Genomic DNA, 55,912 nt, shown 5'->3' with positions numbered 1-55,912 from the left:
CGCATCATCGCATCATGATTCAGGGTGAGACAAGGATTCAGACGGATATCGGCCCGGCCATGCAGACCGCGTTGCAGGCCGCGCGTGAGGCGGCGTCATGCGGAGAAGTGCCGGTGGGCGCGGTCGTGCTCGCATCCGACGGGAGTGTTCTGGCTGTTGCGCGCAATCACGTGGAAGGCGCGTATGATGCCTCCGCCCATGCCGAACTTCTGGCCATGCGCGAGGCCGCCATGCGTCTGCAAAGCCCGCGTCTGACGGACTGCACGCTGGTTGTGACGCTGGAGCCATGCCCGATGTGCGCGGCCGCGATCGTGCATTTCCGGATCGGGCGCGTCGTGTTCGGGGCCTATGATCCCAAGGGCGGCGGTGTGGAACATGGGCCGCGTATTTTCGAGCGTCCGTCCTGTCTGCACCGCCCCGAAGTGATCGGCGGCGTGTGTGAACGCGAGGCGTCGGAGATGCTGAAAGCGTTTTTCCGCAGGCTGCGCGTCGCGTCGCAGAAGAGCCTTCCGGACGCCTGAATTCACAGTCCGTCATGAACTTACGGATGTTTCACACGCCGGTCAGCTTGCGGAACGGGAACGGGGTTCATAGTTCAACGCTATAAGCCACGATGTTTTCGCAACCAGTCGGGATTGACATGACCTCACGCATTCGCACGTCCCTCGCCGCCCTCGCTGCCACCACGATGCTGGTTTCGGCACCGTTCGCTTTCGCGGATACGCCCTCGGTCGCCCCTCAGGCCGGCGCCACGACAGCCGCCAGCGGAGCCATCAAGCCGCAGACTGGCGTCCAGACGCTTCCCAACTTCGTCAATCTCGTCAAGCAGGTGAAGCCGGCCGTCGTCTCCATCACGTCCCACATCAAGGCGGATGTGGCTGACGCGGAGGAAAACGGTCCGGGTGGCGGCGGACAGGGTGGCGGCATGCCGTTTCCGTTCCCCTTCCCGTTCCAGATGATGCCGCAGCAGCAGCCTAACCGCACGGTCGAGGCCCGGGGCTCGGGCTTCATCATCTCGTCTGACGGCTATGTCGTGACGAACAACCATGTCGTGAACGGTGCGACCAAGGTGACGGTCACGCTCGATGACGGCACGACGCTGCCCGCCAAGATCATTGGTCGCGATCCGAAGACGGACGTTGCCCTGCTGCGCGTCAAGGCGAGCGGCAAGCTGCCATTCATTGAACTGGGCGATTCCGATGATGTCCAGCCGGGTGAATGGGTCATTGCCGTGGGCAACCCTTACGGCCTGGGCGGCACGGTGACGGCGGGTATCGTCTCGGCTCTGGGGCGTGACCTGCATTCGGGCGCCTATAACGACTTCATCCAGGTCGATGCGCCGATCAATCACGGTAACTCCGGCGGTCCGCTGTTCACGCAGGACGGCAAGGTCGTGGGTATCAATTCCATGATTATCTCGCCCAATGGCGGCGGCTCGATCGGTATCGGCTTTGCGATCCCGTCTGACACCGTGAAATCCGTCGTGAGCCAGCTTGAAAAGACCGGCCATGTCACGCGCGGCTATCTTGGCATCGAGGGGCAGGACATCTCGCCCACCATGGCGCAGGCCCTGAATCTCCAGTCTCCGGAGCCTGGTGCTCCGCCGCGTGGAACGCTGGTGGCGTCCGTCTCCAAGGGTAGCCCGGCCGAGAAGGCTGGCATCAAGAGCGGTGACGTCGTGACCACCCTGAACGGCAAGCCGATCAAGAACGGCCATGACCTTGCGGTGAAGGTTGTCTCCATTGCGCCGGGCACACCGGCGAGGCTCGGATTGCTGCGGGATGGCAAGCCGATGACGGTGAACTTCACGGTCGGCAACCTGTCCGCGCAGGATCATGCTTCGGGCGATGCCACCGACATCGCGCAGTCCGGCGCTGGCAAGCTGGGTGTGTCGCTGGCGTCCCTGACGCCGAGGGCCCGTCAGGAACTGGGTCTGGATGACAGCGTGCAGGGCGCGGTTGTGGCCGATGTGGTGCAGGGATCACCCGCCGATCAGGCCGGGATCCGTCCGGGCGATATCATCGTTGCGGTTGGCAATCACGTCACGCCGTCGCCCAAGGCCGTGGTCGCGCAGGTGCACGAGGCGCTGGGCCGCAAGCAGCCGCCGCTTCTGCGTATCCTGCGGGATGGACAGCAGCTCTTCGTCGCCGTCTCCCCGAACGGCTCCGACGATGATAGCTCCGACGACGGCCAGTAAGTCAGGCGTCAGGACTGGAAAAGGCGGGAGGGTCTGACTCTCCCGCCTTTTCTTGTGGCTGTTTTTTTTCATATCATATCCGAAATAATTCCGGGCTTTCAGCCTGTTTCGCACTGAATGTGAGTTCGGTTCAGCGTTCCTTCCTGCCGATCCGGTCGTAGAAGAACCAGACGCCCAGTATCTGCGACAGCAGGATCGTGGCATTGCACGCCGCCGTCGACAGACAGGCCCCCGCCAGCCCGAAATGCCGGGTCAGGACGTAAAGCGCAGGGAAATAGACCGCCATGATGGCGGTGCGGTTGGTCATGAGGAACTTCACATGCCCCACGACGATCAGCAGCGGCTCCAGGGGGATGACCAGCAGGCTGAACACCGCCGCCAGCAGCATGATGGAAATATAGAGCGACGTGTGATGCACATGGACATGCAGCAGGAAGCGGAAGATCGTCGAGCCGAAGAACGCCGAGAGCAGCAGAAGCGCGAGTGACAGACCGCTCAGGACGCCGAACATCTTCCACGTCACGCGCTTGAGGCCCCGCCAGTCCTGCCGGTCCCGCATCCGGACCAGTTCGGGATAAAGGACCGGAGAAATGAGCTGCGCTGGTGTGACGATCCCGTCCGCGATCTGCCGGCAGACGCGGAAGACAGCTGCTTCCGCCGGTCCCAGCCCGTTGCCGACCAGCAGCGTTGCGACATGCCCCGAGATGTTGCCCAGCGTCTGATTGACGCTGGCCGCACGGGTGAACTGCCACATGCCAGGAAGCTGCCAGCGCCAGTGCCGGAAGGCCCGGAAATACCGGAACTGGAATTTCCTGTGCAGGATATCCAGCGCGTAATGGATGTAGAAGCCGTAATCGATGATGATCGTCATGGCCCAGACGCACAGGAAATATCCGAGCTTGAGATGCAGCACATAGCCCAGCAGGACGCCGAATGTCTTGGCGAGGGCCGCACAGCTGTCGATGATCGGGACGAGATGGAACTTCCCCGCCATCCGCAGGATGCCGTTCGCCCAGCCTGAATACATCAGCGGGCTGACGAACATGTACAGGTCGGCCAGAAGCCGCACATGCGCGGACCAGTGCGCGGTATGTCCGTAGATCTGCACGCCCACCAGCCCGAACACGATGGCGAACGCTGCCGAGAGCGTGTCGAGGCGGATGCAGAAATGGATCACCCGGTGCAGGAGATCCGTATCGCCATTGCTGAAACTCTCACTGCCGAAACGGATCAGCGTCTGCCAGGACTGCATTCGCGACAGGACGGAGCTGGTCGAGGCCAGTGAATGGATCAGGATCAGCAGCCCGAAGTCGGACAGACCCAAGGCCCGAACGGCCAGGGCGATATAGATGAAGCTGCACAGCGCATTGGCGACGCGGCCGAGGGTGAGCACACTGACGTTTCGGAAAATGGATCTGAAAACGGAGCGCTCGCCGGACATGCGGGCCTTACTGACCACAAAGCCCCGAAACTGTCCATGCCGCGTGGCCATGCCGCAGGGGAATGTCGCAGGAGGCGGATGTTTCTTGACAGAAGGCGATCAGGGATTATGAAGAAATTATTACATATCTCGTTGCCAGGGTTTCTGTCACACGGGATCTGGCAGCGATCCGTTTTTCCTGAAGGCCACACCACGAAAAAATGCAGGTTTCAGCCTGTTTTTTCAGGCAGGACGCATCTCATCAGTCATGAAAATCGCCTTCATCTACATCGCTGAACCATATCAGTGTTACCACACGGCCTCGGTCGCCAGCGCCCTTGCTGCAATTCCGGGCCATGACGTGGTGGAGTATTACAGCTTTCCGGAAACGGTGGAGCATCTCTCCCGCATCCGCCAGGCGCTGGACGTGCCAGCCCTGCCACTGAAGGCTTTTCCCAAATCCCTCAGGGCCCGCCTACTGAAGCGCGCAAGACGGCTCGATCAGGAGCGCCTCGTGGTGCTGCGCGAGAACATTGCCGAGCTGAACCGGTACGATGCGGTGGTGGCGACGGAATACACGGCGGGTGTCCTGAAGGAGATGGGACTTGCCGGCCCGAAGCTCATCCTGCTCATGCACGGGGCCGGGGATCGCTACGTCAATGACGAGCATCTGGTGCGCGAGTTCGATCTGACGCTCGTGCCCGGTCCGAAGGTGGAGAGCTATTTTCAGGACAAGGGCCTGTTGCGTCCGGAGACCACGCGGGTTGTCGGCTATCCGAAATTCGACGTGTTCGAGGCCGCGCAGCGGGAAAAGACGATCTCGTTCGCCAATGGACGGCCCTTTGCGCTGTATAACCCGCACTACCAGCGCAAGCTGACATCCGCTTCAGGCTGGATGATGCCGCTGATCCGGGGCTTCAAGGCCCAGAGCGAGCATGGCCGGAGCGATTACAATCTTGTGGTGGCGCCCCATATCAAGACCTTCCACAGGGGCTTCGGCATCCGCGAGCGTCAGCTCAAACGGCAGCGCAGTCCGGAAGTGATGGTCGATACGGGGTCGTCCGCCATGCTGGACATGACCTACACGTCCCAGGCCGCGCTCTATATCGGCGATGTCAGCAGCCAGGTGTATGAGTTCCTGGGCATCCCGCGTCCCTGCGTCTTCCTGAACCCGCGCAAACTGCCGTGGCGGGATGATCCGTATTTCCTGCACTGGACGCTCGGGGAGGTGGTAGAGGATCTCGACGATCTCATGCCGGCCATCGCCCGTGCGCAGGAGCGTCATGCGCTCTATCGCCCGGCGCAGGAAAAGCTGTTTCGCGAAACTTTTGGCGAGCCGCTTCTGGGGGCGTCCCAGCGCGCGGCCGATGCCATCGCGCAGTTCATGATCGCGGCCTGAGCGCCCTCAGCATAATACCATCAGCATTCAGGGAAATTGACCGCCAGACCGCCGAGGGACGTTTCTTTGTAGCGATGGTTCATGTCGCGGCCCGTCTCGGCCATCGTGCGGATGACCTGATCGAGCGAGACGTGATGCGCGCCATCGCCGTGCATGGCGAGGGACGCCGCGTTGACGGCCTTGATCGCGCCGAAGGCATTGCGCTCGATACACGGAATCTGCACCAGCCCCGCCACCGGGTCGCAGGTCATGCCCAGATGGTGCTCCATCCCGATCTCGGCCGCGTTTTCCACCTGAAGCGGCGTGGCGCCCAGAGCCGCGGCAAGTCCGGCAGCGGCCATCGAAGACGCAACCCCGACTTCGCCCTGACACCCGACTTCCGCGCCTGAAATCGACGCATTGAGTTTGAACAGCCCGCCAATGGCCGCGGCGGTCAGCAGGAACCGGCGCTGCCCGTCGAGCGAATATTCGGGGCAGAACTCGCGGTAATAGCGCAGTACGGCCGGGATCACGCCCGCGGCACCGTTGGTCGGGGCGGTGACCACGCGGCCACCGGCGGCGTTTTCCTCATTCACGGCAATGGCGAACAGGCTGATCCAGTCCATGATCCCATGAGCGGAGGGCTGGTTGCTGCGGCTCTGTTCCTGAAGCCGTTCATACAGCGCAGCAGCCCGCCGGCGCACGTTCAGCCGTCCCGGCAGTGTGCCCGAACGGTGCAGCCCGGCCTCCACGCAGTCCATCATCACGGAGACGATCCGGTCCAGATACGCCTCGACCTCGGCGCGCGGCCGCAGCACGCTCTCATTGGCCAGAACCACCCCCGCGATATCGAGGCCCGTTTCCTGCGTGCGGGTCAGGAGTTCCGCGCCGCTGGTGAAGTCATACGGCATGTCGGGCTGGGCGTAGGTCGCGGTTTCGGTCGCCTGTTCCGGCACGATGAAGCCGCCCCCCACCGAACAGAACCGCGCACAGGCCAGCAGGCGGTCTTCGGCATCGAAGGCCTCGAACTGGAGCGTGTTGGGATGAACCGGCGGGATGGTCTTCGTATCGAGGACGATATCTGTTTCCGGATCGAAGGGCGTGGGATGGCCCCTGAACGGGATCAGATGCGTCTGGTTCACGGCGGTCACGATACTGTCCGCCAGCATTGGGTCCATCGTGTCGGGCTTTTCTCCCGCCAGCCCGAGAATGACGGCCCGGTCCGTCGCATGTCCCCGTGCCGTCCAGGCGAGCGAGCCGTAAAGCGTGACGCGCAGACACGCCACATCCGCCGTATGGGGCAGGGTATCCGCGAAACGTGCGGCCGCGCGCATCGGGCCGACAGTATGCGAAGAAGACGGACCGATACCGATTTTGAACAGGTCAAACAGGCTGATCATTCAGGCGGCAATCTCTGCAAGCAGTGCGTCAACGTCCTGCTCCCGGGTGTAAAAGCTCGGCACAAGCCGGATGAGCGTGCCCGACACCCCCTCGGGCGTCGGCCAGCGATAGAAGGCATAGCCCGCGGCTTCCAGCTCCTTGACGAGAAGATCCGGCAGAATGACGAAGACCTCGTTGCCCTGCGTCTCGAACGGAAGCAGCGCTCCGGCATGGCGGCGCAGACCCTCGACGATCCGCTGCGCCATGGCATTGGCATGCGCGCTGTTCTTCAGCCACAGATCGTCTTCCAGCAATGCGAGAAGCTGCGCGCTCAGGAACCGCGCCTTGGACCACATATGCCCGCTGCGCTTGATGCGCCGCTCGAAATCCTTCAGCGCCGGGCGCGTACGCTCATTGACGAAGAACACGACCGCTTCCGCCGCCAGCGCGCCGCATTTCGTGCCGCCGAAAGACAGGACATCCACCCCGGCTTTCCATGTCGCCTCGGCTGGTGTGCAGCCCAGATGCGCGATGGCATTGCTCAGCCGCGAGCCATCCAGATGGACGAGCAGGTCCTGCTCGTGGGCGATGCCGCACAGCGCCGCCAGATCCTTCAGGGCATAGACCGTGCCCCATTCCGTGGCCTGTGTCAGGGACAGGGCCTGGATGGGCGGCTTGAGAATCCCGCCTTCCGCATTGGCCCGCAGACCCGTCCGCAGAGCCTCGGGGCTCATCCGGCCATCGGCGGAAGGCAGCGTGACGAGCTTGGCGCCATGCATGAAGAATTCCGGCGCTCCGCCCTCGTCATTGCTGATATGCGCGCTCTGGTCGCACAGCACCGCGCCATAGGGTGCCACGAGCGCGGAGAGCGCCAGACTGTTGGCCGCTGTTCCCGTCACGACGGGGAAAACCGCGACTTCCGCCCCGAAGACCTCGCCGAACCGCGCATTCAGGGAGCGGCTCAGGATATCGTCGCCATAGGATCCGACGCTGCCTTCATTGGCGCGCATCATGGCCTCCATCACGGCAGGGCAGGCGGGGGAAACATTGTCACTGGCGAAGTTCTTGCGTATTTCGTCGGTCACGAGACTATCCTCAGTTCCTGCGGCCGTCACGGCCTGTTCGTCAGCGTAACTGAAATGACTGCCAGTTGTCATCCGGAGTGCCCATGAGCATGTTGTCCCCTGAGAAGCCTGCCGAACCGGCGAAGATCATTGACGGCAAGGGCATTGCCCGCGCCCTGACCGATCAGGTGGGCCGCGAAGTGGCAAAATTCGTCGAGCAGGGCAATACCATTCCCGGTCTGGCCGTCGTTCTGGTGGGCAATGACCCGGCCTCTGAAGTCTATGTGAAGAACAAGGCGATCCAGACCCATCGCGTGGGCATGCGTTCCTTCATGCACATGCTGCCGCAGAGCACGTCTCAGGACGAACTGCTGGACCTGATCGCCCAGCTCAACGCCAACCCGAAAATCCACGGCATCCTGGTGCAGCTTCCGCTCCCCGCGCAGATCGACCCGGTTGCGGTGACGAACGCCATTGCTCCGCACAAGGATGTGGACGGTCTGGGCGAGGTCAATGCCGGCCGCCTGTCGCTCGGGATCGACGGGATCGTGCCCTGCACCCCGCTGGGCTGCCTGATGCTGCTCCAGTCCGTGCACAAGGACATGACCGGCATGCGCGCTGTGGTGATCGGCGCGTCCAACCTCGTCGGCAAGCCGATGGCGCAGCTCCTGCTCAAGGAAAACTGCACGGTTACGGTCGCGCATATCCACACCCGCAACACGAAGGAACTGGCCCGGGAAGCGGACATCCTGGTCGTGGCGACGGGCAGGAGCGGACTGGTCCGCGGAGACTGGATCAAGCCGGGCGCGACCGTGATCGATGTCGGCATCACCCGCGTCCCGGCCGAGAACGGCAAGACCCGGCTGGTGGGTGACGTGGTATTCGACGAGGCGCTCCCGATCGCCGCTCACATCACGCCGGTTCCGGGTGGTGTGGGTCCGATGACGATCGCCTGCCTGCTGCACAACACGCTTCAGGCCGCCCGTGCGACGCAGGCCGTCGCGGACGTGTCTTCATGACCCGCGTTTCGGTCGAACTGGTTCCGCGCTCCCCCGAGGCCCTGCTGACGGATGTGCAGACCGTGCGCGACGTTCTGCCGCAGGTCCGCACGCTGAATGTTCCGGACCTGATGCGCTTTGATCTGCGCAGCTACGACGCCGCTTCGCTGGTCACGAAACAGGCGCCGTTCGAGGTCATCCCGCATATCCGTGCCGCCGATATCGCGCCGGGCGCGCCACTGCCGGGCGCGGATCGTCCGGAGCTGACGTCCATCCTCGTCGTCGCCGGCGATCCTCCGCCGGCCGGAAGCGACTGGACGGTCTATCCCAATGCATCGGCCCAGATCATCGAACGTTATCGCCGGGAAGCGCCGCATCTGAAGGTCTATGCGGTGTTCGATCCGTATCGCCGCGCGCCGTATCAGGAACTCGAGGATATTGCCCGCAAACGCGATGCTGGTGCCTGCGGGTTCTTCACCCAGCCGCTCTTCGATATTCCGATGCTCGAATGCTGCATGGACTGGCTGGCGGATGACGCGGTGTTCTGGGGGATTTCGCCCGTTCTGGGCGATAAATCCCGCCGATACTGGGAGCGCGTGAACCATGTGGTCTTTCCGCGTGACTACGATGGAACGCTGGCGGGCAATATCGCTTTTGCGCGCCGGATGCTGGCTATCGTGAGTGAGAAAAACGACAATGCGTATCTGATGCCGCTGAAAGTTGACCTGGCATCCTATCTGGGAGCGCTTGACGACATTATAACGGGTTGAGATCGAATACTCCAACGGAGGGCCTGTCCCGGATGTCTGTGCGCTTTTTTCTGCTTCCTCTGATAGGAGGCGTGCTCGTTCCCGCGGCCCTGCTGCCCAAGCCCGTCATCGCGAAGACCCTTGCTGACCCGGCGGCTGTCTTCGCTCCCCTGAGCCTTCCCGATGCTCCGAACGTCTATCGTTCAGGCTCGGGTCTTCCAGGTCCGCAGTACTGGCAGAATCGCACGGATTACGTCATCCATTCGCGGATCGACACACAGGCTCACGTCCTGCACGGCTCCGAAACCGTGACCTACAGCAACAACAGCCCCGAGGCGCTGGATGTCCTGTGGCTCCAGCTCGATCAGAACATTTACCGTGCCGATACGCGCTCTGCGATCGGTGCGGTCGCCAGCAGTCACAATCTGGCTGGCAACCACACCGACGGCATGGTGATCGAGCATGTTTCGGTCGTGCAGGGCGGCCGCGAAGTGGATGTCACGCCTCTGATTTCCGACACGCGGATGCAGCTCACGCTTCCCCGCACGATCGATCCGCATGGCGTGGCCTTCGTGAAGATCGACTGGCACTACACGCTGCCCGGTCCGTGGGGTGGCCGCACCGCCGTCACACCGACACGCGAAGGCGACATCTATGAAGTCGCCCAATGGTATCCGCGTCTGAGCGTCTATGATGACCGCCGCGGCTGGAACACGCTGCCCTATCTGGGGCAGGAGTTCTTTCTGGAATATGGCAGCTTCGATTACAGCGTGACCGTGCCCTGGAACTACACGCTCGTGGGCTCTGGCGCGCTGCTCAATCCCGAGCAGGTCCTCACCCCCGTCGAGCGCAACCGTCTGGCACAGGCCGCGCAGAGCGATACCCGTGTCATGATCCGCACGCTCGATGACATTACCGATCCCAAAAGCCATCTGAAGCAGAGCGGCGAAGTCACCTGGCATTACGGCATGCGCAACACGCGCGACGTGGCATTCGCGGCCTCGCCGGCTTTCGTCTGGGATGCCGCGCGGATCAATCTGCCGCCGATCGTGCCCTGGGCGAACTATCACGCCGTGCCGCGGCTTGCGATGTCGGTCTATCCGCGTGAAGGAATCGGGCCGCATGGCTGGGACCGCTCGACGGATTACGTCAAACACGCCATCGAGTATTTCTCGTCACAGTGGTTCGAATATCCCTGGCCGAACGCCATCAATCTGGGCGGGCATGGCGCGGGCATGGAATATCCGGGCATCGTCTTCGATGGCATGAGCGATCGCGACCCGAAGCTTTTCTGGATCACGACGCACGAACTGGGCCATGGCTGGTTTCCGATGATCGTGGGCACGGATGAGCGCCGCAATGCGTTCATGGATGAGGGTTTCAATACGTTCATCGACGTCTATGCGTCTGACCACTTCAACAACGGCGAATTCGCCCCCAAGCGTGATCCGGAGTTTGCTCCCAGAACGGGCAATCCCGCACAGGACATCGTGCCGGTCCTGACGGATCCGGACGCTCCGGTGCTGATGACTGCGGCAGACAGCGTCTCAGAGAAATACCGCCACAGCGTGACGTATTTCAAAGCCGCTTATGGACTGAAGCTGCTGCGCGAACAGATCCTCGGACCGGTCCGGTTCGATGCGGCGTTCCGGCGCTATATTGCGGAATGGGCGTTCAAACACCCGTCTCCGTCGGATTTCTTCCGGCTGATGAGCAGCGAAGCGGGCGAGGACCTGGGCTGGTTCTGGCGCGGCTGGTATTTCACCAATGCCGCTCCGGACTATGCGCTCGGAGACGTCCATCATGACGCCGGAAAGCCTGCGACCGTGCAGGTTCGCAATTACGGGTCGCTCCCGCTGCCGGTGGTTCTGCGCGCCGATTATGCGGATGGAAAATCGGAAGAGCTTCGCATCCCGACGGAAGCCTGGCGCCAGAGCAGCGACATTGTGGTTTCGCTGCCGGTTCATGACGGCCTCAAGGCCGTGACGCTCGATCCCGATCACGTCATTCCGGATATCGACCGTGCGGATAACCGGCTGGCGATTACTCCCTGAGATTGTGACGACATGCGAGGCACGGTACCGCCTCGCATGGTTCTGCTTCGGAGCATGAAAAAGGGCGCCTGGCTGAACCGGCGCCCTTTTTTTAGTTGGGAAATGCTCGGTTGCCGGAAACGCTCAGCCGACGAGTTCCAAAGAGGATTTCGTGGCCGACCCGCCATAGGCCTGAGACGGAGACGGCGTCATGGCATAAGGCGCGGGTTCCGTGGACAGGCCTTCGATCATGTCGTTGTTGACATCGACGAGGGGCTGCAGGTCTTTCGGTGCGTTGAAGGCCGCATTGGAATAGCGCATGGACCACGACCCGACCTTGAGAATGTCATCGCGCAGCACGGGCGGAAGGGGGCAATCGACCCGTTCGACGCTCAGGGACAGGATGCTCCACAGCTTCAGATTGGCTGCCAGCGCCGCGACCTTCTTGTCATGATCTTTTGCCTGCGTCAGCAGCGTATTGACGTGCCGGAACGCCATAACCTCGACTTCCCGGGAAGACAGATAGCTTCCGGACTGTTTCTGGTACTGTGAGGCTGCATAGGTCACGAAGGCAAACTCCTTTCGGAAAAGACTGTTTCAGAAGCCTGTGCGGGAAAGGCACCAGGCTTCTGAAACAGTCCTGCCGTGGCAGGGGGGATCTGGAAGGGGCCGGATGAACCGGCCCCCTTCAGAAACCTGATCAGCCGCGGAAGAGGCTGAGCAGGGTGGACGACTGCGAATTCGCAATCGACAGGGCCTGAACGGCGAGCTGCTGCTTCGTCTGAAGCGAGGTCAGCTTTGCGCTTTCCGCTGCCAGATCGGCGTCCGTCAGCGCGCTGACACCCGTCGTCAGGGCGTCGGACAGGCTGGACGTCGTGGTCTGGAGGTTAGCGATCGTCGTGCTGGAATAACCGATCGTGGACGCCGTGCGCGTCACGCTGGAAATCGCAGCCTGAATGACGGCGCTGACGACTGTGGCGCCAGTGACGGCTGTGGCTGTGCCGGTGAAGCCCGCAGGGGTACCGGCTGTTCCGGCGGTGAAGGCTCCGGAGGTGATTTTGCCCATCGTGGTATTCGTGGCAGAAATGGAATTGCCTGCGATGGTCAGGTTGTTGCTGGAATCGCGGGAGACACCGAAGCCCTGATATTCCATAGCCTGCGTCATCAGGTCGACCTCTTTGACGCTCTTGACGCTGGATGTCCCGCCTGTAGCGGACATATTTTTTGCGGCAGATGTATCGACGTCCGTGACAACAGTCTTGGTCGTCACGTTTCCATTGGCGTCGAAGGCTGTGTTAGCGGTGTAAACGGAGTTGCCATTGCCGTCCTTGGACTGGACGATGCTATCACCGTTCTTCAGAGAGTAGGTGATCGATCCATCGGATGCTGTTGTCTGGGAGACAATAGCATCCGTCGTGCCCGAAATCGCCAGTGTCCCGTCCGAATTGAGCGAGACATCGCTACCACTCCCGCCGACTGCCTTACTAAGCACGCCCAGAGCGTCGCCCTGTCCGGCAGTAGACTGGTCGTCCGCGATGAAGTTGTAGGTGACAGCAGGGTTCGTTGCGCTAACAGTGCCGCCCGTTCCAGCTGCCGCAACGTTCTCCATCTGGATAGCTGGATTTGATCCGAGGGCAGTCGAGGCTGCAGTCGGGTCGCTACCGAGTGCCAGCAGGGAGCCTTGCGTGTCCATGCTCAGATTGGACAGGCCCAGACCTGCGGAGGTCACGTTGAAGCCGTTCTGCGTGAACATCGTACCCTGGGAGTCCATGGCGGTGGACAGGGTCGTGTAGGTCGTGCCGTTGCCCGTCTGGCCGGACAGCAGGTTCACGCCCTGGAACTTCGCGCCGGTGGCAGCGGAGTCGATGGAGGCCAGCGTTTTGGTGATAGCGTCGTTCAGGGTCGAGTTGTCAACGCCCGTCGTGTTCGTGCCGATCGTGGTCGCGAGCGACTGAAGGGCGCTCGAGATGCTCGACAGGCCGGTCGTTGCGGTGTTCAGCACCTGAGCGGAGAACTGAAGGCCCGTGGAGACACCCGACAGCGTCGAGATCTGGGCGGTCATGTTCTGGGCAATGGAGTACATCGCGGGATTGTCGGACGCCGTGTTGACGGACTTGCCCGTGGAGACCGCGTTTTCGGTCTTGGTCAGGTCAGCCGTCGTCTGGTTCAGGCTCTGGAGCGCGGCCATTGCCGCAGTGTTCGTATTGATTGACAATGACATTGAATCTGTTCTCCGTCGGTGCAGGTTTGCGAAGTCAGGATAGGGGGGAGTGGTTAACGGAAGCTGAATCTGCTCCGTTAAAAAAAGCACTCCCGGAATAACGGAAAACTAGGAAATAACTGGTTAAATTCACGATTTCTCTTGCGATCCCTATCTTGGAACGAAATAAGAACACGCAATGAAGAAATCCCTTTCCCAGCGTCTTGCGATTCTGTCCGATGCGGCGAAATACGATGCGTCCTGCGCGTCCAGCGGCTCGGGTCGGAGGGACTCGGCCAGAAGCGGCGGTCTGGGCTCCACGACGGGGAATGGGATCTGTCATGCCTTTACGCCGGACGGCCGTTGTATTTCCCTTCTCAAGATCCTGCTGACCAATTTCTGCGTTTATGACTGCGCGTATTGCATCAACCGCTCGTCCTCGAATGTGGAGCGCGCGCGCTTTACGCCCGAGGAAGTCGTATGGTTGACGCTGGAGTTCTATCGGCGGAACTGCATTGAGGGGCTGTTCCTGTCTTCGGGCATCATCCGCTCGTCCGATCATACGATGGAGCAGCTTGTGCAGGTGGCGCGGGACCTGCGTCTGAAGCACGGGTTCCGGGGCTATATCCATCTCAAGACCATTCCCGATGCATCGCCACGTCTGCTGGAAGAGGCGGGGCGTTATGCGGACCGTCTGTCGATCAACGTGGAAATGCCGACCGTGGCCGGTCTGGAGCAGTATGCGCCGCAGAAAAAGGCGGGCGGTATCCGGCAGGCCATGGGCGAGATGCGCCTGAAAATCGATGCGGGCAGGGAACGCAGCCATACCGGGCGCCGGGCCGAGCGCTTCTCGCCGGGTGGGCAGAGCACGCAGATGATCGTGGGGGCGGATGCGGCGTCCGATCAGGATATTCTGGCCAGCAGCGCCAATCTTTACGGCTCCTACGGGCTGCGGCGTGTCTATTATTCGGCCTTCAGTCCCATTCCCGACGCTTCGGCTTTGCTACCCGCGAAAAGTCCGCCGCTTCAGCGCGAGCACAGGCTCTATCAGGCGGACTGGCTGTTCCGGTTCTATGGATTTGCGTTCGGAGAACTGACGGCTGGCCGTGCGGATGGAATGCTCGATCTGGAGCTGGACCCCAAGCTGGCCTGGGCGCTGGACAACCGGGCGCTGTTTCCGGTCGATCTGAACCGGGCGTCGAAGGAAATGCTGCTGCGGGTGCCGGGGCTGGGGATCAAGGCCGTGGCAGCCATTCTCCGGGCGCGGCGCCATCAGGCGGTGCGGCTGGAAGATCTGGCGCGGCTGAATGTCTCCATCCGCAAGGTGCGCCCGTTCGTGCAGACGCCGGGCTGGAGTCCCGCCCGCCTGACCGATCGACACGATCTGCGCAGCCTGTTCAGCCCCGCGCCGCAGCAGATGAGCCTTCTGTGACGCGTTATGTCCTGATGCTTGAGGACAGTGCCGCGTTCGAACCCTGGCGGGAGATGGCGCGGGCAGCCTTGCAGCGCGCGATCCCGCCCGAGGCCCTCGACTGGCGGATCCGGGGTGGGGAGACGGATCTTTTCGGCCAGATCACGGATGATGGCGCTGGACTGGAGGCGCTGACGGCCCTGCCTGTCGCGAAAACCGTGACCTTGCGGGCATCCTGCATCGCTCTGCTGCGGGATCTGCTGTGCCATTCCGATCCCGGTCGGTTTGCGCTGGCCTACCGAATCGCCTGGCGGGTGCAGAGCAATCCGCATTTGCTGGAAGTGACGACGGATGCCGACATCGCCAGGGCGCGGATCATGGTGCGGCAGAACCGGGAGGACTGCCACAAAATGGCGTCTTTCCTCCGCTTCCGGGAAGATCCCGTCCAGCAGTGCGAGAGGCGGCGGTTCCTCGCCTGGTTCGAGCCGCAGCATCATATTCTCGAACGTATCGCCCCGTTCTTCTCGAAGCGCTTCACGGACATGGACTGGATGATCCTCACCCCGCGCGGATCTATCCGCTGGGACGGAAAAGAGCTGGTGTGCAGCCCGGAACCCTGCGAGCAGCCGGAACTGGACGACGGTTTCGGGGAACTGTGGGACACCTACTATGCCTCGACCTTCAATCCGGCCCGTGTGCGCACGAAAGCGATGCGCCGCGAAATGCCCGGCCGTTACTGGAAGAACCTGCCGGAAACCCGCCTGATCCCGCAGCTTGTCGCAGGAGCGGAGGCACGGGTGCGGACGATGGCGGAACAGGAACTCCGGCCCGCCCCGGCCTTTCATGAGCGCCTGCGGGCCCGTGAGCAGCGTCCGGCCGGGCCGCCGCTGCCCGATATGGCGGAGACTCTGGACGTGCTGGCCCGGCAAATCCGGATCTGCACAGCCTGTCCGCTGCACTGTCCGGCCACGCAGGCGGTTGTGGGAGAAGGGCCGCCAGACGCGCGCATCATGATCGTCGGAGAGCAGCCGGGGGATCAGGAGGATCTGGCAGGGCGTCCCTTCGTCGGTCCGGCGGGGCAGTTCCTGCATGAGGCGCTCGCCATGGCCGGAATCGATCGCGGCACGCTGTATCTGACGAATGCCGTCAAGCATTTCCGCTTCCGTCTTCAGGGGCGCCGGCGCATCCATCAGAATCCGGATGCAGGACATGTGGTGGCCTGCCGTCCCTGGCTGGAGCAGGAAATCGCGCTGATCCGTCCGAAACTCATTGTTTCGCTGGGGGCCACGGCACTCAGGGCGCTGGACGGGCCGGGCATGGCGATGTCGGATGTGCGTGGAACATCATGGACGGTGGGGACGGGCGAAAATACTGTCCGGCGTCTGGCACTTGCCCATCCGTCCTGGCTGCTGCGCCTGGGGAAAGGGACGCAGGGGAACAGCGAGCGGCGGCGCTTCGTCGAGGGGCTCGCCCGTGTGCAGGACGTTCCGAGTCCGTGGGAGGCGTGAACGACGGAGCGAGCGGTGGCGTGCGGGAGAATGGAAACGGATCAGTTTTTTCTGGCTTGAAGCCCGTGAGACGATATGTCATGGATGACCGAACCGATCGGTCAGTAGAGGGTTTCAGGCCCTGCACAGCACATCCGGTCACGATCTGACAGACCTGTTTTCAAAGCGAGACAAACATTATGGCGCAAGGCGATCAGGCCGATCACGCGCAGGGTGACACGACATCCGACAAGAACGGAATGCCGCAGAAAAAGCGCCATCCCCTTGTCCGTGTCGCGCTGATCCTGCTGGTGATTGTGGTGCTCGTGGGTATCGGGGCCTATCTTTTCCTGACCCGCAACAATATCGAGACGGATGACGCCTACACGGCCGGTCGCAAGATCGCCATTGCGCCTCACGTCAACGGTTACGTCACGCAGCTTCTGGTGAACGACAACCAGTTCGTCCATGCTGGTGACCTGCTCGTGCGGATCGACAGCCGCGACTATGCAGCCTCCCTGAACAAGGCCGAAGCCGCCGTCTCGCAGGCGAAGGCCAATATCGACGCCTACCAACTCATGCTGGCCGTGGCGCACAAGAACTTCCCGGGACAGCTCGTCACCGCACAGGGTAATCTTGCCGCCGCGCAGGCGCAGCTCGTCAAGGCTGAAGCCGACTACCGCCGCCAGCGTTCGGTGGCTCGCGCCGCCACCTCGCAGCAGGATATCGACTATGCCCGAGCCGCGCTGGATCAGGCCAAGGCCCGCGTGCTTCAGGCCCAGGGTCAGCTGACACAAGCCGAGCCGGTCAAGGAAAACGTGGCCAATGCCGATGCCCGCGTTTCGCAGGAACAGGCTGCCCTGGCAGCGGCCAATGCGGATCTGGTGCAGGCCCGTCTGAACCTGGAATGGACGGAAGTGCGCGCCCCACATGACGGCTGGATTTCCCAGCGTAACGTCGAGCGCGGCAACTTCGTGCAGACCGGCCAGCAGATGTTCTCCATCGTCGAGCCGGAAGTCTGGGTCGTGGCGAACTACAAGGAAACGCAGCTTACCCACATGCGTCCGGGCCAGAAGGTGGATATCGAGGTCGATGCCTATCCGCAGCTCAAACTGCATGGCCACGTGGACTCCATCCAGCTCGGCTCGGGTGAATCCTTCAGCGCCTTCCCCCCGGAGAATGCGACCGGAAACTTCGTGAAGACGGTGCAGCGTATTCCGGTAAAGATTGTGCTGGACAGCGGTCTTGATCCGAGCATCCCGCTGGCACTTGGTCTGTCTGTCGTGCCGACGGTCTACGTGAAATGAGCGACCGGACATGAGCGATACTGCCGAGAATCAGGACTGGAAACCCAGTCATAATCCGTGGCTTGTGGCCGTCACGGTTACGCTGGCGGCCTTTATGGAGGTGCTGGACACCACCATCGTCAACGTGGCGCTGCCGCATATCGCGGGGTCGCTCGGCAGTTCGTATGATGACGCCACTTGGGCGCTCACGTCCTATCTGGTGGCGAACGGAATCGTGCTGACGATTTCGGGCTGGCTGTCGCGGCTGTTCGGCCGCAAGCGCTACTTCCTGATCTGCATCACGATGTTCACCGTCTCGTCCTTCCTGTGCGGACTGGCAACATCGCTGCCGATGCTGGTGATATTCCGGCTTATGCAGGGCTTCTTCGGAGGTGGTCTGCAACCCAGCCAGCAGTCCATCATTCTCGACACGTTCCCGCCCGAGAAGCGCGGCGCGGCGTTCGGCCTGACCGCCATCGCCACCATTGTCGGCCCGGTTCTGGGCCCGATGCTGGGTGGTTATCTGACGGATAATTTTTCCTGGCGCTGGATTTTCTTCGTCAACGTGCCTTTCGGCATCCTGACGGTCATGGCCGTGACGGCCTTCGTCGAGGATCCGCCCTGGGAGCGCCAGAAGCGCGAAAAGGTGGACGTGATCGGCATCAGTCTGATTACGCTGGGTCTGGGCTGTCTCGAAGTCATGTGTGATCGTGGCGAAGATGACGACTGGTTCGGCTCGCCGTTCATCGTCACGATGGCCGTGCTGGGTGTGATCGGCGTCCTTGGGGCCATTCTGTGGCTGTGCTACGCCAAGAACCCGCTTGTCCGCCTGTCTGTGCTCAAGGACCGCAACTTTGCGACAGGGATGCTTCTGATTTCGATGGTGGGTGCGACGCTGTATGCCTCGGCCATCATCGTTCCGCAGTTCGCCCAGCAGGTGCTTGGTTATACGGCGACGACATCCGGTCTGCTGTTGGCTCCGGGTGGTGTCGCGGTGATCTGTCTGATTCCCATCGTGGGCAGGCTGATGAAGTTCATCCAGATGCGCTACATCATCGCCTTCGGGTTCTTCGCGATGGGCATGGCCATGTTCCAGGCCTCGAACCTCTATGCCGGCACGGATTTCAGGCACCTGATGTTCTACCGCATCAGCCAGACGGCCTCGTTGGCCTTCCTGTTCGTGCCGATCTCGACGATCGCCTATTCGACCCTGCCGCGCGAGCTGAACTCCGATGCGTCGGCCCTGTTCTCGATGGCCCGGAACTACGTCGGCTCGCTGGCGATTTCGCTCGCTACGGCCGCCATCATCGAGACCCGGCAGCGGCATCAGACTTATGTGACGGACCACATGACACCGGCGAACCCGGAGTTCAACAGCTATATCGCTACCGTCCAGCAGGCCGCGCAGGCGCACGGCATGGTTCCGGCGCAGGCGCACAGCTTCGCCATGTACCGGCTTTTTCAGGAGTTTACCTCGCAGGTCTCCATGCTGGCCTATAACGAGGTGTTCGACTGGATCGGCGTGATCGCGCTGTTCGTGGTGCCTCTGTGCTTCCTGCTGTCACCCAACGGCAAGAAGGAGGCTCAGGCCTCCGGGGGCGGTCACTGATGGCGGGGTTCGTAGATCTTCATGAAGCTGTCAGCGGTGAAGGCTGCAAATGTCGCAATGGCGGCATCGCTGTCATCGACCGGCAGCCCGAAGCGGCGGCGCTGGATGATGCGGACCTGGCACATGAGCAGGAACTGCTCTGCGGCCAGACCCGGATCGGCGATGTCCAGCTCTCCGCGGGTCACGCTACGGGTCAGGTATTCCGTCAGGTTGCTGAGGGTGCGGCCAAAACCGTAACGCCAGAACGTGTCAGCCAGATGGGGAAACTTGTTCACCTCGCCGACGATGATGCGATACAGCCCGAGCGCCATGGGCGAGACCAGAAGATGCACGGTCATTTCCGCAAAGCGGACCAGCGTCACGCGCACGGACTGTCCGTCGTTTCGCGACAGGGCTTCGATGGGGGCCAGGCGGCAGCGCACCTGTTCCTCGAAGAACGCGGAGAACAGGGACGCCTTCCCGTCGAAATGGTTGTAGAGTGTGCCCTTGGAGACGCCCGCCATCTGCGCGATCCGGGACATGGACGCTCCTTCGTAGCCATCCGCCAGAAAGACCGTTTCCGCGCCCTTGAGGATCTGTTCGCGCTTGGCGCATCCCGCAGGATCGGCGCTGCCCGACCAGTCGGGAGTGTCCGCGTGGTCGTCGTCCATGATGCCCGTCATCTGAGCGAAAGATCCTTTTGTCCGTCAGGTCAAGTTCCTGACATGCTGACCGAACCGGTCGGTCATCGCAAGATCATTTCCGCCTCAGGAGTTTCGTTGTGAGCGCAGCCTTCACGTCCCGCGCGCTGCTTTGCGGCTGCGCCCTGTCCACCCTGTCCGGCTGCCTCATGGTGGGGCCTGAATATCATGCGCCCAAACCCTGGGCACCGGCACACTATACGAACCATATGGCGGGTGCGCCCGATAGCATCGTCAGCGAGATGAAAGCCGACAGTCACTGGTGGTCGGTCTTTCACGACCCGGAACTGACGTCGCTGGAAGACCGTCTGGTTAACCAGAATCTGTCCTTCCGCCTTGCCACCGCCAATCTGGCGCAGAGCCGTGCTCAGCTCATCATGGCGGATGCCGAGCGCTTCCCGGCCCTGAGTGCCTCGGGCTCTTACCAGCGCAGCCAGTACAGCACGAAGCAGCTTCAGGAAATCATCGGCCATGTCGCGGGCGGCATCGCGCAGTCCGAAGGCGGCTCGATCGGCAGCACCGTCGGCCCGATGCTTCAGAATGCGGCTGGCGGCGCAACCATCCCGCTGCTGAACCAGTGGCGCAGCGCGATCGACGCGACCTATGAGATCGACCTTTGGGGCCGCGTCGCGCATCAGTATGATGCCGCCAAGGCCGACCTTCAGGCCACGGATGAGGAGCGTCGCTCCGTCCTCATCGCCCAGCAGGCCGACATGGCGCACGGCTATATGAGCCTGCGCGGCGACCAGCAGCGCCTGAAGATCCTGCGCGACAACCTCAAGGTCCTGACACAGATCGCGACCATCGCACAGGACCGCTATCGCGGCGGTCTGGTGACGGAACTGGACGTGGATTCCGCTCAGGCCCGCCTGCATGACACGCAGGGTCAGGAAGCGCAGCTCGAACAGGCCGTGGCGCAGGAAGAGAACGCCCTCGCCCTGCTTCTGGGCGCCCCGCCGGGCAGCCTGAACACCGAACTGGAAAAGAACGCCGGCGTGCCGGTTGTCCCGCCGGTGGTGCCCGTCGGCCTCCCGTCCGAACTGGCCCATCGCCGCCCGGATATCCGCGAGGCCGAAGCCCGTCTGCGCGGTGCCGTGGCCGAAGTGGGCGAGGCCACGGCGGATTTCTATCCAAAGGTCACGATCAACGCCGATTTCGGTTTCCAGACCCTGTCCTTCCGCGATCTGGGATTCTGGAACGCGCGGGCCTGGAATGTGGGCCCGTCCATCTCCCTGCCGATCTTCCAGGGCGGCCGTCTGTACGGTCAGCTTGAGCTGAAGAAATACGCTCAGAAGGCCGCGGCGATTTCCTATCAGCAGACGGTCATCAAGGCCTGGCATGACGTGGACAACGCGCTGATCGCCTATCGCGACGAGCAGTTGCGCCGCCAGGGTCTTCAGAATGCTGTCCGTGACAACGGCAAGGCGCTGATGCTGGCCCAGAGTCAGTATCGCAGCGGCCTGACGAACTATCTGAACGTCCTGAACGCGCAGGCCCAGCTTCAGTCAGCGCAGCTTGATCTGACCAATAGCGACGCGACCATGGCGACCAACCTGACGCGGCTTTACAACGCGCTCGGCGGTGGCTGGGAAGACGCGCTTCCCGACAGCCGCGATGTGGCGAAAGCGCAGCTTGCGTCTGCCACGCCGGGGCCCTGAAGTCAGGAAACCCGTTCAGGAGGCCGGAGCCTCCTGAACGCCGGTCCCGTCAGGATTTGCGGGCGATCGACCGGTCCTTGGCTCCCAGGATATCGAACGCTTCATCCAGCCGTTCGACGATGGATTTCTCGCCCACGCGCAGCCATTTGCGCGGATCGTAGAGCGATTTCATCGGCTTGTCGGTGCCGGGTTCGATCTGGTGCTGGAAGGCGACCGGATGCTTCAGAACATAGCTGCCAACGCCCTGCGCGAAGGCGAACTGGATGTCGGTATCAAGGTTCATCTTGAACACGCCATAGGAGACGGCGGCGTCGATTTCCGCGATCGTCGAGCCCGAGCCGCCGTGGAACACCAGCGGCAGCGGCTTGGGACCGCTCTGCGTGGCCTTCTGGACGGCATCCTGCGAGTTCTTCAGGATTTCGGGGCGAAGCTGCACGTTCCCCGGCTTGTAGACGCCATGAACATTGCCGAAGGACGCGGCGATCGACACCGTCCCGATCGGGGAGAGCAGCTCCCAGGCCTTCAGCACGTCCTCGGGCTGCGTATAGAGATGCGCGTTGTCCGCGCCCTCTTCGAGGTCATGGCCGATGCCGTCTTCCTCGCCGCCCGTAACGCCCAGTTCGATTTCCAGCCCCATCCCCAGAGGCGCCAGCCGCTTCAGCATGGAAGCCGAAGTCGCAAGGTTCTCTTCCAGCGGTTCCGTGGAAAGGTCGAGCATGTGGGACGTGAACAGCGGCTTGCCGGTCGCCTTGAACTCGTCTTCGCTCATCGTGATGAGGTCGTCGAGCCAGGGGATCAGTTTGCGGTCGGCATGATCGGTATGGAGGATGACGGCGATTCCGTATTCCTTCGCCAGAAGATGGACATGACGCGCCATGGAGGCCGCGCCGAGCACGCGGGCACGATGGACATCCGGCAGTCCTTCGCCCGCATAAAAACGCGCGCCACCGTTGGAGACCTGGATGATGACGTCCGAGTTGTTGCGCGCGGCGGCTTCCAGAACGGCGTTGACGCTGTCGGTGCCGACGACATTGATGGCCGGGAGAGCATAGCCTCCGTCGTGGCAGGCCTTGATCAGGGCCGTATAGCTGGCGCCACTGACGACGCCGGGAGAAACTCGTGACATTGACGACTCCAACAGAACGCATGAAACGGGCCAGCAGAACGGGCATGGCCGTGATGCGTTGTAGTGTACGATGCTAATCTCTTTTCGTCATGAGCGTTCAAGTACCGGGAACTGGCATTGTCAGGATTTGTTGCTTGTGATGCCAACCCCGTGGAGACTATGGAAAAGACATGGTGCCAAATCTTTCCGACCCTGATCTTCCCGCCCGTATCCTCGTCGTCGAAGATGACGCGGGTATGCGGACCCTCATTCTCCGTGCCCTTCAGGGCGGCGGTTTCCGTGCCCGGGGTGTCGCCTGCGGAGACGAGATGTGGGCCGCGCTTGAAGTGGCGCCCGTCGATCTCATCATCATGGACATCATGCTGCCGGGCAAAAGCGGCATCGAACTGTGCCGCGCGCTGCGCAGCGGGCAGGGTGCCACGCATGAGAACGAAACCCCGCCGGCCCAGGTGCCGATTATCATGGTCTCGGCCCGTGGCGAGGAGCGCGACCGCGTGAACGGTCTCGAATCGGGCGCGGATGACTATGTTCCCAAGCCCTTCGGTCAGCGCGAACTTCTGGCCCGCGTGCGTGCGGTGCTCCGCCGTGGCATCGCCACCGGCGCGCCGCAGGAGCGCGTGCGTCGCGAGACACTGCGTTTCGCGGGCTGGACGCTGGATCTGCGCCGCCGCGAACTGACGGACCCGTCCGGGGCCACCGTCGATATTTCCGGCGCGGAACACGATCTGCTGACCAGCTTTCTGGATAATCCGCAGCGGGTCATCGCCCGCGACCGTCTTCTGGAACTGTCGCGGACCCGTCTTGGCGACGTGTCGGACCGCAGCATCGACGTTCTCGTCAGCCGTCTGCGCCGCAAGCTGGGGGCGGATGCCGATCAGCTGATCCGCACGGTGCGCGGTCTGGGCTATATCTTCGTAGCCGAGGTTGAACGGGTCTGAATATCCAGAATCGCATTCTGCTGTGGCCGCTGGGGCTGGTCGGGCGCGTCTGTGTTGTCCTGACCGTCGCGGTGACACTGGTGTTCCTGACGAACGCCATTTTCTACGGTCAGGCAGAGACCTATATCGTCGATGACGTGCGCATCGCCCAGTTGGGCGAGGCGCTGAGTACGGATCTGCGCGTTCTCGCCGCAGCGCCCGTTAGCCAGAGATCTTTTCTGGCCGTCATGCTCTCGGGCAGTGAACTCAGCGTGGCGTGGCAGCCTGCCTCGATCACGCCCGCGCTGCCGGGACGCCACCCGGTTGCCCTGACACAACTCGTCCGGCGTCTGACGGCGGACGACCCCATTCTCGAACAGGCCCATCTGGACCTTTACACGCTCGGTCCGGGAAGCGCGGATGTGCTGGGTTCGCAACGCCTGCCGGACGGAAGCTACATCCATTTCCGCGTGCCCGGCATGCTCGGGCATCACCGCGTCACGCGCGGTCTGGCCTCGGCAGCCATCGCGGCCGGGGCCGTGGCTATTGCCGCGGCCATGCTGATCCGCGGTCTCAGCATGCCGCTCCGTGCGCTGGTCTCGGTCGCGGATCGCATCGGCTCCAGCGAAACCTGGGTGCCGCTGGCCGAGCGCGGGCCGCCCGAAGTGCGCGGGCTGGCTCATGCCATCAATGCCATGCAGGATCGCATCCAGAGCCTCATCAACGACCGGACGCAGGCTCTGGCAGCCGTGTCGCATGACCTGCGAACACCGCTGACACGCCTGCGCCTGCGCTGCGGTTTTCTCAATGACGGAGACGCACAGGCCGCCATCGAGGCCGATCTGGACGAGATGGAAGCCATGGTGAACGGCATTCTCGCCTATCTGGCCGGCGCGGATGATCCGGAAGTGCCGCGCACCATCAATATCGTCGCCACGCTTGAAACCCTCGTGGACGACCATGTCGATCATGGGCACGAGGCCCGTTACGAAGGACCGAGCCGCGCTCTGGTTCATGTGCGTCCGCTTGCCATGAAGCGCGTCCTGTCGAACCTGATCGAAAACGCCATCAATTATGGCGGCAATGTCCTCGCCACCCTTCGCACCCGCGAGGACGGCGCGCTGGAAATCGCCATCAGCGACAGCGGCCCCGGCATTCCCGAAAGTGAATATGAGCGCGTCCTGACTCCGTTCTATCGTCTGGAAGGCTCGCGCTCGCGGACGACGGGGGGAATCGGGCTGGGGCTTGCGATCGTCCAGCGTGAGATCGCGCGCGAGGGTGGCTCTCTGGTTCTGGGGCGTGGAGATGCCTCGAAAGGTTATGGCGGCCTGCGCGCAACCATCATCCTGCCCCGGGGACTCCCTTCTCCGGAAAGGAAAACCGAGGGGCAGGACGAACAGGTCTGAAAACCTCCGCCCTGCCGTTAAAAACACGGGAAGTCGGACCAATGCAGTCCCGACACTTGCACCTTGGGAAGAAGTGGCACATGTCAGAGCGACTGGAACGCAAGGACATGACCACGATGTTCATCGAGACCGAAGACACTCCCAACCCCGCCACTCTGAAATTCCTGCCCGGCCGCAGCGTGACCGGCGATGCCCGGCCCGTTGATTTCGGTGATGCGGATGTCGCCGCCGGACGCTCCGAACTGGCGAGCGCCCTGTTCGATCAGCCGAATGTGCGCCGCGTCTTCCTCGGCGGCGATTTCGTCTCCGTCACCAAGTCCGACGATATCAGCTGGGGCGACCTCAAGCCCGTCGTCCTGGGCACGATCACGACCTTCTTCGAAAGCGGCCGCCCGGTCCTGTCCGGCACGCAGGCCGCTCCGGAACATGATGTTTCTCCTGAAGACGCCGAAGTCGTCAGCCGCATCCAGGACCTGCTCGACACCCGCGTGCGCCCTGCTGTCGCCGGTGATGGCGGCGACATTGCCTTCCGTGGTTACAAGGACGGCGTGGTCTATCTGGCCATGCAGGGGGCCTGCTCCGGCTGCCCCTCCTCCCGCGCGACCCTGAAACACGGCGTCGAGAACATGCTCCGGCACTATGTTCCCGAAGTCGTCTCGGTCGAACAGGTCGAGGACTGAACCATGGACGGCCAGACTTCTCTCTGTGGACCGGTTCCGGGCGCGGAGGCCCTGTTCACGCAGGCCCGGACCCCGCGCAGCTTCTCGCCGCGGCCGGTCGGGGAGGATGTCCTGCGCCGCCTGTATGATCTGGTGAAGCTGGGGCCGACTTCCGGCAACTGCTCACCGGGCCGCTTCGTCTTCCTCACGACACAGGATGCCCGCGAGCGCATCCGCCCCGCCCTGTCCCCGGGAAACGTGGCCCGCGCCATGGTGGCTCCGGTGCTGGCCGTCGTCTGTCATGATCCGCTGTTTTTCGAGGCCCTGCCGCGTCTGAACCCGCAGGAGGGCCTGCGCGACTGGTTCGCCGCCGATGTGGGCCTGTCCGACGAGACGGCGTTCCGCAACGGCACGCTGGAAGGCGCCTATCTCATCATGGCCGCCCGGATGCTCGGCCTGTCCGCCATGCCGATGTCCGGTTTCGACAGCTTCATGGTCGAGGACACGCTGCTGAACGCCACCGGCTGGCGCGTGAACTTCCTCGTGGGGCTCGGCTACCCGGCGGAAAACGAACCTGCTCCCGACCATGCCGAGCCTCGTGCGCCCCGGCTGGACTTCGGAGAAGCCTGTCTGTGTCTGTAAGGGCGGGGTCTGTCAGGACAGTCGTTTTCAACGGGGCAGGGGCGGGAACCGGCCTGACCAGTCTGGTGGCGCTCGTCGAGGACGGGCATGTCGTCGCGGAAAAGCTGATGGCCGGTCGCGGCGCCTCCGAACATTTCGCGCCCGCCATCCGCGAACTCCTGACGCAGAACAACTGGACCATGCCTCCCGACCGCGTCGTCGCCGTCATCGGCCCGGGTTCGTTCACCGGCCTGCGCTCGTCCCTGTCGCTGGCGGCAGGGCTGGCGGCAGGCTGGAACTGCCCCACGATCGGCGTCACGCTCGGTGCGGCCATCCGCGCCACACTCGCCCGTCCGGACGCGGTCTGTGTCAGCATCGCCCGTCGTGGCCGCGTTTTCGTGGACCCGCCGCATGGTCCGGTCACAGCCAGCCAGACCGCCGATCTCGATCCCACAGGCTGGGCCTGCGTGACGGGTGACGCCGTTTCTGAAAAGACCGGCTGGCCCTGTCCGGTGCTTCCCTGCGAGGCGCCTTATGCGCTGGATATCGTGCAGGCCGCGCAGGGCGTCCCCCCCGGTCCGCTGATGCCGCTCTATGTTGATCCCCCCGAAGCAAAACCCCCCGCTGCCGGTCTGAGGCCTGCGCCACTGTGAGCAGTCCTGAAAAGGATTTTCAGTTAAGGGTCATGGGGATCGAATGTGCGCCGCTTCTGGCCGCGCTGCATGAAGTCACGTTTCGCGGCGGAGAAGTCTGGGATGCAACTTCATTTGCCGCCCTGCTTTCAGGTTGCGGGACTGAAGCCACGGTTGCCGTGTTCGGTACGGTTCCCGCCGGTTTCATTCTTGCGCGGACCATTCTGGACGAGACGGAAATCCTGACCCTCGCCGTGCACCCCGATTTCCGGCGCCGCGGCATCGGAAAGTCTCTGGTGCAGAATGTTCTTGGCAAAGGGAAAGTATTTCTGGAAGTATCAGTCTGTAATATTCAGGCTGCCGCGTTGTATGAGAAGTGCGGTTTCGTAAAAGCGGGGCTCCGTCGCGGTTATTACAGAGATGGAAGCGATGCGCAGGTTCTTGTTTCTAGCAATGTTTAACGCTCAGGCAGTAAAGATCCGGGCTGTCAGTAACAGGTGAATCCGTCAGAAGTGCGTGACCGAGTGCCTTTACGGACCTGCCAACGTTCTTCCGTGTTTCTGTTCCGCGAAGCCGTACTTCGAGTGTCTGCCCGGAAGTCATGGTATCGAGTTTTGCCCGGACATATACTGTGGTCATGGGGCATTTTTTTTCAGTTATATCTATGAAAAATGTTTCATTTTCTGTCACGCACATGTTTCTTTCTTTTTATGCTTGAATCGAGCAATTTATGACTGCTACATGCTCACTCGCTCAAGGATGAAGGACTTAACTACAATGTCGCAAGAGACAAATGCTCCCGAACTGCATCAGCTGACCGCGCAGATCGTTACGGCCTATGTATCGAACAACGATATTCCGGCTGACGCTCTTCCGGCCCTGATCCGGTCCGTCCATGACTCTCTTGCAACGGTGAACGTTCCGGAAGAGGCTCCTGTTGAAAAGCCGGTGCCGGCCGTTTCGCCGCGCAAGTCGGTTTTCCCGGACTACATCATCTGCCTGGAAGACGGTAAGAAGCTGAAGCTCCTGCGCCGTCACCTCAAGACCGCCTACAATATGACGCCGCAGGAATATCGCGAGCGCTGGGGTCTGCCGCCGGAATACCCGATGGTGGCTCCGAACTATGCGAACCACCGCTCCTCGCTGGCCCGCAAGATCGGCCTTGGCCGTCGTCGCGAAGACTGAGAGCCTCTTTTCCCTGTCGCCGGTCTCTTCATCCCGGCGACAGGGAAAGCCTGACAGGCTCCACGAAGTGGACAAGACGCCTGTTTTTCGGCTAGGCCGCAGATATGGTCGCAGATACGAAAATCGCCGAGAGACGCACCGGCCCAGGGAATCGGAAGGCCCCGTCTTCCCCTGTGCCGGATGATTCGCACATTGCCCGCCTGTGTGTGGAAAGCGGCCTGAAGATGACCGGGCAGAGACGGGTGATCGCCCATGTCCTGTCCGTGGCTGACGATCATCCGGACGTCGAGGAGCTGTATCGTCGTGCGTCCGAGATCGACAGCCGCATTTCCGTCGCAACGGTCTACCGCACGGTCCGCCTGCTGGAAGAAAAAGGCATCCTCGAACGCCGTGATTTCGGCGGCGGTCGCGCACGTTACGAAGCCAGTGACAGCGGCAATCACTATCATCTGATCGATGTGGATAGTGGCCGCGTCATCGAGTTCGAGGACGAGGAGCCGGTCCGACTTCTGGCCCGGCTTGCCGCGCGGCTTGGATTTGATCTCGTTTCCCACCGGATCGAGCTTTTTGGGCGACGTGTCGAGCCCGAGGACAGGAAAAACGCTGTCCCAGAGAACAGGAACAAGAGCGGATCATGACCACCAAACCGGCTGGCACCCCCATTTCCGCTCCCCATGCGCTGGCCAGCAGCGAAGAAACGTTGCGCCAGATGGAGACGCTCTCCACCCTGTCCCTGAACCGCGAAGGCGGTTTCCAGGAACTGCGCGGCGGTACGCTGGGTGTGCGCATCGCCGAGACGGAGGAGGAGCGTGATGCCGCTCAGGCCCTGCGCTACCGGGTCTTCTTCGAGGAACTCGGCGCCCATCCCGACGAACGGGCTTTTCGCACCAAGCGTGACGTGGATGAATTCGACGCGGCCGCCGATCACCTTCTGGTTATCGACCATGCCAAGGGGCCCGGCGCCGCAGGCGTTGTCGGGACCTACCGCCTTCTGCGATCCGATGCCGCCGAAAAGGTCGGGCGTTTCTACACCTCTTCCGAATATGACATCTCGCCCCTGACGGAATTTCCCGGTCGCCTGCTTGAAGTCGGCCGTTCCTGCGTGGCGAAGGAATACCGCGGCCGGTCCGCGATGCAGCTCCTGTGGCGCGGTATTGCGTCCTACATCTTCCTGCATCGGATCGACGTGCTGTTCGGCTGTGGCAGCCTTCCCGGCACGAACCCGGACGCTCTGGCTGACCAGCTCACCTACATGCACCACAATCACCTGGCGCCGCCGGCTCTGCGCATCCGCGCGTTGCCCGATCGTTATGTGGAAATGCAGCGGACTGATCCGCATGTGCTGGACCACCGCGCGTGTCTCAACAAGCTGCCACCGCTGATCAAGGGCTATCTGCGACTGGGTGGCTATGTCGGTGATGGCGCGGTCGTGGACGAGCAGTTCAACACGACGGATGTCGCCGTTCTGGTGAAGAGTGAGCTTCTGGCGGACAAATATTACCGCCATTACGAACGTCGCCTGCGCGACGCCCTCGACTGACAGTTTTTTTGCAGCCGGATCTTCAGGGTCCGGCTGTTTCCTGTTTCAGCCCTTTCGTCAGCCGGACGGTTCCTTCATGATTTCGACGCTCCCTGTCCGTGGCTGGCGCCTGGCCGGACTGCTGCTGCTTGCCGGTGGGCTGGCAGCCCTGTCCCTGCCACCGGTGCATGTCCTGTTCCTGCTGCCCGTAGGGCTGATGATCCTCTATCGCGTCTCTGAAGACGCGCGGTCCTGGAAACAGGCGGCCTGGTGCGGCTTACTGTTCGGCATGGGATTCCACACGGTCGGACTTTACTGGCTGACCAACGCCATCCTTACCCGCGTCCATGAGTTCTGGTGGGTTGTCCCCTTCGCGTCCCCCGGCGTGGCGCTGCTGATCGCGCCCTTCATCTGCGTCCCGGCGATCCTGTGCCGCGTCGTGCGTCCCGGCTGGCGGCGCGTGCTGATGTTCGCGGGAAGCTGGACCGTCATGGACATGGGCCGCGTCTTCATGTTTTCGGGCTTTCCGTGGAACCCGCTGGGAAGTGACCTGGAACTTCCCGGTTTCGCCGGAGACGTCATGATCCAGCCGGCTTCGGTGCTGGGTGTGGACGGCCTGTCGCTCGCTTTGGTGCTCGGCTCTCTCGCCCTGTTTCGCGGCAGACGGGCGGCTGTGGCCGTGCTGGCCGTATCCGCGGTGTGGATCGCCGCCGGAGCCTGGCGCCTGTCGTCCGCCACGCCGCTGAACATCACCAATCCCCGCGCCGTTCTGGTGCAGGGCAACGTGCCCGAAGCCGAAGTCATCAGTCATGCGGACGCGGTCGGCAATTTCCGCCGCTATCTGCGCCTGACCGCACAGGGGGCACAGAAGGCTTTCGCGGAAGGTGGTCGTCCGCCCGTGGTGATCTGGCCGGAATCCGGCTTCCCCGGTCTTCTGGACGAAGACACACTGGCCCGGCAGATGATCGCCCGCGCCGCCGATGGCGCTCCGGCACTGGTCGGGTCGGACCGTGAATCCGGCAAGGACTGGTTCAACAGCCTGATCGCCGTCGCCCCGGATGGCAGTATCGCGGCGATCTACGACAAGAGTCGTCTCGTCCCCTTCGGCGAATATCAGCCCTGGATCCTGCCCTTCAACGTCCTGCCGGGTGTCCTGACTCCGGGGCCGGGTCTGAAGACATGGGACCTCCCGGGCATGGGGCGCGTGGGGCCGATGGTCTGCTACGAGATCATTTTCTCGGGTTCCGTCACCGTCCGCAATGACCGCCCGAACTGGCTCGTCACGATCTCGAATGACGCATGGTACGGCAACAGCGCTGGCCCCCGCCAGCATCTCGCCACGGGACGGATGCGGGCCGTGGAAGAGGGGCTTCCGGTTGTTTTCGCCAACAACACTGGCATTTCCGCCATCTATGACGCGACCGGCCATGAAACTGCCCGTCTGGGCTGGGGGCGGGCGGATGTGCTGGTCAGCGATATTCCGTCACCGCTCCCCCCGACTTTCTTTTCCCGCTTCGGTCGGGCCACGCCGCTTGCGCTTTCGATCCTGTGCATGGTTCTGGCTCTCGTCCCCACGGAAAGGAAGAAGCGCGACTGGGACCTGCAAGTGCATAAAGGTTAACATTGACAATCTGTGGTTGTTTTATTAGCCATTTACATGTGTCAGAAAAAGAATCCTCTTCGGATCGCGCCCGCCCTGAATCCCGCAGTTCCGCTGCGGCCGGACCGGTGGACGTCCATGTCGGCAACCGCATCCGGCTGCGTCGCACGCTCATGGGGCTGTCGCAGGAAAAACTGGGCGAGGCTCTGGGTCTGACCTTCCAGCAGATCCAGAAATACGAGCGCGGCGCCAACCGCGTGGGCGCCAGCCGCCTGTACGATCTGGCGCAGGTTCTGGACGTGCCGATCGGCTTCTTCTTCGATGACATGCAGGAGGCGCGCCCGTCCGTGCCGTCCAGCGCGCCCCGGCCGTTTTCCGGTTCCGCTCCGACATTCAATCCGGCTTTCGGCCAGACGCCCGCCACGCAGGCCCCCGTCACGGGGTTCGCCGAGACGCAGTCGGCGTTTGGAGGGCCGCCATCCCATCCGGTTACACCGCCGCCGCGTCTGTTCGATCTTCCGGTGGATGAGGCCGCCCTGTTCAGCCGCCGCGAGACGGTCGACCTAGTGCGCTCCTATTACCGCATCCCGGACCCTGCGGTCCGCAAGCGGATGCTGGACCTGATCCGCTCCCTCGGCCCGGCAGACGTTAAACCGGACTGAGTCTTACTCCCGGCGCCTTATTCCCGGCGCAGGATGCTGTCGTTTACGAAGGATGCCAGCTTCCCCGCCTTGAAATCGGCCCGCAGACGGTCCTCGTCATACTCGTCCCGAACCCAGTCCAGAAACGGCAGACGCCCCTCGGCTTCCTTCTGGTAGCGCAGGAAAAACGCATCAAGGATGCCGGTGCGCGAGCGGTTGAAATGCCCGAAGCGCCAGTGGAGTTGCTCCAGCGCGTCCTGAGCCGTGCCGCCTTCAAACATCAGCACCAGACCTGATGCCAGACCCGCCCGGTCCGCACCGGACTTGCAGTGCATGAGCATGGGGAAGGCGAGCGTCTGGTACATGTCGTAAAAGCGCAGGATACGGTCGCGGTGCGGCGCACCACGGCTCTCGAAAGCCATGTCCAGATGCGTCAGCCCGAGCTTCGCACTTGCCCCGCGGGACAGCGCGTCCGAGCCGCATTTGCGATGCCCGCGCAGGTTCACGAGCGTCTTCAGGTGCAGACGCCGCGTCAGGCTGCGCAGGCGCGAGGGTGTGGGGTGGTTGCAGCGCCAGACCTTGCCCGGCACGACGGGGGCGAGATTGGTCCAGCCCAGCCGGAAGATGGAGTGGTCCACGAACAGACTGTCCCACCAGGCGCGGCGCCGCGCGGCGGGAGACGTGATCCGGCCTTCGAACATGGTGAATGCATCCTTGCTGGGCATGCCGCTCGGGAAAGGCGGGCGACGGGAAGAACGCGCTGTGTCCCACCCCACAAAGGGATGCGTCAACCGCCGAAAAGTGCTATATTGCATCTCATGCGCTTCGTTTCCCCTTTCCTCATGCTCTCGTTTCTCGCCACGGCGGGATGCGGGTCCATGTTCAGCGGGCCCGCGCCGGACATGGCCGCCCTCCCGCCGCCAGGCGCAGCACCTGGCCACCATTCCCACAGCAGCACCCATCACCGTCAGGCCAGCGGCATGTCCTATGCCGATGACGCTCCGGTCATGCCGATGCCGCCGGGTGCGGAAAGCCCGTCCTCGGCCTCGCATGACACGGCCAGCAGCTCGTCCCCGGGCGGCATGTCCTTCGGCGGCGGTCAGGGCAACAGCGTCAACATCGCGCCCCAGCCCGCAACCCCCGATACCGAAGTCTCCTACGGACAGAACAGCGCGTCCAACTGACCCCGGGATTGTCGGCCGTTCTTCATGATTGCGTAACTCTTGGTGTGTTACGGGCATTGCCCTGAACACGCGCCAAATCCACGCTCTGGAGACTCCGACTATGACTGAGCAGGTCAAGGCAGACATTGCCGAGCGGCTGCTGTTTCTTGGCATCGGCGCAGCTGAGAAAGCCCATCTGGCCAGAATCCGCCCGCAGGCGCTGGGGGTGCTCGGGCCTGCGCTGGACCGCTTCTATGGCCGGATTCACAAGACTCCGGCCCTGAACCGCTTTTTTGCCAACGAGCAGCATCGCATCGGTGCGCGCAACCAGCAGGAAAAGCACTGGAAGCGGATTCTTCAAGGTGATTTCGGCGCCGATTACGTCGAGAGCACCCGCGCCATCGGCAACACCCATGCCCGGATCGGCCTCAAGCCGCAGTGGTATGTCGGCGGTTATGCCCTGCTGATCGAAGGCATGGTGACGGACCTGCTTCGTCAGTACTGGCCGCAACCGCGCCGCAGCTTTCTCGATCGCCTCCTGCGACGTCCGGCCCGGGGAACCTCCGCTGAGGAGGCTGCCGCGCAGATCGGCCTGCTGATCCGCTGCGGTCTTCTGGACATGGAACTCGGGCTGGAAACCTACACGCAGAATCTGGATGTCCGTGAGCGTTCACGCGCGGAAAGCGAGCGGATCCAGAGCCTCGCAGCACTGTCGGACGCGCTGGCGGATGCGCTCGATCGCATGGCGGGGGGCGATCTGGTCCAGCAGATCGACCCGGCGCTGGAAAACGGCTCAACCCGCATGAGCGGCGCTTTCCACCGTGCCTGCGAGGGGCTGGGGCGTATCGTCCATGCTGTCCGCGAGACCTCCGGAGTCGTGGAACAGAGGGCTCGGGAAATCAGTGGGTCCACGGAAGACATCACCTGCCGTATCGCCGAACAGGTCGATGCCCTGGCGGCCGTGGCCCGCAACATCACGGAACTGACCTCCTCGGTGAAGGAAGTCGCCGACGAAGCCCGTCAGGCCGATACGACGGTGGCCGACTGCTGTCAGGAAACCGAACAGGGCCGTGATATTGTGGCCAAAACCGTCGAGGCCATGGCCAAGATCTCGTCATCCTCCAACCGGATCGTCCAGATCATCGGCGTGATCGACGAGATCGCGTTCCAGACCAATCTTCTGGCCCTCAATGCCGGCGTCGAAGCTGCCCATGCCGGAGATGCGGGGCGTGGTTTTGCGGTTGTCGCACAGGAAATCCGGGCCCTGGCCCAGCGTTCCGCCACCGCCGCCAAGGAAATCAAATCTCTGATCGCCAGCAGCATGGAAGACGTCCAGCGCGGCGTGCAGATGGTCGACGAGACCGGCACGGCCCTGGGCAATATCAGCACGTCCGTCGAGCGTCTGGGAACGGCGGTGGGACAGATCGCCTCTGGGGCCGAGGCTCAGGCCCGGCGCATCATGGATATCAACGCCAGCACGACGCAGCTCGAGGGGGTGACCAAGAGCAACGCCGCGATCGTTCACCAGACCAGCGGCGCCAGCCAGAAACTGGTCGGCGATGCCGGCGAACTGACGCGCGTCGTACGGAACTTCAAGGTTCGCAAAAGCCCGTCCCGCCCGTCACAGCGCGCGCTGGAGGGCCGGAAAATGACTTCCCCGGCCAGCGCCGCGGAAAAGGTCTGATCCCCCGAACAGGGATCAGGCGTCGAGCTGCCGCGCTTCTTCGGGCAGCATGATGGGAATGCCGTCCCGGATCGGGAAGGCCAGCTTCGCTCGGGGGCTGATGAGCTCCTGGGTTTCGCGGTCATAGGTCAGCGGCCCTTTGGTAACCGGGCAGACCAGCAGGGAGAGGAGGCGGGGATCGAGTTCAGTCGTCATGATTACTCCATGCCCCTCTCAAGCAGATCCAGCAAGAGCCCGGCGCGCTCACCCAGTGTCATGGCTTCCAGAAGAGACTGTTTTTCCACGGGCGTGAACGGCACGAGCATCGGCAGGACAAGCAGCAGCGTCTCATCATCCATATCCTCGATCAGCGGCCAGCTTGCCTGCAGGTCGCGGGAGTCGAGATAGGTTTTCAGGCCGTTCAGCAGCAGATCGCGGTTGATCGGCAGTGGATCTTCTTCGACGAGGTCAGCCGCAAAGGGCGTGGCGTCTATGATGCCTTCGCGCCAGCCCTGATCCGTCGGCGTCTCGCGGATCAGGCGAAAACGGGAAATGCCGAGGAGTGTTACGGAAAATGTGCCATCGACGTGTTCGGTAAATTCCGTGATGCGGCCCAGCGTTCCGGTCCGGTAGAGCAGGGAGTGCTCGTCCGTGTCCGGGTCCATGAGAGGCTGGATCACGCCGATCATCCGCCGCCCAGCCAGCGCATCCTCAAGCAGCGCCACATAAGGCGGCTCAAAGACCAGAAGCGGCAGATGCCCGCCCGGCAGCAGCAGCGCGCCTGAAAGCGGGAACAGCCCGACGCGCGGCGGAATATCCGCCAGCGTCAGTTCCGTCAGGGGAGGCGCGCGGCGGGGACGTTCGGCGGATGGAAGGTCAGGCGTTTCGGTCATCGGCTCACGAAAACAGAAGGGAAGAGAGTTTGCGGCGTGCCGCCAGCGTATCAGGATCCGTATGTCCCCACGCCTCGAAAAAGCGCAGAAGATCGGTTTTTGCGGCGCCGTCGTTCCAGTTGCGGTCCTTGCGGAGAATATCGAGCAGGGTATTGGCGGCTTCCGCCCGCTCGCCCGCGCCGTTGAGAGCGGCGGCCAGTTTGAGGCGCAGGTCGAAATCGTCTGGGGCGGCGGCGCTCTGCTGGCGAAGCGTTTCAAGCTCCGAGGCGGCCTTGGCGCCTTCGGCATGGAGCGCCAGCGCGGCCCGGGCACCAGTGATCTCGGGATGGCTGTCCAGCTTCGCAGGCACCTGAGCGGAAGCGTCCTGGGCGGCTTCGGGTTCGTTCAGGGCCACGAGGGCCCGGATCATGCCACCCCAGGCTTCAGGGCTTTCAGGCTCGGCTTCCAGAAGCTGCGAGAACAGACCAGCGGCCTGATCCGCGTGTCCATCAGCCAGCGCCTGACGGGCGGTGGCCAGGATTTCCGTGGCGGGCATGACGTCACCGGCCAGCTTCAGGAGGGACTCCACGAAGCGGCGGACTTCACTTTCCGGCTGGGCGCCCTGGAAAAGATCCAGCACCTGACCTTTCCAGAAAGCCACGACGAGCGGAATGGACTGGAGCGGCAGACCCAGTTGGCCGAGCTGTGCGGCGAGGGCCTGATTGGCTTCCACATCGACCTTGACGAGTCTGACCCGACCACCAGCCGCACGGACGATCTTTTCGAGTACAGGCGTGAGCTGTTTGCACGGACCGCACCAGGGAGCCCAGAAATCGACCAGAACCGGGATTTTCCGGCTGGCTTCCACGACATCCGCCATGAAATTCGTCTGATCGGCGTCGATGATGGTGGCTGCTGCGCCTGCAGGGGTTTTGCCGGAAGATCGCTCTGAAGACTGGCCAATCAGGTGTTCGTCGAATGTGCTGCTCATGGGGATGGGGACCGTTCGCTGGAAAGACAAGTTCCCTGAAAGATCGGATGTGCGTGCCCTGTGTGCAAGTCCTGTGTGCAAGTCCCGGGTGCTGGCCTGTGACGTGGGGTGCTGTGCCCGGATGAGGATATTGCGCCTGAATCGAAAAATCCCTCTTGCGCGGTGGTGCTGATTCGGTCATAAGCCCCATCACGGAGTGCGGGCGTAGCTCAGGGGTAGAGCACAACCTTGCCAAGGTTGGGGTCGTGGGTTCGAATCCCATCGCCCGCTCCATCGAAAAAGGCACCTCAGGGTGTCTTTTTTCGTTTCGGATTCCTATCCTGCCACTCGCTGTTTTCCATGTCTGAACCCCGTCGGCAGAGGGTGCATGTTGCCTCTTGCGCGTTGGCGCTGATTCGGTCATAAGCCCCATCACGGAGTGCGGGCGTAGCTCAGGGGTAGAGCACAACCTTGCCAAGGTTGGGGTCGTGGGTTCGAATCCCATCGCCCGCTCCAGAATATTTCCAACAGACCGAAATTACTGATGCGCTGTGCTTTGCGGGAGCGGTTTCTGTTTCCCTGTCATAGTGGTTACGGGTCTTCGAGAGCGTCTGTTACGAAACATTCCGCTCAGTTTCCGTTGTTTCAGCCATGCTCCGTTCGCAGACGATCCTGTGGAGAAAAACGGTAGCATGTCCCCTTCAGACCGGCCTCTCATTGCCATTATCGGGGGCGGGGCCAGCGGAACGCTGCTGGCCTGGAACCTGCGCAGGCTGCATGTTCAGGCACGGATCATCGTGATTGATCCTGCGGAACGTCCTGCGGTCGGGCTGGCCTATTCCACGCTGTCTCCCTGCCATTTCCTCAATGTTCCAGCGGGCGGCATGAGTGCTGATCCCGATGATCAGGAGCATTTCCTCCGCTGGCTCCGCGCGCATCACGATCCGGAGGTCATGCCTGGCCAGTTCATGCCGAGGGCCGTGTTCGGGCGGTATCTGTCCAGTCTCTGGGCGGAGGCGCGTCCTGAGTGGCGGCAGACCAGCGTGCTGTCCTGCCAGCGTGTTGTGGGGCGGCTGGAACTGGCGCTCGGGGATGGAGAGAAGCTTCAGGCAGATCAGGTTGTGTTGGCGACCGGCAATTTCGGCCCCGCGCCTGTTGCCAGGGTAGCCCCGGAGCTGGCTTTGAGCGGGCGATATCATCCCTCGGGCTGGGATAACGGATTCTATGACCGGATCGCGTCCGATGCGGCCATTGTCCTGATCGGAACGGGGCTGACCGCCCTCGACGTGCTGATGCGCCTGCGCGAAAACGGCCATCGGGGGAGGGTTGTGGCCCTGTCCCGTCATGGCTGGTGCCCCGAGCGTCATGCGCCTTCCGCTCCCGCAGAAACGGACATCATTCCTTTTTGTACGCCTGCGACGGCGCGGGCGTATTTCCGGGCATTCCGGAAGAGTCTGTCCGAAGGGACCGGCTGGCGCAGCGCGGTCGATGCACTGCGTCCACGGATCAATCCGCTGTGGCAGGCTCTGGATCTGGCGGAGAAAAAGCGCTTCCGGCGGCATCTTCAGCGACGATGGGATATCGTGCGGCATCGCGTCGCGCCGGAGGTGGCGGATTTCATGGTTACGAAACTGGAAATCGGCACGCTGGTCTGTCGGCGCGGGCAGGTGACCCATCTGGGTCTGGAGGCAGGGCAGGTGCTGGTCCGGGCATGTGACAAGACCGGCCTGTTTACGCTGTCCGCCGATCATGTCGTGAACTGTACGGGACCAGACCAGACCGGGCTTACCGACAGATGGCGGGCACTCTTCCCTACGGGCTTCTGGCGGACGGAATGGTGTGCGAGACCGCTCTGGGCGGATTGCACTGCCGCGAGGATGGCGCGCTGACAGATGCGGTCGGGCGGTGTTCCGGAGACCTGTTCGCGCTGGGGCCGATGCGCTGGGGAACCTTGTTCGAGACGACGGCCATTCCGGAAATCCGCAGGCAGGCGGCAGATCTGGCCGTTCTGCTGAAGGAGCGGTGTGGCCGGCACGTACGGGAAGCATCGTGCGAGACGGTGCTTCCCGGATAAAGGCTTCAGAAGAACTGGACGTGGCTCTTGAAGCCGAGCATCGCGGCGTCCTTGAGGGCCTTCTGGGCGCCGGGGCGGAAGTAGTACTGAAAGTCGGGCGCGAAGGTAATGCCACGCATGACGTGGATGCGGTAGGTCGCTTCGAAGACTTCACCAAAGGTCTGTGGCGTCAGCGAGCTGGCCATGAGGGGCAGACCAGATATGGCCTGTAGACGCTCTGTCGCCGTGGCGTATTTGGAGACGCGCACATAACTGAAGTTGATGCCGATCGTATCCAGCGGGCGCGCGGCCCAGAAGCCGCTGTCGATCAGACCCGCGGAATACTGCTGCGCCCTGAGCTGGGTGCGGGGGCTGTTGGCGTACATGCCTCCCAGCAGGATCAGGCCCGCATCCGCATTGCCTTTAACGTGATGGCGCAGGATCATCTGGTCCGCGAGCACCCAGGCCGACCATGAATAGTTCAGGATGCGGGCGGGGTTTCCGGTCAGAACATATGGCTGTCCGTTCACGTCGTAGTAGTTGTCCTTGTGCGGTGCGTTGTCGATCGCATAACCGACCTTGTAATGGCCTGGCAGCTTGTCCTTGCCGAACAGCGGTTCCCAGCCTGCTTCGACCGGGATGGCCTCGCCGTGGATATCCGCACCGTTGAACTTGAAGCCCGTACGATACTGCGTGTTGGCGTAAATGCCAGCCTGCGAGAAATAGACGCCGGTCTGGATGTAGGTGCTGATGGTTGGACGAGCTCGCACACGGAAGGCCCAGCTGGCGTCCGGATAGGACGAATGGGTGATGTTGTCGGAAGACGCTTTCGGGTTTCCGCAGAATGCGTTGTTCTGGAAGGTGCAGTATAGCGGGTTGGCCGAGAAGTCGTTCAGGAACGGAATACGGCCGCCCGCCAGGTCTACACGACCCTTGGCAATCGTCTCTTCCGCATAGGCGTAGACGAGATGGACGACCACGTTGCCGCCGGCACCATAGATTTCGGAACTGGGGTTGAGGTTGTCGCCGAACATGCGGCTGCCGGGAATGCCATACCGGCCCACGACGAGCGCATGGGTCGAGAGGCCGCGGGCATTGGCGAGCTTTTCCCAGTCGATATCATTCTCAAGGCTGTACTGGCCTGCATTGCTGCTGCCCTGCTTCAGACCATAGCCTGACGTCGGGCTGGTGAGGGCACCGGAAAACTCGTTGGTGGTGTCCATCGTTAACGCGATGCCACGGTCGCGCAGCCAGGTATTCCAGCCGAACGGGTTCGTCAGAAGAGCTTCGGGTTTTGGAAGGGGGGGGACCCATTCTTTACCGAAATAGACCTGATTCAGAGGCGTGTTGACGCGTTCGCTGGGGAGTTCCGAGTTCTCGGAAGGCCAGATGACAGGTGGAATTCCCTGCTGCGGGGCTGTGACCTTGATCTGTGTGACTTTTGCGTCCGGGCTATAGGTCTGAAGGGTCGAGAGCGTCCGGTCTGAAGCGGATCCCGTGCTGGGCGTTGAGGAGGTCCCTGAGGTGTTCTGGGTCCCAGCGCTCTGGGCCATGACGCAGGACGGAAGAATTGTGGCCAGGCAGAAAGCTGCGTGGAGATGAAATCGAGACAATCCGCTGATTCCTTGGAAAGGCAGGTTAGTCTCCCGAATATAACATAGATTTACCGCTAAAGATCATAATATAATGTTACTTGTATCATAATTTTCCATAAATGTATGTGATACCGAACAAAAAACCCCTTGCCTCCGGAAGGAAGCAGGGGGTTCTGAAAGCGTACCTATCAAGGTATCCGTCGGGGGCACGCCATTGGCATTCCTCCGACGGATACCGAGGGCTTACTTGGCGGCAGTGACCGCGGCCATGATCACTTTGCCTGCGGCGGCCTTGTCAGCCCAGCCCGTGACCTTGACCCACTTGTTGGGCTCCAGATCCTTGTAGCGCTCGAAGAAATGCGTGATCGCCTTCTTCGTGATTTCCGGCAGGTCGTCCACGGAGTGCACGTTGGAGAACTGCGGGTGGACCTTGTCGTGCGGGACGCAGATGATCTTTTCGTCCTGGCCGCTTTCGTCTTCCATCTTCAGCATGCCGATCGGGCGCGCGCGGATCACGGCACCCGGCACGACGGCGGATGGCGTCAGGACAAGGGCGTCGGCCGGATCGCCATCGGCGGCCAGCGTGCCCGGAATGAAGCCATAAGCAGCCGGATAGGCCATCGGCGTGAAGAGGAAACGGTCAACGACGAGCGCGCCGCTGTCCTTGTCCACTTCATACTTCACCTGCGAACCCTGCGGGATTTCGATAACGACGTTGATGTCGTTGGGCAGGTCCTTGCCGGGCGAGATCTTGGAAACGTCCATGATGTTCATGTCCTGAACTGTTTGGAGAGGTGGCGATACTACCGGCGCCCGGAGCCTCTGCCCAGAGTGGAATGGGGAGAAGTCCGGCCTGGCGGCGGGAAGCAGGCATAAAAAAACTCCCCGTGCCGTGTGGCAAGGGGAGCTTCCGAAGATCCGGTCCTTGCGGACAGGGCTTCAGAGCATCGGCTGTGCGGCCTTGACGGCGGCGTGACAGGCGGCGCGGCGGTCGTCTTCGTTCGTGTAGGCCACGAGGTAGTAGCGCTTGCCGTTGCTGTCGAAATAACCGGCGGAGCCAAGGGCGTAGTCGAAGTTGCCGACCGTCTGTTCGGTGGCCTTGTACTTCTCGCTCAGCCCGTAAAGAACCGGGTTGCCTTCATCGTAGGAGACGTACTGCAGTTCGACGCAGTAGTTCATGATGCCTGCAAGGTTGGCGGGTGAAACACCCGTGAAGTCCTTGCCAGGCGTACCCTGGACGGCCGGTGGGGGCGGGGGGGACTGTTCCTGTGCCATGGCAGCCTGGGAAGCCAGACCCAGCCCGAGGGCGAGGCCGAGGACGGGCACGATACGACGAAACATCACGGTATCCTTAGTTCTGAAACCCAGTAGGTCTTAAACCTGTCGTCCGCGGTCACCCGCGGCTGAAATCGAACAATTCTCCTGTTTCCCGGAAAAGGGAAGTGTGTTGCAGAACATTTCTTCGTGATCGGTTCGTGAGGTTTGTGTCAGCCGGGGAAAATCCTCGGGATCAGCCGGTGGATTCCAGCTACGCGAACGCGAGCGAAGGGTCGAGATACGGGCTGCGGGCATCGAAGAAGATGCGGTTCGTGTCCAGTTCCGTGGCGATGACGTCCAGGCTGGTCAGGGCCGCGATCAGGACAAAGCGTTCCCGGGGGCGGTCTTCGTTGCGTTCGCAGGTCCGCAGACGGAGAATCGCGAGTTTCGTCGCCCGCAGGGTGCGGCCGTAATGTCCGTGGTAGCGGCCGCTGAAATGGCTCATGCGTCCCATGACCAGCGCCAGAGCCTGTCCGGCCTCCGGATTCAGGCGCGTGTCACGCCGGATGGCCTGAAGCCGTAGAAGATTGAGCATGACCCGCATGCCCGACAGGATGCCCGTCAGATAGGCCTGGATGACCGGCGACGGCGTCGAGCCCGAATTGGTCATGAGCCGGACGAAACGGTCCACATTGCGCGATACCACGCTGTCCATCGTTTCCTGTGCGCGTCCATCGGCGATGCGGTGCAGGTCCCGCAGGATGTGTTCGCGCATGGTCCAGCGCTGGTGAGCGGGATCGTAGGGCAGGAAGACCCGGTACATCCACGAGGCGTAGAGCAGGCCCAGAACCAGCGGCATGGCCGTGTTGAAATAGACGATTTCGTCCGTCCTCGCCTGATTGGATGGCCCGATGAGGATGGGCAGGAACAGGTTGTAAGACACGGCCGGAAGGGTCAGGGGCGGATAGGCGAAGGCCAGACCGCCAAGCATCATCGCCAGTCCGGACCACATGCCGAGCATCTCGAACGTCGTCGATTTTCCCATGAGCGCAAGATTCAGGATGCCGGCCGCGACGACCGCGCAGCACGCGCCGCGCAGGAACGCCTGTGTGGCCAGTGCCGGGCGCTCCAGCGTCGAGAACAGGCTGCACACGATGCAGACGAACATGATGAAGGTCAGTCCGCTCGGCCAGGCCGTGCAGATCCAGATCAGGCCCGCGCCGAAGACCGTGACGGAGGAGCGCAGGCTGTTGGTGATGGCCTGCTGCCAGTCACGGTAGGAGCGGATGGGCGAATGGAAATGGTCATGGGCCTCGGGATGGCGGCTGGCCTCGAACTGGGTCAGCGCCATGCGCAGGGAATCGATCAGCTCGACGAGGGCCTGCTGAAGCATGCCGTGACGCAGGACGGCCTCGCGGGCCGCATCGTCCGGCTGCGCGGTGCTGAAATCCGAGACGACCTTCTGGCGGCACTGACGGCGCAGGGCCAGCAGGTCGGCCAGGATGGAGGCCATGCTCTCCGTCCCTTCGAGCCGGGCGGGCAGCTTCAGGAACATGTCGCGGATGGCCTCGGCTTCCTGGCGGAACATGTCGTCCTGACTGAGCGGCAGGCGCATGAGGGTCGCAAGATCGAGCGCGCGGGCAAGGAGCACCGCGATGTCGGCCAGGGCCGCGCGGGCATGGTCTCCGGCATGATCGCGGCGGCCGAGTTCGACTTCCGCGAACTCCACCTGATCGCCGAGCGTCGTGATCTGGGTGAAGATGGCCTGCACGTTCTGCATGGCTCCCTTCCTGCCGATCAGAATGCCTGCAATGGCGGTCAGGGCGGGCTTGAGTGTGTCCTCGAACGTACTGGCGAGCTGGCGGCGCGTGCGTTTGGTCAGGCCGAGCTGGAAGAGGCCCGAAATCGAGGCTTCGAGCACGATCCCCAGCAGGATATAGGTGGCGCGCGACATCGAGATTGCGAAGATGTGGTGCGGGTCCGCGATGCCATCGAGCGAGACGATGGCGTAGGTGAAGCCCGAGGCCCGCATGCCGTGGATGCGGTAGTTCGTCATCGAGGCCGGACCGGGCATGAAGGTGCCGATCATGCAGAACGCACCGATCCCGCCCGCCAGCAGGAGAATGAACATCAGCGGCGACTGCGGAAAGGAGGCGACCAGTATGATCCCGCTGATGACGCCGACCACCATGCCGAACAGGTGCCATTTGGCTTTCGCAAGGCTGCGTCCGCGTGTGCCCTGTGCGACCATCCAGACGGTCAGGGCAGCCCATTGCGGGCTGCCGAGTTCCATCCAAAGCGCGATGCCGAGGGCGAGCAGGGACGTGCAGGTGGTCCGGAGCGCATATCCGGCCATGACCGGATCTGGGGCGTAAAGCCATCGCAGTTTGCGGATGAGCGCGACCGGCCCGGCCTGTATCATGTCAGATGGGCACCGCTGTGCGGTTTTGCAGTATATGCAGGCATCGGACATTCCTTCGGGCAATACGGACCACTGGCGCCATCTCGCAACGGCAGCAAAGGTCGCCTGAACGGCCTTTCAGGAACGGGAAGGCGTGACACACTAACTTAAAAAGACATGTTCCACCATGTCGGCCCTTGCAAAAAGACCCGAGTTGGGCGATTTCGGACTGCACCCGCGCGCCTGTAGCTCAATTGGTTAGAGCCGGCCGCTCATAACGGCTTGGTTGGGGGTTCGAGTCCCTCCGGGCGCACGGTGTGTCGACCTGATTCATGCGGGACGGATGTTCCGCTTCTTCCCCGCCCATCCACCGATTGAGGAGACCTCCCATGGCCGCCTACCAGTACGTCTATGTCATGAAGGACCTCACCAAGTCCTATCCGGGTGGGCGTGAAGTCTTCAAGGGCATCACTCTCTCTTTCCTGCCGGGCGTCAAGATCGGCGTCCTTGGTGTGAACGGCGCGGGTAAGTCCACGCTTCTCAAGATCATGGCCGGCATCGAGAAGGAATATGGCGGTGAAGCCTGGGCCGCCGAAGGCGCGCGCATCGGCTATCTGGAGCAGGAGCCGAAGCTCGACGAGAGCCTGACGGTCGGCGAGAACGTCGCCCAGGGTTTCGGTGAGCTGAAGAAGGCCGTGGACCGCTTCAACGAGATCTCGATGAAGTTCGCCGAGCCGATGTCCGATGACGAGATGACGGCGCTTCTGGCCGAGCAGGCCGATCTTCAGGAGAAGATCGACGCGGGCGACGGCTGGGAGCTGGACCGCAAGCTCGAGATCGCGCTCGACGCCCTGCGCTGTCCGTCCGCCGACAGTCCGGTGACGAACCTCTCGGGTGGTGAAAAGCGCCGCGTGGCCCTGTGCCGCCTGCTGCTCGAAAAGCCCGACATCCTGCTGCTCGACGAACCGACCAACCATCTCGACGCCGAGAGCGTGAGCTGGCTCGAAAAGACCCTGCGTGATTACGCCGGGACCGTTATGGTCATCACCCATGACCGTTACTTCCTTGATAACGTCACTAACTGGATCCTCGAAATCGAGCGTGGCCGCGGCTATCCGTTCGAAGGCAACTACTCGTCCTGGCTGACACAGAAGCGCAAGCGTCTGGCCCAGGAAGAGAAGGAAGAAAGCTCCCGCCAGCGTGCCCTGGCAGCCGAGCAGGAGTGGATTTCCAGCTCGCCCAAGGCCCGTCAGGCCAAGAGCAAGGCCCGTATCACGAAATACGAGGAAATGCTGGCCGCCAATGCCGAGAAGGCTGGTGGCACGGCGGATATCGTCATCACGCCGGGTCCGCGTCTGGGAGGCACGGTCATTGAGGCCGAGAACCTTACGAAGGGCTTCGGCGATCGTCTGCTGATCGACAATCTCAGCTTCAAGCTGCCGCCGGGCGGTATCGTGGGTGTGATCGGGCCGAACGGCGCGGGCAAGTCCACGCTGTTCAAGATGATTACGGGTGATGATGCGCCGGACAGCGGCTCGCTGAAGATCGGCGAGACGGTGAAGCTGGGCTATGTGGATCAGTCGCGCAACACACTCGATGATAACAAGACGGTCTGGGAAGAAATTTCCGGCGGCACGGACGTTATCCAGCTTGGCAAGCGCACGGTTCCGTCCCGTGCGTATGTGGGCGCGTTCAATTTCAAGGGTTCGGACCAGCAGAAGCGCGTGGGCGTTCTGTCCGGTGGTGAGCGCAACCGCGTCCATCTCGCCAAGATGCTCAAGCAGGACAGCAACGTCATCCTGCTCGATGAGCCGACCAACGATCTTGACGTCGATACGCTGCGTGCCCTTGAAGACGCTCTGGCGGAATTCGCGGGTTGTGCCGTGATCATCACCCATGACCGCTGGTTCCTCGACCGTCTGGCCACGCATATCCTCGCGTTCGAGGGTGACAGCCATGTCGAGTGGTTCGAGGGCAACTTCCAGGACTACGAAGCCGACAAGCGCCGCCGTCTGGGTCCGGATGCGACCGAACCCGGCCGTATCAAGTATCGCCCGCTGGCCCGCTGATCCAGCGTTTTCCTTTCAGGGGATGGGATGTCCCGCTCCCTGAAGGGGAGAAATGCTGAAAGCCCGGGGAGAGCTGCGTGCTGGGGCGTGAAATCCGTACCGCCCGGCTTGTCCTGACTCCGGTCAACTGGCCGGACCTCGAAGACATGGTCGCGCTCAAGGGCGATGCCGGCGCCTTTGCCAGAATGCTGGGCGGCGTGCGCAACCGGACCACGACCGAACAGGAAATGGCGGAGGATGTCAGCTTCTGGGCCAGGCGGGGTGTGGGGATTTTCGCCATCCGTGAAAATGGCCGCTTCGTCGGCATCACGGGCGTTCATGAACGTCCTGACGGGCGCGGTCTCGGGCTGCGCTTTGCCCTGTTCCCTTGGGCCGCCGGGCGCGGTATCGCCCGCGAAGCCGCGGCGGCCGCGCTGCGCTATGTGCTCGACTGTGGCGAGAAACGGATCGTGGCCGTTGCGCGGGAAGATAATCTTGCGTCCCGCACGGTTCTGGGCAGTCTCGGCCTGCACCACACGCAGACCTTCGACCGCAACGGCGACACCATGCTCCTGTATGAAATTACGGCGGACTGACCCGCGCGCCTGTCGGGGACGCAGATCTGTCATCCGGTTCCATCCACGGGCGCTGGATAGCAGAACGGACGGCCCTCCGCTGAAAAGCCGTCCGTTTCGGGAACTCACAACCGGCGGAAGCGGATTGGGAGCGGTATCTTACTGGTGGTGGCTCAACTGGCGCTCAAGGGCCGCGTTCAGCGCATCGACGTCGCCGTTATGGCGGGCTAGATAGGAACTGTAATCGCCGCGCTGGTTCATGCGCAGGCTTGCACCCTCACCATACATGTCCACGACTTTGGGCGGATTGCCGCCAATAATCAGCTGCATGTTGACTTCCGGCTGGCCCGGACGGTCGATCAGCGCGTTGACGCGCTCGCCTTCCGGCGTCGTGCTGGTCGTCGTGACGCGGAAGCTCACGCCCTGATAGTTGCCGATCTGATCCGTGATGGTGTTGACCAGAACCTGATCGAACAGGGAGATGTACTTGTCGCGCTGAGCCGGGGTCGCGGTCCGCCAGTACTTGCCGAGGCAGTAACGGCCGATCCCGGTAATGTCGACGTTTTCCTTGAGGAGCGGCAGAACCTCTTTCTTTTTTTCGTCCAGCGACTTGCCCGAATTGACCACAGCCGTCAGACGGCCACCGAAGGAGTTCACGAAATCCGTCGCGGTGCTGGCGTGAGCGATCCCCGTTGCGAGGGCGAGGGAGACGACGGCCCCAAGAGCGGTGCGGCGCGAAAATACGTTGAACATGTCGTTCTCCTCAGTTGTACCAGTCAGGGACGGTTGCGCGATCGTCGCTCTTGATGGTGTCGATCTGGCTCTGACGGTTCTGCTGCCATGCACTCCGGATATAGGAGTACGGGTCCAGGCTATCCTGCTCAAGATGGTCGATCTGGTCGATGGAGCTTGCATAGCCTTCCATGGTCCCGGCCACGTTGTAAGCCCAGTTGAAGGTTAGCAGATCATAGCCGCGAGGCACATAGTTGATCGGCGTCAGGCCCTGACTGATGCCATAGCCGACGCCATCACGGATATTGGTCGGCCCCACGAACGGAACGAACAGATACGGACCGCCGGCCACGCCCCAGGTTCCCAGCGTCAGGCCGGGATCGGTCTCGTGCTGCTTGTAACCGACGAGGCCGGCGACGTCGAAGAAGCCGGCCACACCGGCACTCATGTTGATGGCAAAGCGCATGAAGGCGTCTCCGGCGCGGCGCGGTTTGCCGGCGCCGACATCGGAGAAGAACACCGCAGGCTCGCGCCAGGTTTCATTCACGTTTGCAATGGAATGACGCACGGGTTTGGGAATGGCCCAGATCCAAGCCTTGCCCACCGGGCGCAGGACCTTGTGATAGGCCCACATCTGGAGGTTGTACATTTTGCGGTTCACGGGCTCGTAGGGGTCGTTGGCGGCCTTGTAGTCCGCAAGATCGTCCGGATCCTTCGGCGGTGGGTTGCGCAGCGAGCCACAGGCGCCGAGCGTCAGGAGGGCGAGGGCCCCTGCGAGAGCCCTGCCGCGGCGTGACACACGATATGAGCGCGTCTCCCGGATTTCGTTTTCGTCCTGCCGAAAGTCCATAACCATCCCCAAAATGCCCTTCCCGACCCTGCGCTCACGAAGAAGTCACAGGAAAACGGAAATTTTCATAATCCGTTCCCTGCAGGATTCCATGAACCCCCATGGGCCACACGCCATCCGTCGCGGAAAACTGCGGAGGGGCGTAGTCATAACGTATCCTCCGATAGCGTGCATCCCTGTATGTCTGCAAATGCTGGTCGTTTGAAGAGAGGATCTGCTTTAACGATCCAGAGGCTCTTCCGCCACTTTCCGGGCTTTGACCCCTTTGGATTTTTGGGAGCACTGTGGCCCCAACTCAACACCCGGGAGGTTTTCAATGTCCAGATTCTTCGGCTCCAGAAACGCGCTTCTTGCGACTGTCGCCGTCTTTTCCGTGGGGGCTGGTGTGGCACAGGCGCATCCCACCGTGGCGAACCAGCCCTGGGGCAGCACGCCGGATGGCAAGCCCGTGCGGATCGTGACCCTGAAGAACGGCCTCGGCACGACGGCCCGCATCATCACTTATGGCGGCATCATCCAGTCCGTCGAGACGCCGGACCGCGAGGGGCATGTCCAGGATGTGGTTCTCGGGTTCGACAACCTGAAAGGCTACACGGTCGACAGCGCGAAGGGCGGCCTGTTCTTCGGCGCCATCATCGGCCGCTACGCCAACCGTCTCGCGGGTGGCGATTTCCCCGTTGAAGGCAAGATCTATCACACGGACGTGACGGCACCGCCGAATGCCCTGCATGGCGGCAAGAAGGGCTTCGACAAGAACGTCTGGACGATCGAGAAGACCGGCACCAATGCCAGCGGCGCGTATCTGACGCTCAAGCTGGTCAGCCCGGACGGTGACCAGGGCTTCCCCGGCAAGCTGACGACACATGTGACCTATACGCTCGGCACGGACAATGCCCTGTCGCTGCATTATGTCGCCACGACCGATGCGCCGACGGTTCTGAACCTGACGAACCACAGCTACTGGAACCTGAACGGGGAGGGCTCGGGCTCCATCGAGCCGGAAGTGCTTCAGATCAACGCCGATGGCTTTACGCCGACGGATGCGACCTCCATCCCGACCGGCCAGATCGCGCCTGTTGCCGGAACGCCGCTCGATTTCAGCAAGCCGACCGTCATCGGGGACCGTCTGCGCAGCGATAACCCGCAGATGATGTATGCCCGTGGCTATGACATGAACTGGGTCGTCAACGGACCTTACGGTCAGGCGCCGCGTCTGGCGGCCAAGGTCTATGATCCGCGCTCTGGCCGTAGCATGGAGATCCTGACGAACCAGCCGGGACTTCAGGTCTACACGTCCAACTCGCTGGATGGCGGCTATGCCGGGGTGTCCGGTCATGCCTATCGTCAGGGCGACGCGGTCGCGTTCGAGGCCGAGCATTATCCCGACAGCCCGAACCACCCGTCTTTCCCGACGACCGAACTGAAGCCGGGCCAGACCTTCGATTACACGACGACGTTCAGGTTCTCGAACAAGTAAGAGAGAGCGCGGGTCCGGGGCGCGGGCTCCGGGCCCTGATATTTCTTCAGGCCGGGCGGGATATGGTACTCACGATCCGTGCCGGATTTCCGACGGCGGTGGAGTAGGCCGGAATATCTTCCAGCACCACGGAAGCCGCGCCGATCCGCGCATATTCCCCGATGACGAGACGGCCCAGGATCTTGGCCCCCGATCCGATCATGACGCCACGGCGCACGATGGGGTGGCGGTTGCCGGTCAGCTTGCCCGTGCCGCCCAGAGTGACGTCCTGAAACAGCGAGACGTCGTCCTCGACGATGCTGGTCTCGCCAATGACGATCCCCGTTCCATGATCGATGCTCAGCCGCCGTCCGAGACGGGCGGCGGGGTGGATGTCGATGGCGAAGAGTTCGTTGATCCGGCTCTGGAAATGATGCGCCAGATGCTGGCGGCCCTTCGTCCAGAGATGATGCGAGATCCGGTAGGCCTGAAGCGCCTGCCATCCCTTGAAGAACAGGAAAGGCGTGACGAGGTCCGGGCAGGCCGGATCGCGGTCATAGGTCGCGAGTATGTCAGCGGCGGCCGCTTCCGCGATATCCGGCTCGACGCTCAGGATCGAAGCGACGAGGCGGGTGATGCTTGTCGCTGGAATGGACCGGTCCGCCAGTTTCGTACCGAGGAGTGAGGCCAGTGCGGACGGAAAATCCGGATGATCGTTGATGTTCGTGGAAAAAACATCCTGGATCAGCGGATCGTGGCAACCGCACGCCTGGGACTGCATGTCCTGCCAGAAGACCGTGAGGTTCGCGGTCCGGTCTGAAGGTGTTTCCGCGGCTGCTTCCGTCATATCCCCATGGCCTTTCGCACGAAGGCCCGGCGCAGGGCGGGGAAGCGCTGGACGCCCGCGATGCCGATATCGCGAAGACGGCGGAGGACGGGATTGTCATTGCCGAACAGGCGTTCGAGCGCGTCCGTCGCGGCGAGCATAGCCATGTTGCCGGGGCGGGTGTTGCGCTGATAGCGGATCAGAAGCTCGCGGCTGCCCATGTCCCTGCGGTTGCGATGCGCTTCGATCAGCAGGTCCGCCAGCGAAATCACATCCCGGAAGCCGATGTTCAGACCCTGACCTGCGATCGGGTGGATGCCGTGTGCCGCATCGCCCGCCAGAGCAAGGCGCGGGCCGATATAGCTCTGCGCGTATTGCGCGGAAAGCGGATAGATCCAGCGTCGTCCGACGGGCGTAATCTCGCCCAGATCCTCGTCGGCCATGCGGGCCCTGATCTCACGGGCGAAGATCTTGTCGGGAAGAGCATGAAAACGCTGGGCGCGGCCTTCGCCCTCGGCCCAGACGATGGCGGAGCGGTGTGGATGTTCGGCCGTGCCGGGCATGGGCAGTCGGGCGAACGGACCTTCCGGCAGGAAATGTTCGAGCGCCACGCCATGATGCGGCTTTTCATGCGCGATGGTGGCGACGATGCCATATTCATTATAGGGAATCCTGGTCAGCCCGATCCGCGCCTGACGGCGCAGCGGGGAACGACGGCCTTCCGCCGCCACGGCGAGCTTCGCCGTTACGGTTTTCCCCGAAGCCAGACGGATGGAGACATGATCCGGATGGAAGGTGAAGCTTCCGAGATCCGGCGCATGCACATCGAGGCTGTCATACTGCTTCAGCGTCTGGTTGATCGCCAGCCGCAGGTCCCGCGCCTCGACCATCCAGCCGAAGCTCTGGCCTTCAGGGGCGTCTTCGGGGCCGAAATGCAGTGTCAGCGGGGACGGGGCCTCATGCGGCCGTCCGTCCGCCACAAGGATTTCATGGATCGGCTGGGCCACATTGGGCAGATTGTCCCAGATGCCTGCGTCCGCCAGCATCCGGCGGGAGCCTTCCGCGATGGCATAGGCCCTGCCGTCCAGGGCGGGATCTTCCATGCCGGGCAGGGCGCTACGGTCGATGAGCAGGACGCGCACGCCCTCTGCCGCCAGACGACACGCCAGCGTGGCGCCCACAGGTCCGGCGCCGTTGATGCAGAGGTCGTAATGGGTTTTTTTCATCATACTCATCTCCCTGCCCCTGTCCTACTCCTGCGATGGTTTGAGCGGAAGGGGGCGTGCGCGTCCGAGGCATGGCTGCGTCCGGACAAAACAGCCACTTCCGGGAGGCGATGGCAGTATTGACGTGTCATGCGTTGAATAATCCGGATTCACCTGAACTATACCGCTAAAGAAATGTAGATTTCAGATCGTATTTTCCCGCTCTGTGATCGGAAAAGCGGGATGAAGAGGAAGAAAACCGGATTCGAAATGCGGTTTCGGTGTTCCCGTTTTCTGTGCGAGGCGGCATTATAGGCCCATAATCCTGAACGACTGTTTGTCGGCCGCGAAGAAATCAGGGAACATTTCGTTTCAGGCGGTGTTCTGTTCTCCATCATCATGAGTGCCAGACACGGATGGCGGCGGAAAACGGCCCCGTGCCTTTCCGCCTCAGACCGGTTTTCCGGCTCCCCGAAGCCGGATCGGTTCAGATTACGCAGGGGCAGGGAACCGCAGAACGCATGATCGAACATTCCTACGTCAATTCCATGAGCCGGGTCGGGCATCTGCTGGACTGGCTTCCCTCGCCACTGGGCTCGATCCTGCTGCTGCTTCTGGCGGCAGGGATCGCGCTGCTGTTCAGCCGCGTTATTACCGATGCCCTGCCGCGGCTGCCGGGCCTGCGTCGCATCCAGTTCATTCATGCGATCATCGCGCGCCTGCGAACGACCATCCGCAACTTCCTGATAATCATCGCCGCCAGTGCCGCCCTTCAGGCCACGACCGGCTTCACGTCCTCGACGATGACCTTTCTGGAACAGGCTTTCCTGTGCCTGTTTATCCTCAATCTCGGTTTTGGCATCATCAAGACGTTCCGTCTGCTGACGGACCAGTATCTCAACCGCATCACGGCTAAAGAACATACGGACGACATCACCGCGCGCTCGCACCAGACGCAGATCCGCGTCCTGCGTCGCCTGATCGAAATCTCGTTCGGTGTGCTGACGGTCGCGTCCTCGCTGATGGTGTTCCATTCGGTGCAGAAATTCGGCGTCTCGCTGTTTGCGTCCGCCGGCGCGGCCTCGCTGATCGTCGGTCTGTCCGCCCGTCCGGCCCTGTCAAACCTGATTGCCGGCATCCAGATCGCCGTGACGCAGCCGATCCGTATGGAAGACATGCTGATCCTGAACGGGGACTGGGCCTGGGTTGAGGAAATCAACGCGACCTATGTCGTCCTGCGGACCTGGGACCGACGCCGCTATATCGTCCCGATTTCGTATTTCCTTGAAAACCCTTTCCAGAACTGGACGCACAGTTCTCCATCCCTGATCGCCTCACTGTTCCTGTGGCTGGACTACCAGACGCCGGTGGAGCGGCTGCGGGAAATCTATTTCGAGGAACTGGCGAAATGTCCTGACTGGGATCAGGACAAGACCTCCATTGGCTGCCAGATCGCAGACACAAACGCACAGGTCATCTCCATCCGTCTGATCGCAGGAGCTTCGGATGCGAACGGGATGTGGAATCTGGGCTGCGATATCCGCGAACGGATGCTGCGACGTCTGCGGACTGAAATGCCGGAATGTCTGCCGCGCGGACGCACCGCCATCGTCTCGGGCGCGCCGGACCAGAATCCCTGGCCGGACACTCTGGTCTCGCCTCCGGTCAACCGTCCACAGGATGGTCCCTATCGCGGGCCGGACATGTCTGCCCGCCCGTCTGTGTCTCCGTCTGCAATGATGCCGGGAGGTTCCTGACGGGGCGATCAGGGCCGTATCGGCGCATGTTCATGGAAATTTCCGTGAAACGGCTCGTGGAGGGTGCCGATATCATTATGAGACTGGCATGATCTGGGGCATACTCTGACAAAGATTACCCGATCGCAACGAGGATATACCGTTCGTGAAGCTCGTTACTGCCATCATCAAACCCTTCAAGCTTGATGACGTCCGCGAAGCCCTGACCCCGCTTGGGGTGCAGGGTCTGACTGTTACCGAAGTCAAAGGTTTCGGTCGTCAGAAAGGCCAGACCGAAATCTATCGTGGCGCCGAGTATCACGTCAGCTTTCTGCCCAAGCTCAAGATCGAGGTCGCCGTTTCCAACGCGATCGTCGAGGACGTGATCGAAGCCATCATGACCGCGGCCCGCACCGGGAAGATCGGTGACGGCAAGATCATGGTCTCCAGCCTCGACCAGCTCATCCGGATCCGTACGGGAGAAACCGGCGAGGGCGCGCTCTGATGCGCGCGCCCATCGATACGGGCGATACGGCATGGATGCTCGTCAGTACGGCTTTCGTGCTGATGATGACCATTCCCGGCCTCGCGCTGTTCTATGGCGGCATGGTGCGCAAGAAGAATGTTCTGGCCACGCTGATCCAGTCCTTCATGATCTGCTGCATCGGCAGTCTGGTCTGGATGGTCGCGGGTTACAGTCTGGCGTTCTCGACAGGAACGCCGTGGATCGGGGACCTGTCGCGCGTCATGCTGCACGGGGTTGCGGACAACTTCCGCAACGGCGTGGACACCGCCTTCACCCTCGGTGCGGGAACCCCCGCCGCCGTGACGATGACCATCCCCGAGAGCGTCTACATGATGTTCCAGATGACGTTCGCCGTCATCACCCCGGCGCTCATCACGGGCGCCTATGCCGAACGCATGAAGTTTTCCTCCATGTGCCTCTTCACGGTGGCCTGGCTGCTGCTGGTCTATGCGCCGGTCGCGCACTGGGTCTGGAGCCCGACCGGCTGGGTGGCGGGGCTTGGCGCGGTGGACTTCGCCGGTGGAACGGTCGTGCACATCAATTCCGGTGTGGCCGGTCTGGTCTGCGCGATCATTCTGGGACGCCGCAGGGGGTTCGGTACGGAAGATCTGTCTCCGTTCAACCTGACTTATGCCATCATCGGCGCATCCCTGCTCTGGGTCGGCTGGTTCGGCTTCAACGCGGGCTCTGCTCTGGGCGCCAATGGCCGCGCAGGCATGGCCATGCTGACGACACAGGTCGCAGCGGCGGCGGGTGGTGTGGCCTGGATGGCCGTCGAATGGATGCACACGAGCAAGCCGACCGCTCTGGGCATCATTTCGGGTGCGGTGGCCGGTCTGGTCGCCATCACGCCGGCCGCAGGATTCGTCCTGCCGGGCAGCGCGGTCCTCATCGGTCTGATCGCTGGTGCTGGATGCTTCTGGAGCGCCACATGGCTCAAGCACCGCTTCGGTTATGACGACAGCCTCGATGCGTTCGGCGTCCACGGCACGGGCGGCATCATCGGCGCGATCCTGACCGGCGCGTTCGCCTATGGCCCGCTTTCGGCTACGCCCTCCAATCCGGAAGGGACAGTCGCCAGCGTCCATCAGGTCGTGGCGCAGATCGAGGCCGTGGGTGTCACGGTGGTCTGGTGTGTTATCATGACGACGCTGATCCTCAAGGTTCTGGATCTGGCGATGGGCCTGCGGGTCTCACCGGAAGAGGAACTTGAAGGTCTCGATATGGTTCTGCATGGTGAGCGCATCAACTGATTGCGCCTCTCCAGCGGTCAGGCTGCGGGAGGCTGTCATCTCCCGCTGATTTCAGAATGAAGGTTCTTTTCTGCATGACGTTTACAAAAGCCCTTTTCGGCCTTCCCCTCGCAGCCCTTCTGGTCGCAGGTCTGAGCGTCGCTCCTGCTCATGCGATGACGGCCAAGGAATGCCATGCCGCATTCAAGACGGCCAAGCAGAACGGCTCCCTGAACGGCCAGTCCTACAAGGCCTTCAAGGCCGCTTCCTGTGGTGATACGGCCAAGGCCGCCGCCCCGGCAGCGGCTGCCACCACATCTCCGACCACGACGGTGCCAGCCACGCCAGCAAGCGCCGCTCCTGCGGATTCGTCGTCCGCTGGAACGAAAACCTCGGTTTCTTCCAAGGCATCCATGGCCTCTTCAGGCAATGTCGTGTTTCCAACCGCCATTTCGCCCGAGTTCAGCAAGCTCTCCGCTGGCCGCGCGCGCCAGAAGACCTGTGTCGCCCAGTATAACGCCAACAAGGCGAACGGCGGTAATGGTTCCCTGAAATGGATCCAGAAAGGCGGTGGCTACTGGTCGCAGTGCAACGCACGCCTCAAGGGCGAATAAGCAGCACTTTTCAAAAAAGGCTCCTTCCTGCGGGAAGGGGCTTTTTTTATTTGATCATACGTCTCGTAAGCATGGCTGTTTGGGGGGACTGCGGAACGTCGGCTTTGAGTCGAAAAAATCAAAAAGCGGCCACTCAAACCCCGGATAGTTTCGAGGTATTCGATCTGCTATTCCATTAAGTAAGATGTGATGATCTTTTTGGAGGAATGTAATGAGCTTTAGAAATATTGCCTTTGGCTTTTCTAGCTCTGAGAAAGAACGATCGGAGGCACCAGAGCTTCT

General features: G+C 62.3%; 54 protein-coding genes and 3 tRNA genes (1 of these 57 cut by a window edge). 36 read left to right on the top strand and 21 right to left on the bottom strand.

What is annotated here, in order from left to right; all coding sequences use genetic code 11:
• Positions 1-8, bottom strand: the 5' end (the start) of a protein-coding gene (locus GFJ39_RS02455; protein WP_153429475.1) for a gamma-glutamyl-gamma-aminobutyrate hydrolase family protein. The gene continues 739 nt to the left of window position 1, outside the view; only the first 8 of its 747 coding nucleotides appear in the window; its start codon is at positions 6-8; the stop codon falls past the left edge of the window.
• Between the two features lie 51 nt (positions 9-59).
• On the opposite strand from GFJ39_RS02455, the gene GFJ39_RS02450 reads away from it, so the two are divergent.
• Positions 60-521 (top strand): nucleoside deaminase, encoded by a 462-nt coding sequence (locus GFJ39_RS02450; protein WP_153429473.1) that lies wholly within the window; start codon positions 60-62, stop codon positions 519-521.
• A gap of 119 nt (positions 522-640) precedes the next feature.
• Positions 641-2,197: a Do family serine endopeptidase gene (locus GFJ39_RS02445; protein ID WP_153429471.1), complete on the top strand. Its 1,557-nt coding sequence runs from the start codon at positions 641-643 to the stop codon at positions 2,195-2,197.
• Positions 2,198-2,327: 130 nt separating this feature from the next.
• Here the strand turns inward: GFJ39_RS02445 and GFJ39_RS02440 are convergent, their stop codons facing one another.
• Positions 2,328-3,689 (bottom strand): lipopolysaccharide biosynthesis protein, encoded by a 1,362-nt coding sequence (locus GFJ39_RS02440; protein ID WP_228391746.1) that lies wholly within the window; start codon positions 3,687-3,689, stop codon positions 2,328-2,330.
• Positions 3,690-3,885: 196 nt separating this feature from the next.
• On the opposite strand from GFJ39_RS02440, the gene GFJ39_RS02435 reads away from it, so the two are divergent.
• Positions 3,886-5,016: a CDP-glycerol glycerophosphotransferase family protein gene (locus GFJ39_RS02435; protein ID WP_153429469.1), complete on the top strand. Its 1,131-nt coding sequence runs from the start codon at positions 3,886-3,888 to the stop codon at positions 5,014-5,016.
• Positions 5,017-5,036: 20 nt separating this feature from the next.
• Here the strand turns inward: GFJ39_RS02435 and GFJ39_RS02430 are convergent, their stop codons facing one another.
• Both GFJ39_RS02430 and GFJ39_RS02425 read right to left on the bottom strand, forming a co-directional pair.
• Positions 5,037-6,395: an L-serine ammonia-lyase gene (locus GFJ39_RS02430; RefSeq protein ID WP_153429467.1), complete on the bottom strand. Its 1,359-nt coding sequence runs from the start codon at positions 6,393-6,395 to the stop codon at positions 5,037-5,039.
• Positions 6,396-7,460 carry a low specificity L-threonine aldolase gene (locus GFJ39_RS02425; protein ID WP_325062796.1) on the bottom strand — a complete coding sequence of 355 codons (1,065 nt, stop codon included), beginning with the start codon at positions 7,458-7,460 and terminating at the stop codon, positions 6,396-6,398.
• Between the two features lie 83 nt (positions 7,461-7,543).
• Here GFJ39_RS02425 and folD point away from each other — a divergent pair, with 83 nt between their 5' ends.
• The 3 genes from folD to GFJ39_RS02410 are packed head-to-tail and all read left to right on the top strand — an operon-like array spanning position 7,544 to position 11,240.
• Entirely contained in the window at positions 7,544-8,458 is a 915-nt protein-coding gene (folD, locus tag GFJ39_RS02420; protein WP_153429464.1) for a bifunctional methylenetetrahydrofolate dehydrogenase/methenyltetrahydrofolate cyclohydrolase FolD, read from the top strand.
• Positions 8,455-9,207: a methylenetetrahydrofolate reductase gene (locus GFJ39_RS02415; RefSeq protein WP_153429462.1), complete on the top strand. Its 753-nt coding sequence runs from the start codon at positions 8,455-8,457 to the stop codon at positions 9,205-9,207. The genes folD and GFJ39_RS02415 overlap by 4 nt, the downstream gene beginning before the upstream one ends.
• Before the next feature lie 32 nt (positions 9,208-9,239).
• A complete protein-coding gene (locus GFJ39_RS02410) occupies positions 9,240-11,240 on the top strand; it encodes a M1 family metallopeptidase (RefSeq protein WP_153429461.1) in 2,001 nt (666 codons plus the stop codon).
• 123 nt (positions 11,241-11,363) lie between these two features.
• Here GFJ39_RS02410 and GFJ39_RS02405 read toward each other — a convergent pair whose 3' ends face one another.
• The gene (locus GFJ39_RS02405; RefSeq protein ID WP_325062795.1) at positions 11,364-11,786 is read right to left on the bottom strand and encodes a flagellar biosynthesis regulator FlaF; all 423 of its coding nucleotides are present in this window, start codon (positions 11,784-11,786) and stop codon (positions 11,364-11,366) included.
• 133 nt (positions 11,787-11,919) lie between these two features.
• Positions 11,920-13,440, bottom strand: coding sequence for a flagellin N-terminal helical domain-containing protein (locus GFJ39_RS02400; RefSeq protein ID WP_228391745.1), 1,521 nt, complete (start codon positions 13,438-13,440; stop codon positions 11,920-11,922).
• Between the two features lie 178 nt (positions 13,441-13,618).
• Here GFJ39_RS02400 and GFJ39_RS02395 point away from each other — a divergent pair, with 178 nt between their 5' ends.
• The 4 genes from GFJ39_RS02395 to GFJ39_RS02380 all read left to right on the top strand — a co-directional run bounded on the left by GFJ39_RS02395 (position 13,619) and on the right by GFJ39_RS02380 (position 19,212).
• Positions 13,619-14,851, top strand: a complete 1,233-nt coding sequence (locus tag GFJ39_RS02395; RefSeq protein WP_153429459.1) for a putative DNA modification/repair radical SAM protein — start codon at positions 13,619-13,621, stop codon at positions 14,849-14,851.
• Complete coding sequence (locus tag GFJ39_RS02390; protein WP_325062794.1) at positions 14,848-16,338, top strand: UdgX family uracil-DNA binding protein; 1,491 nt, start codon at positions 14,848-14,850, stop codon at positions 16,336-16,338. The genes GFJ39_RS02395 and GFJ39_RS02390 overlap by 4 nt, the downstream gene beginning before the upstream one ends.
• A gap of 179 nt (positions 16,339-16,517) precedes the next feature.
• Positions 16,518-17,624 carry an HlyD family secretion protein gene (locus GFJ39_RS02385; protein WP_153429458.1) on the top strand — a complete coding sequence of 369 codons (1,107 nt, stop codon included), beginning with the start codon at positions 16,518-16,520 and terminating at the stop codon, positions 17,622-17,624.
• Between the two features lie 10 nt (positions 17,625-17,634).
• Complete coding sequence (locus GFJ39_RS02380; RefSeq protein WP_153429456.1) at positions 17,635-19,212, top strand: DHA2 family efflux MFS transporter permease subunit; 1,578 nt, start codon at positions 17,635-17,637, stop codon at positions 19,210-19,212.
• On the opposite strand, the gene GFJ39_RS02375 is transcribed toward GFJ39_RS02380, so the two are convergent.
• The gene (locus GFJ39_RS02375; protein WP_153429455.1) at positions 19,206-19,874 is read right to left on the bottom strand and encodes a TetR/AcrR family transcriptional regulator; all 669 of its coding nucleotides are present in this window, start codon (positions 19,872-19,874) and stop codon (positions 19,206-19,208) included. The two genes, GFJ39_RS02380 and GFJ39_RS02375, sit on opposite strands and share 7 nt — an antisense overlap.
• Positions 19,875-19,972: 98 nt before the next feature.
• On the opposite strand from GFJ39_RS02375, the gene GFJ39_RS02370 reads away from it, so the two are divergent.
• Positions 19,973-21,550, top strand: a complete 1,578-nt coding sequence (locus GFJ39_RS02370; RefSeq protein ID WP_325062793.1) for an efflux transporter outer membrane subunit — start codon at positions 19,973-19,975, stop codon at positions 21,548-21,550.
• A gap of 49 nt (positions 21,551-21,599) precedes the next feature.
• On the opposite strand, the gene fbaA is transcribed toward GFJ39_RS02370, so the two are convergent.
• Positions 21,600-22,676 carry a class II fructose-bisphosphate aldolase gene (fbaA, locus tag GFJ39_RS02365; RefSeq protein ID WP_153429453.1) on the bottom strand — a complete coding sequence of 359 codons (1,077 nt, stop codon included), beginning with the start codon at positions 22,674-22,676 and terminating at the stop codon, positions 21,600-21,602.
• Between the two features lie 170 nt (positions 22,677-22,846).
• Here fbaA and GFJ39_RS02360 point away from each other — a divergent pair, with 170 nt between their 5' ends.
• The 6 genes from GFJ39_RS02360 (at position 22,847) to GFJ39_RS02335 (ending at position 27,372) form a co-directional block, all read left to right on the top strand.
• Positions 22,847-23,614 (top strand): response regulator, encoded by a 768-nt coding sequence (locus tag GFJ39_RS02360; RefSeq protein WP_153429452.1) that lies wholly within the window; start codon positions 22,847-22,849, stop codon positions 23,612-23,614.
• A gap of 20 nt (positions 23,615-23,634) precedes the next feature.
• A complete protein-coding gene (locus tag GFJ39_RS02355; protein WP_153429450.1) occupies positions 23,635-24,999 on the top strand; it encodes an ATP-binding protein in 1,365 nt (454 codons plus the stop codon).
• 116 nt (positions 25,000-25,115) lie between these two features.
• The gene (locus tag GFJ39_RS02350) at positions 25,116-25,679 is read left to right on the top strand and encodes a NifU family protein (protein ID WP_041112651.1); all 564 of its coding nucleotides are present in this window, start codon (positions 25,116-25,118) and stop codon (positions 25,677-25,679) included.
• A 3-nt stretch (positions 25,680-25,682) separates the two neighbouring features.
• Positions 25,683-26,300 (top strand): malonic semialdehyde reductase, encoded by a 618-nt coding sequence (locus tag GFJ39_RS02345; RefSeq protein WP_153429449.1) that lies wholly within the window; start codon positions 25,683-25,685, stop codon positions 26,298-26,300.
• Complete coding sequence (tsaB, locus tag GFJ39_RS02340) at positions 26,291-26,932, top strand: tRNA (adenosine(37)-N6)-threonylcarbamoyltransferase complex dimerization subunit type 1 TsaB (RefSeq protein WP_325062792.1); 642 nt, start codon at positions 26,291-26,293, stop codon at positions 26,930-26,932. The genes GFJ39_RS02345 and tsaB overlap by 10 nt, the downstream gene beginning before the upstream one ends.
• Before the next feature lie 32 nt (positions 26,933-26,964).
• A complete protein-coding gene (locus GFJ39_RS02335) occupies positions 26,965-27,372 on the top strand; it encodes a GNAT family N-acetyltransferase (protein WP_153429677.1) in 408 nt (135 codons plus the stop codon).
• Here GFJ39_RS02335 and GFJ39_RS02330 read toward each other — a convergent pair.
• Positions 27,359-27,607, bottom strand: a complete 249-nt coding sequence (locus tag GFJ39_RS02330; protein WP_153429446.1) for a sulfurtransferase TusA family protein — start codon at positions 27,605-27,607, stop codon at positions 27,359-27,361. The two genes, GFJ39_RS02335 and GFJ39_RS02330, sit on opposite strands and share 14 nt — an antisense overlap.
• Positions 27,608-27,688: 81 nt before the next feature.
• Between GFJ39_RS02330 and GFJ39_RS02325 the strand changes: the two genes are divergently transcribed.
• The 5 genes from GFJ39_RS02325 to GFJ39_RS02305 all read left to right on the top strand — a co-directional run bounded on the left by GFJ39_RS02325 (position 27,689) and on the right by GFJ39_RS02305 (position 31,877).
• Positions 27,689-28,096, top strand: coding sequence for a Ros/MucR family transcriptional regulator (locus GFJ39_RS02325; RefSeq protein ID WP_011252343.1), 408 nt, complete (start codon positions 27,689-27,691; stop codon positions 28,094-28,096).
• A 104-nt stretch (positions 28,097-28,200) separates the two neighbouring features.
• Positions 28,201-28,734, top strand: a complete 534-nt coding sequence (locus GFJ39_RS02320) for a Fur family transcriptional regulator (protein ID WP_153429444.1) — start codon at positions 28,201-28,203, stop codon at positions 28,732-28,734.
• Between the two features lie 71 nt (positions 28,735-28,805).
• Positions 28,806-29,636, top strand: a complete 831-nt coding sequence (locus tag GFJ39_RS02315) for a GNAT family N-acetyltransferase (protein ID WP_194285272.1) — start codon at positions 28,806-28,808, stop codon at positions 29,634-29,636.
• A gap of 76 nt (positions 29,637-29,712) precedes the next feature.
• Positions 29,713-31,236: an apolipoprotein N-acyltransferase gene (gene lnt / locus GFJ39_RS02310; protein WP_153429441.1), complete on the top strand. Its 1,524-nt coding sequence runs from the start codon at positions 29,713-29,715 to the stop codon at positions 31,234-31,236.
• Positions 31,237-31,238: 2 nt separating this feature from the next.
• Positions 31,239-31,877 (top strand): helix-turn-helix domain-containing protein, encoded by a 639-nt coding sequence (locus GFJ39_RS02305; protein ID WP_153429440.1) that lies wholly within the window; start codon positions 31,239-31,241, stop codon positions 31,875-31,877.
• A 17-nt stretch (positions 31,878-31,894) separates the two neighbouring features.
• Here the strand turns inward: GFJ39_RS02305 and GFJ39_RS02300 are convergent, their stop codons facing one another.
• Positions 31,895-32,557, bottom strand: coding sequence for a protein-tyrosine phosphatase family protein (locus tag GFJ39_RS02300; protein ID WP_153429675.1), 663 nt, complete (start codon positions 32,555-32,557; stop codon positions 31,895-31,897).
• 177 nt (positions 32,558-32,734) lie between these two features.
• On the opposite strand from GFJ39_RS02300, the gene GFJ39_RS02295 reads away from it, so the two are divergent.
• Positions 32,735-33,040 carry a hypothetical protein gene (locus GFJ39_RS02295; RefSeq protein ID WP_226986635.1) on the top strand — a complete coding sequence of 102 codons (306 nt, stop codon included), beginning with the start codon at positions 32,735-32,737 and terminating at the stop codon, positions 33,038-33,040.
• Between the two features lie 100 nt (positions 33,041-33,140).
• Positions 33,141-34,703, top strand: coding sequence for a globin-coupled sensor protein (locus tag GFJ39_RS02290; protein WP_153429438.1), 1,563 nt, complete (start codon positions 33,141-33,143; stop codon positions 34,701-34,703).
• Between the two features lie 15 nt (positions 34,704-34,718).
• Here the strand turns inward: GFJ39_RS02290 and GFJ39_RS02285 are convergent, their stop codons facing one another.
• Genes GFJ39_RS02285 through GFJ39_RS02275 form a run of 3 tightly spaced genes read right to left on the bottom strand, consistent with a single transcriptional unit; the run spans position 34,719 to position 36,545 of the window.
• Positions 34,719-34,898 (bottom strand): Trm112 family protein, encoded by a 180-nt coding sequence (locus tag GFJ39_RS02285; RefSeq protein WP_153429436.1) that lies wholly within the window; start codon positions 34,896-34,898, stop codon positions 34,719-34,721.
• A 2-nt stretch (positions 34,899-34,900) separates the two neighbouring features.
• Positions 34,901-35,575, bottom strand: coding sequence for an LON peptidase substrate-binding domain-containing protein (locus GFJ39_RS02280; protein WP_153429434.1), 675 nt, complete (start codon positions 35,573-35,575; stop codon positions 34,901-34,903).
• 4 nt (positions 35,576-35,579) lie between these two features.
• Positions 35,580-36,545, bottom strand: a complete 966-nt coding sequence (locus tag GFJ39_RS02275; protein WP_153429432.1) for a thioredoxin family protein — start codon at positions 36,543-36,545, stop codon at positions 35,580-35,582.
• Between the two features lie 198 nt (positions 36,546-36,743).
• Here GFJ39_RS02275 and GFJ39_RS02270 point away from each other — a divergent pair.
• The 4 genes from GFJ39_RS02270 to GFJ39_RS02255 all read left to right on the top strand — a co-directional run bounded on the left by GFJ39_RS02270 (position 36,744) and on the right by GFJ39_RS02255 (position 38,598).
• Positions 36,744-36,818 (top strand) — tRNA-Gly (locus tag GFJ39_RS02270).
• A 147-nt stretch (positions 36,819-36,965) separates the two neighbouring features.
• A tRNA-Gly gene (locus tag GFJ39_RS02265) sits at positions 36,966-37,040 on the top strand.
• Positions 37,041-37,216: 176 nt separating this feature from the next.
• Positions 37,217-38,413, top strand: coding sequence for an FAD/NAD(P)-binding protein (locus GFJ39_RS02260; RefSeq protein WP_153429430.1), 1,197 nt, complete (start codon positions 37,217-37,219; stop codon positions 38,411-38,413).
• Positions 38,359-38,598, top strand: coding sequence for a hypothetical protein (locus GFJ39_RS02255; RefSeq protein WP_194285260.1), 240 nt, complete (start codon positions 38,359-38,361; stop codon positions 38,596-38,598). The genes GFJ39_RS02260 and GFJ39_RS02255 overlap by 55 nt, the downstream gene beginning before the upstream one ends.
• A 5-nt stretch (positions 38,599-38,603) precedes the next feature.
• Here GFJ39_RS02255 and GFJ39_RS02250 read toward each other — a convergent pair whose 3' ends face one another.
• The 4 genes from GFJ39_RS02250 to GFJ39_RS02235 form a co-directional block, all read right to left on the bottom strand.
• Positions 38,604-40,130: a carbohydrate porin gene (locus tag GFJ39_RS02250; RefSeq protein WP_228391744.1), complete on the bottom strand. Its 1,527-nt coding sequence runs from the start codon at positions 40,128-40,130 to the stop codon at positions 38,604-38,606.
• A 285-nt stretch (positions 40,131-40,415) separates the two neighbouring features.
• On the bottom strand, positions 40,416-40,937 hold the full coding sequence (gene ppa / locus GFJ39_RS02245) for an inorganic diphosphatase (protein ID WP_153429424.1): 522 nt from the start codon (positions 40,935-40,937) through the stop codon (positions 40,416-40,418).
• Positions 40,938-41,111: 174 nt separating this feature from the next.
• Complete coding sequence (adhS, locus tag GFJ39_RS02240) at positions 41,112-41,513, bottom strand: alcohol dehydrogenase subunit III (RefSeq protein ID WP_153429422.1); 402 nt, start codon at positions 41,511-41,513, stop codon at positions 41,112-41,114.
• Between the two features lie 187 nt (positions 41,514-41,700).
• A complete protein-coding gene (locus GFJ39_RS02235; RefSeq protein ID WP_153429420.1) occupies positions 41,701-43,851 on the bottom strand; it encodes an FUSC family protein in 2,151 nt (716 codons plus the stop codon).
• Positions 43,852-44,069: 218 nt separating this feature from the next.
• Between GFJ39_RS02235 and GFJ39_RS02230 the strand changes: the two genes are divergently transcribed.
• The 3 genes from GFJ39_RS02230 to GFJ39_RS02220 all read left to right on the top strand — a co-directional run bounded on the left by GFJ39_RS02230 (position 44,070) and on the right by GFJ39_RS02220 (position 46,474).
• Positions 44,070-44,143, top strand: a tRNA-Ile gene (locus tag GFJ39_RS02230).
• A gap of 76 nt (positions 44,144-44,219) precedes the next feature.
• Positions 44,220-45,899, top strand: coding sequence for an energy-dependent translational throttle protein EttA (gene ettA / locus GFJ39_RS02225; RefSeq protein ID WP_153429418.1), 1,680 nt, complete (start codon positions 44,220-44,222; stop codon positions 45,897-45,899).
• A 77-nt stretch (positions 45,900-45,976) separates the two neighbouring features.
• Positions 45,977-46,474, top strand: a complete 498-nt coding sequence (locus tag GFJ39_RS02220; RefSeq protein WP_325062790.1) for a GNAT family N-acetyltransferase — start codon at positions 45,977-45,979, stop codon at positions 46,472-46,474.
• Positions 46,475-46,612: 138 nt separating this feature from the next.
• On the opposite strand, the gene GFJ39_RS02215 is transcribed toward GFJ39_RS02220, so the two are convergent.
• Positions 46,613-47,206, bottom strand: a complete 594-nt coding sequence (locus GFJ39_RS02215) for an MlaC/ttg2D family ABC transporter substrate-binding protein (protein ID WP_153429416.1) — start codon at positions 47,204-47,206, stop codon at positions 46,613-46,615.
• A gap of 10 nt (positions 47,207-47,216) precedes the next feature.
• On the bottom strand, positions 47,217-48,035 hold the full coding sequence (locus GFJ39_RS02210) for an MlaA family lipoprotein (RefSeq protein WP_153429414.1): 819 nt from the start codon (positions 48,033-48,035) through the stop codon (positions 47,217-47,219).
• 316 nt (positions 48,036-48,351) lie between these two features.
• Here GFJ39_RS02210 and GFJ39_RS02205 point away from each other — a divergent pair, with 316 nt between their 5' ends.
• Positions 48,352-49,512 (top strand): aldose epimerase family protein, encoded by a 1,161-nt coding sequence (locus tag GFJ39_RS02205; protein WP_153429412.1) that lies wholly within the window; start codon positions 48,352-48,354, stop codon positions 49,510-49,512.
• A gap of 46 nt (positions 49,513-49,558) precedes the next feature.
• On the opposite strand, the gene cysE is transcribed toward GFJ39_RS02205, so the two are convergent.
• Entirely contained in the window at positions 49,559-50,338 is a 780-nt protein-coding gene (gene cysE, locus GFJ39_RS02200; protein WP_153429410.1) for a serine O-acetyltransferase, read from the bottom strand.
• Positions 50,335-51,552 carry a UbiH/UbiF/VisC/COQ6 family ubiquinone biosynthesis hydroxylase gene (locus GFJ39_RS02195; RefSeq protein ID WP_153429408.1) on the bottom strand — a complete coding sequence of 406 codons (1,218 nt, stop codon included), beginning with the start codon at positions 51,550-51,552 and terminating at the stop codon, positions 50,335-50,337. The genes cysE and GFJ39_RS02195 overlap by 4 nt, the downstream gene beginning before the upstream one ends.
• 518 nt (positions 51,553-52,070) lie before the next feature.
• On the opposite strand from GFJ39_RS02195, the gene GFJ39_RS02190 reads away from it, so the two are divergent.
• From GFJ39_RS02190 to GFJ39_RS02175, 4 genes are all read left to right on the top strand, one after another.
• Positions 52,071-53,279 carry a mechanosensitive ion channel family protein gene (locus tag GFJ39_RS02190; protein ID WP_153429671.1) on the top strand — a complete coding sequence of 403 codons (1,209 nt, stop codon included), beginning with the start codon at positions 52,071-52,073 and terminating at the stop codon, positions 53,277-53,279.
• Between the two features lie 145 nt (positions 53,280-53,424).
• Complete coding sequence (locus tag GFJ39_RS02185) at positions 53,425-53,763, top strand: P-II family nitrogen regulator (RefSeq protein WP_174694216.1); 339 nt, start codon at positions 53,425-53,427, stop codon at positions 53,761-53,763.
• Positions 53,763-55,037, top strand: coding sequence for an ammonium transporter (locus GFJ39_RS02180; RefSeq protein WP_153429406.1), 1,275 nt, complete (start codon positions 53,763-53,765; stop codon positions 55,035-55,037). The genes GFJ39_RS02185 and GFJ39_RS02180 overlap by 1 nt, the downstream gene beginning before the upstream one ends.
• A gap of 74 nt (positions 55,038-55,111) precedes the next feature.
• The gene (locus tag GFJ39_RS02175; protein ID WP_153429405.1) at positions 55,112-55,630 is read left to right on the top strand and encodes a hypothetical protein; all 519 of its coding nucleotides are present in this window, start codon (positions 55,112-55,114) and stop codon (positions 55,628-55,630) included.
• The last annotated feature ends 282 nt before the right edge of the window (positions 55,631-55,912 follow it).

The organism is Gluconobacter aidae (assembly GCF_009547075.1).
GTDB classification, from domain to species: domain Bacteria; phylum Pseudomonadota; class Alphaproteobacteria; order Acetobacterales; family Acetobacteraceae; genus Gluconobacter; species Gluconobacter aidae.
Note: the sequence above shows the minus strand (reverse complement) of the source record. Positions and strands in the feature narration are given on the sequence as shown.

Coding starts and splice junctions, on each gene's coding strand:
- GFJ39_RS02285 (WP_153429436.1), bottom strand. CDS start 34,898: ATGACGACTGAACTCGATCCCCGCCTCCTCTCCCTGCTGGTCTGCCCG.
- GFJ39_RS02350 (WP_041112651.1), top strand. CDS start 25,116: ATGTTCATCGAGACCGAAGACACTCCCAACCCCGCCACTCTGAAATTC.
- GFJ39_RS02345 (WP_153429449.1), top strand. CDS start 25,683: ATGGACGGCCAGACTTCTCTCTGTGGACCGGTTCCGGGCGCGGAGGCC.
- GFJ39_RS02300 (WP_153429675.1), bottom strand. CDS start 32,557: ATGTTCGAAGGCCGGATCACGTCTCCCGCCGCGCGGCGCCGCGCCTGG.
- GFJ39_RS02330 (WP_153429446.1), bottom strand. CDS start 27,607: ATGTGCGTGACAGAAAATGAAACATTTTTCATAGATATAACTGAAAAA.
- GFJ39_RS02450 (WP_153429473.1), top strand. CDS start 60: ATGCAGACCGCGTTGCAGGCCGCGCGTGAGGCGGCGTCATGCGGAGAA.
- GFJ39_RS02335 (WP_153429677.1), top strand. CDS start 26,965: ATGGGGATCGAATGTGCGCCGCTTCTGGCCGCGCTGCATGAAGTCACG.
- GFJ39_RS02435 (WP_153429469.1), top strand. CDS start 3,886: ATGAAAATCGCCTTCATCTACATCGCTGAACCATATCAGTGTTACCAC.
- GFJ39_RS02205 (WP_153429412.1), top strand. CDS start 48,352: ATGTCCAGATTCTTCGGCTCCAGAAACGCGCTTCTTGCGACTGTCGCC.
- cysE (WP_153429410.1), bottom strand. CDS start 50,338: ATGACGGAAGCAGCCGCGGAAACACCTTCAGACCGGACCGCGAACCTC.
- GFJ39_RS02175 (WP_153429405.1), top strand. CDS start 55,112: ATGACGTTTACAAAAGCCCTTTTCGGCCTTCCCCTCGCAGCCCTTCTG.
- ppa (WP_153429424.1), bottom strand. CDS start 40,937: ATGGACGTTTCCAAGATCTCGCCCGGCAAGGACCTGCCCAACGACATC.
- GFJ39_RS02195 (WP_153429408.1), bottom strand. CDS start 51,552: ATGAGTATGATGAAAAAAACCCATTACGACCTCTGCATCAACGGCGCC.
- GFJ39_RS02290 (WP_153429438.1), top strand. CDS start 33,141: ATGACTGAGCAGGTCAAGGCAGACATTGCCGAGCGGCTGCTGTTTCTT.
- GFJ39_RS02215 (WP_153429416.1), bottom strand. CDS start 47,206: ATGTTCAACGTATTTTCGCGCCGCACCGCTCTTGGGGCCGTCGTCTCC.
- GFJ39_RS02255 (WP_194285260.1), top strand. CDS start 38,359: ATGGTGTGCGAGACCGCTCTGGGCGGATTGCACTGCCGCGAGGATGGC.
- GFJ39_RS02325 (WP_011252343.1), top strand. CDS start 27,689: ATGTCGCAAGAGACAAATGCTCCCGAACTGCATCAGCTGACCGCGCAG.
- GFJ39_RS02380 (WP_153429456.1), top strand. CDS start 17,635: ATGAGCGATACTGCCGAGAATCAGGACTGGAAACCCAGTCATAATCCG.
- GFJ39_RS02210 (WP_153429414.1), bottom strand. CDS start 48,035: ATGGACTTTCGGCAGGACGAAAACGAAATCCGGGAGACGCGCTCATAT.
- GFJ39_RS02430 (WP_153429467.1), bottom strand. CDS start 6,395: ATGATCAGCCTGTTTGACCTGTTCAAAATCGGTATCGGTCCGTCTTCT.
- GFJ39_RS02260 (WP_153429430.1), top strand. CDS start 37,217: ATGTCCCCTTCAGACCGGCCTCTCATTGCCATTATCGGGGGCGGGGCC.
- GFJ39_RS02415 (WP_153429462.1), top strand. CDS start 8,455: ATGACCCGCGTTTCGGTCGAACTGGTTCCGCGCTCCCCCGAGGCCCTG.
- GFJ39_RS02320 (WP_153429444.1), top strand. CDS start 28,201: ATGGTCGCAGATACGAAAATCGCCGAGAGACGCACCGGCCCAGGGAAT.
- GFJ39_RS02280 (WP_153429434.1), bottom strand. CDS start 35,575: ATGACCGAAACGCCTGACCTTCCATCCGCCGAACGTCCCCGCCGCGCG.
- GFJ39_RS02445 (WP_153429471.1), top strand. CDS start 641: ATGACCTCACGCATTCGCACGTCCCTCGCCGCCCTCGCTGCCACCACG.
- GFJ39_RS02190 (WP_153429671.1), top strand. CDS start 52,071: ATGAGCCGGGTCGGGCATCTGCTGGACTGGCTTCCCTCGCCACTGGGC.
- GFJ39_RS02250 (WP_228391744.1), bottom strand. CDS start 40,130: ATGGCCCAGAGCGCTGGGACCCAGAACACCTCAGGGACCTCCTCAACG.
- GFJ39_RS02360 (WP_153429452.1), top strand. CDS start 22,847: ATGGTGCCAAATCTTTCCGACCCTGATCTTCCCGCCCGTATCCTCGTC.
- GFJ39_RS02315 (WP_194285272.1), top strand. CDS start 28,806: ATGGAGACGCTCTCCACCCTGTCCCTGAACCGCGAAGGCGGTTTCCAG.
- GFJ39_RS02385 (WP_153429458.1), top strand. CDS start 16,518: ATGGCGCAAGGCGATCAGGCCGATCACGCGCAGGGTGACACGACATCC.
- GFJ39_RS02395 (WP_153429459.1), top strand. CDS start 13,619: ATGAAGAAATCCCTTTCCCAGCGTCTTGCGATTCTGTCCGATGCGGCG.
- adhS (WP_153429422.1), bottom strand. CDS start 41,513: ATGTTTCGTCGTATCGTGCCCGTCCTCGGCCTCGCCCTCGGGCTGGGT.
- GFJ39_RS02410 (WP_153429461.1), top strand. CDS start 9,240: ATGTCTGTGCGCTTTTTTCTGCTTCCTCTGATAGGAGGCGTGCTCGTT.
- folD (WP_153429464.1), top strand. CDS start 7,544: ATGAGCATGTTGTCCCCTGAGAAGCCTGCCGAACCGGCGAAGATCATT.
- fbaA (WP_153429453.1), bottom strand. CDS start 22,676: ATGTCACGAGTTTCTCCCGGCGTCGTCAGTGGCGCCAGCTATACGGCC.
- GFJ39_RS02235 (WP_153429420.1), bottom strand. CDS start 43,851: ATGATACAGGCCGGGCCGGTCGCGCTCATCCGCAAACTGCGATGGCTT.
- GFJ39_RS02295 (WP_226986635.1), top strand. CDS start 32,735: ATGTTCAGCGGGCCCGCGCCGGACATGGCCGCCCTCCCGCCGCCAGGC.
- GFJ39_RS02440 (WP_228391746.1), bottom strand. CDS start 3,689: ATGGCCACGCGGCATGGACAGTTTCGGGGCTTTGTGGTCAGTAAGGCC.
- GFJ39_RS02275 (WP_153429432.1), bottom strand. CDS start 36,545: ATGAGCAGCACATTCGACGAACACCTGATTGGCCAGTCTTCAGAGCGA.
- lnt (WP_153429441.1), top strand. CDS start 29,713: ATGATTTCGACGCTCCCTGTCCGTGGCTGGCGCCTGGCCGGACTGCTG.
- ettA (WP_153429418.1), top strand. CDS start 44,220: ATGGCCGCCTACCAGTACGTCTATGTCATGAAGGACCTCACCAAGTCC.
- GFJ39_RS02400 (WP_228391745.1), bottom strand. CDS start 13,440: ATGTCATTGTCAATCAATACGAACACTGCGGCAATGGCCGCGCTCCAG.
- GFJ39_RS02180 (WP_153429406.1), top strand. CDS start 53,763: ATGCGCGCGCCCATCGATACGGGCGATACGGCATGGATGCTCGTCAGT.
- GFJ39_RS02375 (WP_153429455.1), bottom strand. CDS start 19,874: ATGACGGGCATCATGGACGACGACCACGCGGACACTCCCGACTGGTCG.